Genomic DNA, 57671 nt, shown 5'->3' on the forward strand with positions numbered 1-57671 from the left:
ATGGATTCTTTCAAGGACGTTTTAGAGGCCGCCCAGGCATACTGCAAAACGCAGATGGCCGAGCCGACCTATAATCTCTACATCGACGGACTTGAGCCCATCAGCTTTGAGGACTCGAGCCATATCACCCTGTCGGTGCGCAACGATTTCATCTGCAAGATCGTCACCGACCGCTACCTCGGCCTGCTGAAAGAGGCCTTTAAGACCGTGCTGGGCTTTGACGTGGACATCACGCTGGTGGTGCCCAGCACCCCGCCCCATGAGGTGGTGCTGGCCCAGCAGTACGAGGCAAACCCCGCCTCGCCCCAGGGCAATTACGAGTTCACCTTCGAGAACTTCATCAAGGGTCCCTCCAACCAGTTTGCGTTTGCTGCGGCGCAGGCGGTTGCGGCCAACCCCTCCGGAGCCTATAACCCACTGTTCATCTACGGCGGCTCCGGTCTGGGCAAGACCCATCTGCTCACGGCCATCCAGACCGAGATCAAGCGCACCCACCCCGATTTCGTTATCATGTACGTTACCTGCGAGCAGTTCACCAACGAGCTGATCGCCGCCATCCGCGCCGGCAGTACCGAGGACTTCCGGATGAAGTACCGCGTGGCCGACCTGCTGCTGGTGGACGATATCCAGTTCATCGCCGGCAAGGAATCCACCCAGGAGGAGTTTTTCCACACCTTCAACTCCCTGCACGATGCCCACAAGCAGATCGTGATCGCCTCTGATCGCCCGGCCAAGGAGATCAAGAGCCTGGAAGAGCGACTGCGCACCCGCTTTGAGTGGGGCCTGACCGCCGATGTCCAGCCGCCTGATTTCGAGACCCGCGTGGCCATCGTCAAGCGCAAGGCCGAGCTGCTCCACCTGGATCTGCCCGAGGATGTGGCGGAATTCATCGCCAACCACCTGAAGAACAACATCCGCCAGCTGGAGGGCGCAGTGAAAAAACTGAACGCCTACTACATGCTGGAGGGCATCCAGCCTGTCATCAGCGTGGCACAGAACGCCATCAAGGACATCCTCAACGAGACCCAGCCCGTGCCCGTGACCATCGAGAAGATCGTGGGCGAGGTCTCCCGCACCTTCAACGTCTCCCCTGCCGACATCCGGGGCACCAAGCGGAACGCAAACGTTGCATCCGCCCGCCGCGTGGCGATCTATATCCTGCGCGAGGTCACCGGCATGAGTATGGAGGAGATCGGCCGGGAGTTCTCGGGCCGTGACCACTCCACCATCGTCTACTCCCTCAAGACCATGGAGCGGGACATGAAGAACGACCAGCACCTGCGTGAAACCGTCAGCGACATCATCAAGAACGTCAAGGCCTGACGGGAAAACAGGGGCAAAAGTCATACTCTCGCAGGGGATAAAACCCCAAATATGGGGAGAAATGCAGGGTAATCCGGGAAAACAGAACAAGATATTGTGTTCAGACGACAAAGTTCTCCACTCTTTCCACCGAGTTTTCAACATTCAACTTCTGTTTTGCACACCCGCCGTGGAAAGAAAAGCAGCTCCAGCCCTTTCCACAAGCCTTTCACACTGCATTCACAATCCGGTGGAAAACCATGGAGCCGCACCATTCCACACATTTTCCGACTTTTCCACATCTTCCCCAGCCCCTACTACGAATACTACAACAAGTTCAATATAGATTTGGAGGGTTTGTCCCTGTTCCATGGGAGAAAGAACCTCAAAACTTGAATCCAAAATAAGGAGAGACGCGCAATTGAACATCATCTGCGATAAGACCCTGCTGAGTGCAGCCATTGACGGCGTTTCCAAAGCTGTTACCCTGCGCTCCACCATCCCGGTACTGGAGGGTATCCAGCTGAAAGCCGAAGGCTTCCAGCTCACCCTGACCGGCTACGACCTGGAAATGGGCATCGTGACCACCATTGATGCCAATGTCAAAGAGCCCGGCGAGGTGGTGCTGAACGCCAAGCTGCTCAGCAGTATGGTCAGCCGGATGCCTTCCGGCCAGATCAACATCCAATCTGCCGAAAACGGAAAAACCACCATCCAGAGCGGTGTGGCACAGTTCGAGATCCAGTCTATGAACCCCACCGATTTCCCCGAGCTGCCCAACACCGGTGCCGAGGAGACCCTGAACATCAAGACCGGTGTGCTCCGTGATATGATCGAGCGCACCCTGTACGCCGTCAGTCAGGATGAAAAAAAACCTGCGCATACCGGTGAATTATTTGAGATCTCGCCGGATAAGCTGACCGTTGTTGCGCTGGACGGCTACCGTCTGGCCATTGTGGAGCGGCCGGTGGAAGCCATAAAGGAGATCCGCATCATCGTGCCCAGCAAGACCATGAACGAGGTCTCCCATCTGCTGGCCAACGACGACGAGGAGACCGTGCACATCTCCGCAAACCGCCGCTATGTGGTGTTCACCACCGCCGGTTACACCATCATGAGCCGCCTGATCGAGGGCGAGTTCCTCAACTACCACAACGTGATCCCCAATGGCAGCCGCACCAGCGTGGTTCTGGACACCAAGGAGTTCATCGAGACCATCGAGCGCGCCTCCCTGATCATTACAGAGCGTTTAAAAAATCCCCTCCGCATCAGTTTTACAGAGGGTAAAGTGGTGGTCCGCTGCCAGACCAATCTGGGCCGCGTGGTGGATGAATTCAACGCGCAGTGCGAGGGCGATGAGGTGGAGATCGGTTTCAACAACCGCTATCTGCTGGATGCCCTGCGCAACGCCCGCACCGAGCAGGTCAAACTGGAGATCAGCGGCCCGCTGAGCCCGGTCAAGGTTCTGCCTACCGAGGGCAGCGACTTTTTGTATCTGGTCCTGCCTGTCCGCTTCAAAAATGATTGAGAGGCATAAAAATGCAAAAAATTCTCATCCATACGGAATTTATCAAGCTGGATGCCCTGCTGAAATATGCGGGCCTGTGTGAGACCGGCGGCGAAGCCAAGGAGCTGGTGCAGGGCGGTGCTGTCAAGGTGAACGGTGAGGTCTGCACCATGCGGGGCAAAAAGTGCCGCGCCGGGGATGTCGTCGAGCTGGACGGCCAGACCGTGGAAGTGGGACAGGGCCAGTAAACCATGCGCCTGCTTTCCTTAGAAGTAACGAATTACCGCAATATCGCATCGGCAAGCCTGACCCCGGGCCGGGAGCTGACCGTGATCTGCGGCAACAACGGCCAGGGCAAGACCAACCTGCTGGAGGCCATCTGGCTGCTGACCGGCGGCAAGAGCTTCCGGGGCGGCAAGGATGCAGAGCTGGTGCGGCGGGGCGAACCCTTTGCCGTGCTGGAAGCCTCCACGCTCCGGGCACAGCAGGAGGAACAGGAGCCTGACGAGCCGAACCGTGTCCGGCTGACGGTGGGCACCCCGGATTCCCAGCGGCCCGGGCGGTACGCCTCGGTGAACGGGGCAGCACCCAGGCGGGCGGCAGGGCTTGCCGGCAGTTTTCCGGCTGTCGTGTTCGACCCCGGCCACCTGAGCCTGGTCAAGGGAGCGCCCGAGGGGCGGCGCAAATTTCTGGATGCCGCCCTCTGCCAGCTCTACCCCGGCTACCTGACCGTGTACCGCCGCTATCTGCGGGCCCTGCAGCAGAAAAACGCGCTGCTGCGCCGCTCCCCTGCCGGGCAGGAACGTCCCTACGCCGAAAAAATGGCCCTGCTCGAGGTGCTGAACACCGAGCTTGCCGCGCAGGGGGAAGCCATCCAGCAGCGGCGGCGGGCCTACCTGGAACGGCTGGCCCCGCTGGCCTGCGCCAATTACGAGGAGCTTTCCCATGGGGCGGAGCGGATGGAGCTGCGGTATGCCGCCCAGTTTGAGCCGGGTGGTCTGGCAGCCCTGCTGAAAGCCCGCCAGAATGAGGAAGTCCGGGCCGGGCAGAGCCTGTGCGGCCCCCACCGGGAAGATCTGGAACTGCTGCTGGACGGCCAGCCCGCCAGAGTGTTTGCCAGCCAGGGGCAGCAGCGCAGTGTGGTGCTCAGCCTGAAAATGGCCGAAGCCGCCGCCGCTGCTACCATCACCGGGGAGCATCCCGTCCTCTTGCTGGACGACGTGCTCAGTGAGCTGGATGATGGCCGCAAGCAGTATCTGCTGACCCGGATGCGGGAAAAGCAGACCTTCGTCACCAGCTGTGACGACACAGCCTTCCTGAAAACGGATGGCGAGGTCTACCGCATGAACGGCGGTGTCCTGAGTAAAATCTGAAATGGAGAAATGTTGCATCGCTGCATTGCATAGAATGCGGGAAATGCGACAGAATATGCAGTCTGCATCTGCGGGAGAATATACGCAATGTATATCCATCTGGGCCGGGACTATGTCCTGAATGACCGTGATATCATCGGCATCTTCAATCTGGAGACCACCACCGTCTCCCCCCGGGGGCGGGAATTTCTCAACTATGCCCAGAAGAATGGGGCCGTGGTCAGCCTTTCGGATGACCTGCCCCAGTGTTATGTTCTGGCCGATGCCCCTGTGGACACCGTTTATCTTTCGGAGCTGTCCAGCGCGGCCATGAAGCGGCGCACCGAAATGTCGTTCTGAAAAAATCAACAACGATCCAATCGATTGAAAAAATATCAAGTAAAGGGAGAAAGGATATGGCAGAGGAAATCATCACCAGCACCAATGTGGAAACCGCGACCGACCATGAGTATAATGCCAGCGAGATCCAGGTCCTGAAGGGTCTGGAGGCCGTGCGCAAGCGTCCCGGCATGTATATCGGCTCCACCGGTGAGCGGGGCCTGCATCATCTGGTCTACGAGATCGTGGACAACGCCATTGATGAAGCGCTGGCAGGCTACTGCAACCACATTGAGGTCAAGATCTTAAAGGATAACATCATTCAGGTCACCGACAACGGCCGCGGCATCCCCGTGGATATCCAGGCCGATACCGGTCTGCCCGCCGTCACCGTCGTCTATACCATCCTGCACGCAGGCGGTAAGTTCGGCGGCGAGAACTCCGGCTACAAGGTGGCCGGTGGTCTGCACGGCGTCGGCGCGTCCGTGGTCAACGCCTGCTCTGAGTGGCTGACGGTCAATGTCCGCCGCGACGGCCATGAATACGAGCAGACCTTCCGCCGCGGCGACCCGGACGGCCCCCTGAAGTGTCTGGGCACGGTGGCCGAGGGGGTCACCGGCACCCGCGTTACCTTCAAGCCCGACCCCGAGATGTTCAAGGACACCACCGTCTATAACTTCGAGACGCTGGAAAAGCGCCTGCGCGAGGAGAGCTTCCTGAATGCCGGTGTCAAGATCACCCTGACCGATGAGCGGGAGCTCTATACCCCCGTTCTGGAGGATGGCCAGGAGGGCGACCCCTGCTACCGTACCGAGGTCATGTGCTATGAGGGCGGCATCAAGAGCTTTGTTACCTATCTGGGCGAAAAGCGCAATCTGGAGGTGCTCCACCCCAATGTCATTTACCTCAAGGGCCAGACCGAGCGGGGCATGGCCGAGATCGCACTGCAGTATAATTCCAGCTATAACGAACTGCTGCTGAGCTTTGCCAACAACGTCAACACCCCGGACGGCGGCACCCATGAAGAGGGCTTCCGCACCAGCCTGACCCGTGTGTTCAACGATTACGGCCGCAGTCACGGCCTGCTGAAGGATAAGGACGAGAACCTTTCCGGCTCCGATGTCCGCGAGGGCCTCATCTGCGTCATCTCCGTCAAGCTGCAGGAGGCAGAGTTCGAGGGCCAGACCAAGGCAAAGCTGGGCAATACCGAGATCCGCACCCTTGTTTCCAACATGGTGTACACCAAGCTGATGGAGTTCTTTGAGGAGAACCCGGGCGTGGCAAAGGCTATTTTTGAAAAGGCCACCCAGGCAGCCCGCGCCCGCGCCGCTGCCAAAAAGGCCCGGGAGCTGGTGCGCCGCAAGAGCGCGCTGGAGACCAGCCGGATGCCCGGCAAGCTGGCCGACTGCCGTGAAAAAGACCCCACCCGCACCGAGATCTTCATCGTCGAGGGTGACTCTGCAGGCGGCTCCGCCAAGATGGGCCGTGACTCCGCCATTCAGGCCATCCTCCCCCTGTGGGGCAAGATGCTGAACGTGGAAAAGGCCCGCGCGGACCGCATCTACGGCAACGATAAGCTGATGCCCGTGGTGCTGGCTCTGGGCTGCGGCATCGGCGAGGAATTCGATATTTCCAAGCTGCGGTATGATAAAGTGTTCATCATGGCCGATGCCGATGTCGATGGTTCTCACATCTGCACCCTGATGCTGACCTTCTTCTTCCGCTATATGCGCCCCCTCATCGAGCAGGGCCATGTCTATGTCGCCCAGCCGCCCCTGTTCAAGGTGCAGAAGGGCAACACCATCAAGTACGCCTACAACGATGCGGAAATGGCCATCCTCTCGCAGGAGATGCCCGGCGCAAAGGTCAACCGCTATAAGGGCCTTGGTGAGATGAACCCCGAACAGCTGTGGGAGACCACCATGAACCCCGATAACCGCGTCATCGTTCAGATCACCATTGAGGATGCCGAAAAGGCCGATGAAGCCTTTACCATCCTGATGGGCGACCAGGTGGAGCCTCGCCGCCGCTTTATCGAGACCAACGCCCAGTACGCGAAGCTGGATGTGTAATTGGAGGAAACAATGGAAGAAGATTATGTGATGATACCGGGCAGCGGTACCAAAAAGATCATCCGCGATGTCAAGAAGGAGATCGAGACCGCGTTCCTGGACTACTCCATGTCAGTCATCGTGTCCCGCGCCCTGCCCGATGTGCGCGACGGCCTGAAGCCTGTCCACCGCCGCATCCTGTACACCATGCATGAGCGCGGCAACGACCCCAGCCATGCATACCGCAAATCCGCCGACACCGTTGGTGCGGTGCTGGGCTCCTACCACCCCCACGGCGACGCATCCGTTTACGATGCCATGGTCCGTCTGGCACAGGATTTCTCCCTGCGCTACCCGCTGGTGGATGGTCAGGGTAACTTTGGTTCTGTGGATGGCGACCCCCCGGCTGCTTACCGTTACACCGAGGCCCGCATGAGCCGCATGGCCGTGGAGATGCTGACCGATATCGACAAGGATACCATTGACTGGGACCCCAACTTTGATGAGACCAAGAAGGAGCCCAGCGTTCTGCCCTGCCGTTTCCCGAACCTGCTGGTCAACGGTAGTCAGGGCATTGCCGTTGGTATGGCCACCAACATCCCGCCCCACAACCTGAGCGAGGTCATTGACGGCTGTGTGGCCTATATCGAGAACCCGGACATCGACCTGCCCGGCCTGATGGAGCACATCAAGGGCCCCGATTTCCCCACCGCCGGCATCATCATGGGCCGCAGCGGCATCCGTGCTGCCTACGCCACCGGCCGCGGCAAGATCACCCTGCGCGGCCGCGCCACCATTGAGGAAAAGAAGAATGGCCGCGCCCAGATCATCGTGACCGAGATCCCCTACATGGTCAACAAGGCACGTCTCATTGAGAACATTGCCGACCTGGTCAAGGAAAAGCGGATCGAGGGCATCAGTGACCTGAACGATGAGACCAACCGCAAGGGAATGCGCATCGTCATTGATGTGCGCAAGGATGCCAACCCCCAGGTCGTCCTGAATCAGCTGTACCAGTACACCCAGCTGCAGGATACCGTGGGTGTCATCATGCTGGCCATCGACCACAAGGTGCCCAAGGTGATGACCCTGAAGCAGATGATCCAGAAGTATGTGGAGTTCCAGGACGAGGTGGTGCGCCGCCGCACCCAGTATGACCTGAAAAAGGCCCGGGAACGCGCCCACATTCTGGAAGGCCTGAAGAAGGCCACCGACATTGTGGATGAGCTGATTGCCACCATCCGTGCCTGCAAGGGCGGCATGAGCGAGGCCAAGGCTGCCATCATGGAGCAGTTCGGCTTTGATGACCCGCAGGCAGATGCCATCGTCAAGCTGCAGCTGGGCCGTCTGGCTGGTCTGGAGATCCTGAAGATCGAGGAAGAACTGGGCTCCCTGAACGCCAAGATCCGGGATTGGGAAGAGATCCTGGCCGATGATGCCCGCGTGCTCGAGATCGTCAAGAGCGAGCTGCTGGAAATGAAGCGCCGCTTCGGCGATGACCGCCGCACCGAGATCGAGACCGTGACCGGCGAGGTGGATATCGAGGATCTGATCGCTGAGGAGCAGTGCGTTTATACCCTGACCGAGGCCGGTTATATCAAGCGCCAGCTTAAGGCCACTTATCAGGCCCAGAAGCGCGGCGGCCGCGGCATCTCCGGCATGACCCGCAAGGAAGAGGATATCGTGCAGGAGATGTTCGTGGGCTCCACCCATGATTATGTCCTGTTCGTTACCGATAAGGGCCGCCTGTTCCGCATCAAGGGCTACACCATCGCCGAGGGCAGCCGCACCAGCAAGGGCACCAACATCGTGAACCTGCTGCAGCTGGCCGAGGGCGAAAAGGTCACCAACATGCTCTGCCAGAGCAAGGATACGGCCAATGAGGGCGGTTTCGTGACCATGGTCACAAAGCAGGGCCTCATCAAGCGCACCCCGCTGGAGCAGTACGCCAACATCCGCAAGAGCGGCCTGATCGGCATTGCCCTGAACGAGGGGGATGCGCTGGCCTGGACAAGACTGACCTCCGGCCACGATATGCTCATCGTTGCCACCCGCAACGGTCAGGCCATCCGCTTCAATGAGGAGGATGCCCGTCCCATGGGCCGCAGCGGCCACGGCGTGCGCGCCATCAAGCTGGCCGAGGGCGACGAGGTCGTGGGTGTCTGCATCTGCCGTGAGAACGCCACCATCCTGACCGTGACTGAGAACGGCAAGGGCCGCCGGTCCGACATCGACACCTACCGCATCACCGCCCGCGGCGGCAAGGGCATCCGCAACTACGATGCCTCCAAGGACAAGGTCGCCGCGGTCAAGATCGTGGACGATGTGGATGACGTGCTGCTGAGCAGCCAGGAGGGCATCATCATCCGCCTGCACGCCAATGAGATCCCGGTGCAGAGCCGTTACGGCTCCGGTGTCCGTGTCATGCGTCTGGGCGAGAATGATAAGGTCATGGTCCTGGCCCGTACCGACCACGACGATGAAGCCCAGACCGAGACGGTAGAGGCTGAGGAGGGCGATGAGCCCACCGCAGAGCAGCTGGCCGCCATGGAAGCTGCCGATGAGGCCTCCGCCTCCGAGGCACCGGCTGAGGATTGAGCCTCTCCTGTCAGATAAAATAAAAGAGTTAGCCTGGACTTCTATCAGAAAATATGATAGACTAACGAAACAATCACAAAATCCCATGGGGGAGTAGCAGGCGCTGTTTGCAGACGGCGCAGCAAGTCAACACAATGACAGCACTGCTGTCTGGCTTGCTTTCATTTGCGAGACTCATGTGTTATGGTGCGGAGTACCACGCCCAACACATGGAGTTCATTTGTAAAAAATGACCCGAGACCGGACGTGCACGCGCGCCGATCTCGGGTTTTGTTTTTGCCGCACCGTAATTTTGGTCAGATTCAGGAGGCATTCAGTTATGGAATGGAGTTTTTTGTTTTTTCTCAACAGTGCACTGTTGGGCGTGGGCCTTGCCATGGACGCGTTTTCGGTTTCGATGGCAAACGGTCTGCATGACCCCGGCATGTCCCGAAAAAGGATGTGCATCATTGCGGGCACCTTTGGCGTGTTTCAGGCCGTGATGCCCATGACAGGCTGGGTCTGCGTCCATACCATCGTGGAGATGTTCTCTTCCTTCGAAACATTCATTCCCTGGATCGCCCTTGCCCTGCTGGGCTATATCGGCGGCAAGATGCTGATCGAGGGCATCCGGGGCGAGGAAACCGAGGAAGCCGCCGCGCTGAGTGCCGGTGCCCTCTTTATGCAGGGCGTGGCCACCAGCATTGATGCCCTCTCGGTCGGCTTTACCATTGCGGAGTATGGCTGGCTGATGGCGCTGACGGCTTCCGGCATCATTGCCGTCGTCACCTTCTTCCTCTGCATGGCGGGCCTGCGCATCGGCAAAGAGTTCGGCACAAAGCTCTCCGGCAAGGCCTCTGTGCTGGGCGGTGTCATCCTCATCGGCATTGGGCTGGAAATTTTCATCTCCGGCGTGTTCTTCTGAAAAAGGGGCAAACAAAACCGGCACAGCGTCAGGCAGGCGCTGTGCCGGTTTTGTTCCCCGTGGAACATTTTTAAGGGTGCATTATTTTTCCGGCTCAAAGTAGTCGGCATATTCCTCGGTGAGCTTAGAGCCCAGCCGCCGGATGCCGCCGTAGAGGTGGCGCTCCACCAGCGGCTCAAAGGCGGCAAGATCACACCGCTCAATGGCGGCAATGATGTTCTGGTGGTCGGCGATCACCTCGTCCAGCCCGCCGCTGGTCATGGTGTCCAGCATCCGGAAGCGGCTGTAATCGGCGTGGGCGTTCTGTAAGGTGCGCCACAGATACATTTTTCCCATGGCGGCAAACCATGTCTCGTGAAGAAGGCGGTCTGCCTCATAGAGCTTGTTGTAGTCGATTTCCTCGGCGCGGGCCAGCGCGGCGTAGGCATCGGCCCGCCGCCGGATGAGCGCCCGCTGTTCCGGCGTGCACTTGGGCGAGAAGTCCCGCAGGACGCGGGCTTCCACGGCGGTACGCTCGTAGATGAGCTCATCCACGATCTCACGGTTCAGCCGGGTCACAGTGGTGACCTTGTAGGGCACAATCTTCACCAGCCCATTCTCCTGCAGCCGCTGCAGCACCACCCGGATCATGGAACGCGGTGCCCCAAAGCGGGCGCAGAGCGGGTTTTCGCTCAATGAACTGCCCGGCCGCAGGGTCAGGTCGATGATCTCCCGCTCCAGTACAGCGTAAATTTCAGCGTCGGTCTTGTATTGCTGTTCCATATCACTCACCTAGTTGAAATGATTATTCCTTTAGCGGGCTCGCCCTCTCAGTCATCGCTACGCGATGCCAGCTCCCCCAAAGTGGGAGCCCTTGGCAGTCCACGCAAACTTCATCTTTTTGCCAAGGCCTCTCCCTTTGGGAGAGGTGTCACCGCAGGTGACGGAGAGGGCGAAGATGCTGACCATGTGCAACAGCCTTATTCCAAAAACTCCTTCCACGGTGCGGCGGCGGGCAGGGGCAGAGAAAAGGCCATGGGTTTGCCGGTATCCGGGTGCACAAAGCGCAGCCCTGCGCTCTGCAGGGCAATGTCCCCTTTGAATCGGCTGCCATATTTGCCGTCTCCGTAAAGCGGGTGCTTCCGGGAGGCAAACTGCACCCGGATCTGATGTGTCCGCCCGGTGTGGAGCGTGATCTCCGCAAGGCTCAGGGAACCGTCCGGTGCCGTCTCCACGATGCGGTATTCCAGCACGGCTTCCCGTACCCCCTTGCGGGGGCGCTTTACCGGAAAGACCCGGCCCTTCCGGCTGTCCTTGAACAGATAGTCCCGCAGGATGCCCTCGGGTGGCAGCGCTTCGTCCGGCCCGCCTGCGATCACGGCCCGGTATGTTTTAAGGAAGCAGGGCTGTGCCGGTGCACCGGGGCCAGCCTCTACTCTGCCGTCCAGAATGGCATAAGCCTGCTGGCTCTCCGTCACCTGTTTTGTCAGAGCCGCTGCGGCTCCGGGTGTTCTGGCATAGACCATCAACCCCGAAACGCCGGTGTCCAGCCGGTGGATGACCCCAACGTATGCATCCGGTCTGCCCCACCGCTGGCGCAGGGCAGCGGGCACGCCCTCCTCGCTGGTCAGCCCGGCGGGCTTGTCCAGCACCACAAGGGCAGTATCTTCGTAGAGAATGTTCACAGCTTGCCCTCGTCCAACAGGGCCTTGAGCTTGAGCACGCCTGCAATGGTCTTGCCGTCTTTGATCTCGCCGCGCATCACCATCTCATAGGCCTGGGCCAGCGGCACCCGGTCAGGGGTCAGGAACTCGTCCGCATCCAGATGCATCCGGGTCTCGTGCAGACCGGTGGCCACCCAGGTGTAGATGATCTCGGTATCATAGCCCACAGTGGGGTAGAACTCGCCCAGGGAGGTGTACTTGTCGGCGGTCAGGCCGCACTCCTCCTCCAGCTCCCGCTTAGCGGCTTCAAAGGGGTCCTCCCCTTTTTCCAGCTTGCCGGCGGGCAGCTCCCACAGCTCCTGCTGCATAGCGTAGCGGAACTGGCGCACCATGCAGATGGTGCCGTCCTCAAAGTAGGGCACGATGCAGGCCCCGCCGTGGTGGTGGACCACCTCGCGGGTGGCGGTCTTTCCATTTTCCAAAAGGGCGGTATCTTTGGTCAGGGTGACCACCCGGCCCTCGAACAGCACCTCACTTGTGAGCGTCTTTTCAAAATGTGCAGCGTCCATCGTATTTGCGTCCTTTCCAGATGATAATGATGCTGGTTCAAGTTTACGGCAACAAAGCGCCGGTTGTCAATTCAAAATTGAGGATAAATTAAGAAAAATACAGCAAAAAAGCCGGATTCTTAATAATCTGTCAGGTTAGATGCAACAAAAAACACAAGCGTAAAAAAGCACCAAAAAATTTCTTGAAATTTTGTTGCGTTTTGCCAGTGGGTTTGCATTTACTTTGAGGGCGGAATTTGCTAATATAATATATGAGCAATAGTGCCTTTTGGGGTTCTCCGGCCCCAGCGGGGCGCGATTGCCCCGCGCAAAAGGTACCAAATTCTGAACAATGGAGGAAGAAAAATGCCTAGAGCAAAGCAAACCATGGATGGCAATACCGCTGCCGCTCATGTAGCATACGCCTACACGGACGTGGCTGCTATCTACCCCATTACCCCGTCTTCTCCGATGGCTGACTCTGTGGACCAGTGGTCCGCAGCTGGTCAGAAGAACATCTTCGGCAACCAGGTCAAGGTCGTCGAGATGGAGTCTGAGGCCGGCGCTGCCGGCGCTGTGCACGGCTCTCTGGGTGCAGGTGCTGTTACCACCACCTTCACCGCTTCTCAGGGCCTGCTGCTGATGATCCCCAACATGTACAAGATCGCTGCTGAGCAGCTGCCCTGCGTGTTCGATGTTTCTGCACGTACCGTTGCTACCCAGTCCCTGAACATCTTCGGTGATCACAGCGACGTTATGGCATGCCGCCAGACCGGCTTCGCAATGCTGGTCGAGAGCAGCGTGCAGGAAGTTATGGATCTGTCCCCTGTTGCCCATCTGGCAGCAATCGAGGGCAAGGTTCCCTTCCTGAACTTCTTCGATGGCTTCCGTACTTCTCACGAGTACCAGAAGATCGAGAAGTGGGACTACGCTGATCTGAAGGAAATGTGCAACATGAAGGCTGTTGAGGAGTTCCGTGCCAAGGCTCTGAACCCCGAGCACCCCAAGATGCGCGGTTCCCACGAGAACGGCGACGTGTTCTTCCAGCACCGTGAGGCCTGCAACTCCGTTTACGATGCACTGCCCGCAGTGGTCGAGAAGTACATGGCCAAGATCAACGAGAAGCTGGGCACCAACTACGATCTGTTCAACTACTACGGCGCACCCGATGCTGACCGTGTTATGATCGCTATGGGCTCTGTCTGCGACGTTGCTGACGAAGTCGTCGACTACCTGAACGCCAAGGGCGAGAAGGTCGGTATCGTCAAGGTCCGCCTGTACCGTCCCTGGGTGTCCTCCGCTCTGCTGAAGGTCCTGCCCAAGACTGCCAAGAAGGTTGCAGTTCTGGATCGTACCAAGGAGCCCGGCTCCCTGGGCGAGCCCCTGTACCTGGATGTTGCTGCTACCCTGCGTGAGGCCGGCATGAACGATGTCGTCCTGACCGGCGGCCGTTACGGCCTGGGCAGCAAGGACACTCCCCCGTCCTCCATCTTCGCTCTGTTCAAGGAGCTGGAGAAGGATCAGCCCAAGGAGCGCTTCACCCTGGGCATCACCGATGATGTCACCGGTCTGTCCCTGCCCGAGGTCAAGCCCGCTCCCATCACCGCAGCTGCTGGCACCAAGGAGTGCAAGTTCTGGGGTCTGGGCGGCGACGGTACTGTCGGCGCAAACAAGAACTCCGTCAAGATCATCGGCGACCACACTGATAAGTATGTTCAGGCATACTTCCAGTATGACTCCAAGAAGACCGGCGGCGTGACCATCAGCCACCTGCGTTTCGGCGACAAGCCCATCCGCAGCCCCTACTACATCAACCAGGCTGACTTTGTGGCCTGCCACAACCCCGCTTACATCCACATGGGCATGAAGATGGTCCAGGATGTCAAGCCCGGCGGCGTGTTCATGATCAACTGCCAGTGGACCGATGAGGAGCTGGGCCAGCACCTGAACGCTGAGGCCAAGAAGTACATTGCTGACAACAACATTCAGCTGTACACCATCAACGCCATCGATAAGGCTATCGAGATCGGTATGGGCAAGCGCACCAATACCATCCTGCAGTCCGCTTTCTTCAAGCTGGCTGACGTTATGCCCATCGAGGACGCTGTCAACTTCATGAAGCAGGCAGCTCAGAAGAGCTACGGCAAGAAGGGCCAGGACGTTGTTGAGATGAACTGGAAGGCCATCGATGCTGGTGTTGACGCGATCCACAAGGTCGACGTTCCCGCTTCCTGGTCCAACCCCGAGGCTGATCCCGCTCCCAAGGCTCTCACCGGCCGTCCGGAGCTGGTCAAGCAGATCCGTGATGTCATGGAGCCCATCGCTCGTATGGACGGCGACAGCCTGCCCGTTTCCGCTTTCGTTGCAAATGCAAACGGCGAGTGGGAGCAGGGCGCATCCGCATACGAGAAGCGCGGCACCGCTGTGAACGTTCCCGAGTGGGATGCTTCCAAGTGCGTCGGCTGCAACCAGTGTGCATTCGTCTGCTCTCATGCTACCATCCGTCCCTTCCAGCTGACCGCTGACGAGCTGGCAGCTGCTCCTGCTCAGACCAAGAGCCGCGACAACCGCCCCGCAAACGAGTACAAGTTTGTGATGGCTGTTTCTCCTCTGGACTGCATGGGCTGCGGCGAGTGCGTCACCGTCTGCCCCACCAAGGCAATTGCTATGGTTCCTCAGGAGAGCCAGGCCGATCAGCAGGCAGTCTTCGACTACTGCGTGGCCAACATCTCCAAGAAGCCCAGCAAGTTTGCTGATGACACCGTCATTGGTTCTCAGTTCAACCAGCCCCTGCTGGAGTTCTCTGGCTCCTGCGCAGGCTGTGCCGAGACCTCTTACGCTCGCCTGATCACTCAGCTGTTCGGCGAGAAGATGTACATCTCCAACGCTACCGGCTGCTCCTCTATCTGGGGTGGTACCGCTTCCATCTCTCCGTACACCGTCAACAAGGACAGCGGCCATGGTCCTGCATGGTGCAACTCCCTGTTCGAGGATAACGCTGAGCATGGTCTGGGCCTGTACCTCGGCCAGAAGACCGTTCGTGAGAACCTGATCAAGCGCATTGCTGAGGTTGCTGGTTCTGACAAGGCTTCCGCTGAGCTGAAGGCTGCCTTCGACAAGTTCATGGAGACCAAGAACAACACCAAGGCAAACGACGAACCCGCCAAGGCTCTGATCGCTGAGCTGGAGAAGGCTGCTGCCGCTGGCTGCACCGAGTCCGCTGAGATCCTGAAGAGCAAGGAGTTCATCGCCAAGAAGTCCGTCTGGATCTTCGGTGGTGACGGCTGGGCATACGACATCGGCTTCGGCGGCCTGGATCACGTCCTGGCTTCCGGCGAGGATGTCAACGTCATGGTCTTCGATACTGAGATGTACTCCAACACCGGTGGACAGGCATCCAAGGCTTCCAACATTGGTGAGGTCTGCCAGTTCGCTGCTGCTGGTAAGGAGATCAGCAAGAAGAGCCTGTCCGAGATCGCAATGACCTACGGTTACATCTATGTTGCTCAGATCGCTCTGGGCGCTAACATGAACCAGGCTGTCAAGGCAATCGCTGAGGCTGAGGCTTATCCCGGCCCCTCTCTGATCATCGGCTACGCTCCCTGCGAGCTGCACGGTGTGAAGGGCGGCATGACCAACTGCCAGAACGAGATGAAGAAGGCAGTTGAGGCTGGTTACTGGAACCTGTTCACCTTCAACCCCGCCAACAAGGCTCAGGGCAAGAACCCCTTCACCCTGACCTCCAAGGCTGTGGATGCCGAGAAGTATCAGGCACTGCTGGCAAACGAGACCCGTTACAGCCGCCTGACCCGTGCATTCCCCGAGCGTGCAAAGGCTCTGTTCGCACGCAACGAGCAGGTTGCAAACGATCGTTACGAGCACCTGACCCGTCTGGTCGAGCTGTACAAGTAATCCTGTTTTCTGAACAATGGCTGGCAATGGCCGCAGCGGCACCCTAGTCCGCAAGACGGCTGCTCCGCACTGGCGATTACTGCGCAACGCAGCAGTGCGAAACTGCGGCCCCGCCGCCCTGAGCAGAGCATGATGAACGTGCAAACGAGCATTTGTGCAAACTTCTGATTTCATTCCCTCGCCCGCCGCGGCCCGCGAACCGCGCTGGGCAGGGTGTTTGAAATACCAAAGCGCCCGCGAGGGTCCTTGAAAGCACACCCCGCGTGTGTCAGGAGCATAAGGTCTGGCAACAGATACCTTGTTCCGCCTGCTGCATAAGACCTGCCCTGCAGGGATCTTGCCGCAGTCAAAAACGAATCCGTTTTTAGCGCCCCGCTCACTTTACAGTGAACGGGGCGTATTTTTGTGTAAGGAAACAGAAACCGCTGTACGGAATGTTCCATACAGCGGTTCTCTCATCCATATACTATTTTGCGGGAGCAGGAATGAATTCAATTTTGACCTGCATTCCCATACCGGCGGCAAGGCGCTGCAGCGTCCGCAGAGAAGGATTTGCGTTGCCGTTTTCCAGTTTGCTGATGTCTGCCTGAGCAATGCCGGTACGCTCCGAGAGCTCCTTCTGGGTCAGGCCGCTTACCTTCCGGGCATCGATCATTGCCTGTACCAGCGAAAGCTCTGGCTGAAGTGCCTCCCACTCCGCTTTGAATTCAGGGTCTTCCAGTTGTTTGTTGAGAAAATTCCGAAAATCACTCACGATATCTTCTCCTTTCGTTCAAGATAGTCTGCACGATATTTTTTGGCCAGGGCAATTTCCTCTGGTGGCGTTTTTTGCGTTTTCTTGATAAAGCCGTTGGTCAGAACAATGCGCTTTCCAATGTAAAAGAAATACAGAACACGTGTGATATTGCTGCTCTGCTTAGCACGGATCTCAAAAATCCCGTCCCCAATAAACTTGGAGTAGGGCTCTCGCAGCTGTGGTCCGTTGGCTTCCAGCAGTGCGACAGCACCCAATACCTTTGCACGCATTTTGGTGTCAAGGGATTCCAGAAAATCATCTACCGGACAGTCGCCATTCTCCTTATGATAGAAGTCTACATCGTAACATTCCAAGCGGCAGCCCTCCTCTATGGGATATATCCTATTTCTATAATATATGATATATCCCATTTTGTCAAGGGTGCGATAAAAATATCTTCTCGCTATTTTACAATTTCTTCATAGGATTTTCATGCAAACCCGTGCTTTTGGTGCTATACTACTGACATAAGGAACCGGGGCCGCAACCGATTCCTTGTACATGATTCCTCCTCACACCAAGGCAATATCCAAACAGAAAGCCCCTTTCAGTGGTCCGCAAGCACTGGAAGGGGCTTTCTGCGTGTTTTGGTGGAAATTCCCGCCTGATTCGGTGCATTTAGGGTTGACCGGCCTTTTGGCCGGCGCTATAATAAAAAGTGGAAAAGATCCTTAGGAGGTGAACGCAGGACAATGGACCCGGATCATAGTCGAAGATGCGGTTTTGGTGCGATAGGACGGGACATGGAGCAGGCTGCGTTCGCCTTTTTTGCCCGGTAAGAGGTGCTGTTCGGGCACTTCTCAGCGGGGAGAAAGGGCGCGGCTTTGTGCGCGTGGAAGCCTTGGCAAGGGGTGGATGCGGGCCGTTGGCGGCGCTTTTTGTTTTGCCCTGTACCAACCGCCGGAATACGGTAGGAGGTACGCAAAATGGAAATGGAAGAAAAGAAAAACGAACTGACCGAGGCCGCCCTGCCTGTGCAGGAGCTGCCCGCTGATATCCCGGACGAGGTGCGCCAGAAGCTGGTCAGAGATCTGAACGAGGAAGCTACAGAGGACCTGAAGCAGGACATCCGGGAGGCCGAGAAAGAGGAAGCCCGGGACGAGGAGGTCAAGGCTGACCCCGAGATGCTGACCAAGAGCCGCCTGCTCAAGATGCTGGTAAAAAAGCAGTACGTCAAGCTGCGCGAGGTCACCGAGGAGGAGCAGCCCGCCGACCTGGCAGAGCTGCTGGAGGAGCTGGACGAGAACAACCGTCTGGTGGTGTTCCGCCTGCTGAAAAAGGAAGTGGCCACTGAGGCCTTCGCCTATATGTCCGATGAAGCCCGGGATGACCTGGTCAACGCCTTCTCCGACGTGGAGCTGGTCAGCGCCATTGAGGAGATGAGCCTGGACGATGCTGCCGACCTGCTGGAGGATATGCCCGCAGGCGTGGTCAAGCGGGTGCTGGAGAAATCCTCCAAGCAGACCCGCGAGAGCCTGAACAAGCTGCTGAATTACCCCGAGAGCTCAGCCGGCAGCTTGATGACCCCTGAATATGTCCGGCTGAAAAAAGAGATGAATGTCCGGCAGGCGCTGGATGCCATCCGGCGGCAGGGCGAGAACGCCGAGACCGTCTATATCAACTATGTTGTGGAGCGCAACCGCCTGAAGGGTGTTGTTTCTGCCCGTGACCTGCTGCTGGCAGACCCCGATACCCCGCTGGTCGATATCATGGACGACAACGTGGTCACCGTGAAGGTCACGGATGACCAGGAGTTTGTGGCCCGTGAGATGCAGCGCTACGACTTTACCGCAATGCCCGTTGTGGACAACGAGGGTATGTTTGTGGGCATTATCACCATTGACGATGCAATCGATGTTCTGACCGATGAGAGCACCGAGGATATGCAGAAGATGGCCGCCATTCTGCCTGCAGATGAGGCCACGACTTATTTTGGCACCAGTGTCTGGACCCACGCCAAGCAGCGCATCCCCTGGCTGCTGATCCTGATGCTGTCGGCCACCTTTACCGGCATGGTCACCACCCATTACGAGGAAGCCTTTGTGAGCCTGCCCCTGCTGGTCTCCTTTATGCCCATGCTGATGGATACCGCCGGCAACTGCGGCAACCAGATCAGCACCCTGATGGTGCGCGGTCTGGCGCTGGGCGAGGTGGAACCCTCTGATTTCCTCAAGGTGCTGGCCAAGGAGCTCCGTGTTTCCGCGATCGTGGGTGCGGTGCTGGGCGTGGTGAACGGTCTGCGCATCTACTTGATGTACACCTTCATCTTTGCCGGTCAGTATGACAATGTGATGGGCTACGCCATCGTCGTCAGCGTGTCGCTGTTCTTAAGCGTTATCCTGGCAAAGCTGGTGGGCGGTATGCTGCCCCTTGCCGCCAAGAAGCTGGGTGCGGACCCGGCCATCATGGCGACCCCCTTCATCACCACCATTGTGGATGCCTGCAGCTTGATCCTGTACTTCCAGATCGCGCAGGTCGTGTTCCGGAATATGATGTAACGTTTGATTTTATAGGAGCAGCCCTCTCAGTCAAAGCCTGACGGCTTTGCCTGAGAGGGCTGTTTCTTTTTGTTGAAAACTCAAGTTTTCCCGCTGTTTTCCACAGGTCGATTTTTGTAGAAAATGGGTGTGGAAAACTACCGTCTCCTTCATTCCAACGGGGAGAAATTCAAGGAGCGGATTTTCTGCCTGCTGTAAAAAGTAAATTTTCGGGTTTGACTTTCTTTCAGAAAAAAGGTGCAAAGGCCCATAATTCCCCTGATTTTCGCAAAGATTCGCGCGATACAATACACCATGTATAAACCACCTCACAGGAAAATGTGGAAAACTCAGTGGAAAAAGTGGAAAACATCGTGGGAAAACTGGTGCTTTTTTCACAATTCCGGTGGAAAACCCGGTGGAAAGAGTGGATAAGTCCATCTGAACGCACCAAAAATGGATACAACCTGCTGTTTTAGCACTCGGATGAACAGACAGCCAGATCCCTTTGTTCACACCCTTCGCCTTGAATGGCCCTGCCAATCATGGTACAATGAAAAAAGAGAGCGTTCCCGGCCAATGGGGCGCAAATTTTACGAATAACGGAGGCTTCTGCCTATGAACTGGATCACCAAGCTGGAACGGAAATACGGCCGGTTCTGCATTCCCAACCTCATCAACATCCTCATCGGCGGCCAGATCCTGGTCTACGCCATTGAACTGTTCGTCAACCAGTATATTTCCTTTTATCTCTCCCTGAGCCGCAGTGCCCTGTTCGCCGGGCAGATCTGGCGGCTGTTCACCTTTGTGCTGGTGCCTTTTTCAGGCGGCGGGCCGCTCAGCGTGGTGCTGGGCATCTATTTTACCTGGTTCGTCGGCAGTGCGCTGGAACGGGAGTGGGGCGATTTCCGCTTCAACCTTTATGTCCTGCTGGGGATGGCAGGCGCGTGGCTGGCCTGCCTGCTGACAGGCTCTGCCGATACCTACTGTCTGTCCCTCTCCCTCCTGCTGGCCTTTGCCATGCTTTACCCGGAGCTGCAGGTGCTGCTCTTCTTCGTCATCCCCCTCAAGGTGAAATATTTCGGCATCTTTGCCGCCGCCCTGTGGGTGTTCAGCTTCCTGAGCATGGGGATGCTGGGCAAGCTGAACTATCTGCTCTGTATGCTGGGCTTCCTTCTGTTCTTCGGGCCGCAGGCCTGGCATAACATCCGCGCCTGGGTGCGCCGGGAGCAGTGGAAGAGGAAAAATCGGAGATGATGATTGATCGTCTGGAAGGCAATTCGGAATTAAAGACCAGCGTCCGGCTGATGCTGGGGGGGCACCGCATGACTCACAGTGTTCTGCTGGTGGGCGAAGAGGGGCTGGGAACCGGGTTTGCGGCCCGCTGCGTGGCGGCGGATTACCTTTACCCCAACGGCGGCGCGCCCGCCGAAGCCCTGCTTCGGGGCGAGTGCTGCCGTGCCGTGGCAAAGGCCGGTAAGCGCGACAGCGGCCAGATCGAGACAGGCATCGTCCGGGAAGCCATCTCCGTGACCGGTATGGGCAGCGGCGGGCGGTATCTGGTCGGTCAGGTCACGGCCATGCGCAGCGAGATCTTCAACACCAGCCTTTCGGCAGAGGGGCGCGCAGTGCTGCTCTACCATGTGGAGCGGATGAACGAGGAATCGGCCAACGCCCTGCTGAAGGTTATGGAGGAGCCGCCCGAGGGTGTGCTTTTCCTGCTGACGGCGGATTCGCTGGCGGGCGTTCTGCCCACCATCCGGAGCCGCTGCATCAGCTTTGCGGTGGCTCCGGTCTCCCCCGCCGATTGCGCCCGCTACTGCACCGCACAGGGGGTGGACAGCAAGGATGCCGCCCTGTACAGTGAGCTGTTCGATGGCCACATCGGCACAGTGCTGGATGCGGCCCGGGATGAGGCCCGCCGGGCGCAGGTGGACAAGGCGCTTGCCCTTGCCAAAGCAGCGGCCGCGCAGGACAGCTATGCCGCCGCTGTTCTGCTGGCGTCCTACGAAAAGGATAAGGTGGGGGCTGCCGCTCTGCTGGCTGATTTCCGGGCCGTAGCGGCCGCAGGGCTGCGCGGCAGCCCCCGTGCCCCGGTGCAGGGCGATGCCGCCCGCAAGGCCCTTGCAGCCGCCGATGCGGCGATCCAGCGGCTGGGCGCACAGGTGAACCCCAAGATCACCTTGAGTGTGCTGGCTGCAAGATTCCGGGGGCTGTAACCTCTCAGGCGCTTCGCGCCAGCTCCCCTAATAGGGAAGCCAGGTTTACGCTGCTGCTGGCTTGCCTCTCCTATTAGGAGAGGTGGCATTGCGGAGCAATGACGGAGAGGTTTAGCTGGGTTTTGCCCAAAACAAAAAGCTCCCCCTTTCGGGGGAACTTTGTTGGAAAGAGTCTTATTGGATTCAGCGTCTCCGTGCTTTTCTGCGCCGGCCCAGATTCAGTGAGCCGCCCCCGGCAACAAGGGTGAAGAAGCTGAGAACAGCCAGAAGAACGATGAGGGCCGCCATCAGGAGAAGCGTGGACTGAAGGTCGGTGCGAAAGTCGGAGACATATTCCTGATGGGTCACAAGGTCTACCGTGCCCACCTCATAGCCGTCCAGATAAACGGTGGCTGTGCCAAGGACAGCTCCGTCCTTGACGGTGGCGGAGATGTTCTCCTGAAGGTCGTAGGTGAAGGTTACCTTGTCGTCCGCATGGCCGTAGCCGCTGACCGGCGCGGCAGCGTAAAGCTCCACTTCCTCATAAGAGCGGCACTTCTTCAGGGGGGCGGTGGTCAGCGGGGTCTCGGTGTCCACCAGCTCCCGGTCAGAAAAGCTTGCAAAGGCCCAGTCCAGGATCTCGGAGGCCTCCCTGTAAATGTTGTCGAGGTCGGAGCCAAGCACCACCAGCCCGTAGGTATGGCCGTCCTTCTGGGCAAAGGTCACATAGCACCGGCCCGCCAGGGTGGTAAAACCGGTCTTCATGCCCCGGATGTAATCCCGGTAGTAGGGGTACTCCGGGTTGAGCATCAGGTTGGTGGAGGTGATGGTGCGCTCGTTCTGGTGCAGATTGGTGGCAGGCAGGGTATAACTCAGGGTGTTTGCCACCTGCATATAGGTCTCGTTCTCGGCGCAGGCCTTGGCAATCAGGGCCAGATCGTGAGCCGAAGAGACGTTGCCGTAATCATACAGGCCGTGCACGCAGGTAAAACTGGTGCTGGTGCAGCCCAGCTCTTTGGCACGCTGGTTCATCCGGGCCACAAAGGCGGTCAGGTCGCCGTCCGAAACATCACTGGCGATCACGCTGGCCGCATCGTTGGCGCTGGCCACCAACAGGCCGTACAGCAGGTCGATGCGGCGCACCGTTTCACCGATGCGCAGGTTGATGGTGCTGCCGTTGGCGTTCTGGATGTCCTTGAACTCCTGGGTCAGGCTGGCGGGGATGGTGATCTCCGCGTTCATGTCCTTACCGCTTTCCAGAAACAGCAGGGCTGTCATCATCTTGGTCAGGCTGGCAATGTAGCGCTGCTGGTCCGCGTTCTGTTCCAGAATGGGCTTGTCGATGTCCGCGTTGAACAGATAGACCGACTCGCCCTCGTTCACGGTCTGGATGGGCATTTCGTATGCGGCCAGACCGGGCAGGACAAGGGTCAGGGCCAGCGCTGCCGTCAGCAGCAGGGCCGCCGCCCGGCGGAAGAGAGTAGAGTTCTGCATAAGCGTATCCTCCAACGGAAGCTCCCGGCTTCCCTGAATCAAAAACTAAAACACTATATAAAAGAATACCATAAATGACGGAAAAGAGAAAGGTGGTTTTTCACAATGTTGTTGCCTTTTGGTGGAAAAGTCCCCCGGGACGAGGGGGCGGTGTTCGTGGCACCCAACGCTACGGTGCTGGGTGATGTGGTGCTGGGGCCGGGATCCTCGGTCTGGTATGGTGCGGTTCTGCGCGGTGACGACGGTACCCTGACCCTGGGCGAGAACACCAATGTGCAGGATAATGCGGTGCTCCACTGTGACCCGGGCGGGGCGGTCACGCTGGGCAAAAACGTGACCGTGGGCCACTGTGCCCTTGTCCACGGGTGCACCGTGGGAGACGGTTCCCTGATCGGGATGCACGCTACCCTGCTCAACCACTGTGTTGTGGGCAAAAACTGCATCATCGGGGCCGGTGCGCTGGTGCCGGAAGGCAAGATCATCCCGGACGATTCCCTTGTGGTGGGGGTTCCGGGGAAGATCATCAAGCAGGTCAGCCCCGAACAGGCAGCTGCCAACCTTGCCAATGCCGCCCACTATGTAGGGGAGGGCCGCCGTCACGCCGCAGCCCTGCGGAAAGAGGAAAAAGGTGAAAACGAGTGAGCGAAATAATTTCGTGCGAAGCTTAACAGAATTTTCACAAGATTTCACAAGAAAGTAATGACTTTTGCGCCGAAATCGGGTATACTATGAGCACAAGGGAGCGGGGCCGCAACCGTCTCCCTTGCACATGATTCCTCCTCACACCAAAGCAATACCCCAAAACAAGAGTCCCCTCCGGTGTACCGCAAGCGCCGGAGGGGACTTTTGTTTGTCTGAAACAGCGCCCCCGGCGGAGCGATCCTCTGCCGGGGGCGCTGTGTGATATCAAGTTTCAGAGGGAACCGTAGATGCCGCGCACGGAGACCTCGCCGGTGAACACATGCTCCTCGCCGCTGTCGGTGCGGACAACAAGACGGCCCTCCTCGTCTACATCCACGGCCTCGCCTGCTCCCTGCCCGCCGTCCGGCAGGTCAAAGGTCACCCGCCGTCCGATGTTGACACAGGCGGCCTTGTACTCCTCCCGGAAAGGTGCAAAGCCATCCCGCGCAAAGGTGTACAGGGGCCGATCAAAGCCGAAATCCGTCAGGGCCTCGGCCAGCCAGCCGGGATCCTGCTCCAGATCGATCGCGGCACCCTGCAGGGCCAGCGAGGTGCCATGGGGCAGGTCGGCAGCATCAAAATAACTCTGCGGCTGGGCCAGGTTGATGCCAATGCCGCACAGGATGCCCCGGCCCTGCTGCTGGTAGCCGTAGCAGACGCTTTCGCACAGGATGCCCACGATCTTTTTGCCGTTCAGCAGCAGGTCGTTGGGCCACTTGATCTGGCAGTCCACGCCGTAGCGCAGGGCCAGCTGTCTGCGCACGGCAAGGCTGGCCAGCAGGGGCAGGGTGGCGGGCTGCGCCAGCGGCTCCCGGATGGCGACTGTGTAGTACAGCGCCTTGCCCTCGGCGTTGACCCAGGTGCGGCCCAGGCGGCCCCGCCCGGCGGTCTGGTTGGTGGTATATACCGCGCCCACAGGGCCGAACTCTTCAAAATGCTCTTTCATATACGCGTTGGTGCTGCCGCATTCGGGCAGATAACGCACCTCATTGATGCTCATTGCTGCGGTACCTCTTTGTGTGCAAAGCTGGTGATCTTGCCCTTGTCCAACAGCATCACGCCGTAGGTGTTGGGGCCGGTGTAGCAGCGGCCGCAGGAACCCGGGTTGAACAGGAACACGCCGTTTTTCTGGAGGGCGATGGGTTTGTGGGTGTGGCCGAACAATGCCACCTCAGCGCCGCGGGCGGCGGCGGCATCCGCCAGCGTGTCCAGATCGTATTTTACACCGTACATGTGACCATGAGTATAGAAAACAACCACCTGATCGAAGGCGGCCAGCCCGTCCAGCGGCTCCAACGCGCCAAAATCGCAGTTGCCGGCCACGGCGTAGACCTTCATTTTGGGGTGCAGGGTCAGCGCCTCTTCCAGATCGCGCAGGCCATCTCCCAAAAAGACAACGGCATTTGCATCGCTTTCTGCGTGCAGGATGCGCTCCACTGCACTGGCGCTGTTGTGGCTGTCGCTCAGGATCAAAAGTTTCGTCACGGGACTACGTCCTCCTTATTTATACATATTAAACCTCTCAGTCGCCTTCGGCGACAGGTACGGGTTGCGGCTCCCAGCATTCATTTCGTGTTGTAAACAACACTTATGTCTTGCTGGCCGCGGCCCCAACAGCAACGCCCTTTATCCGCCACTGGCGGCGGTTGTTGCTGTTGCTCCTGGTAGGGGAGCCAAGCTTACGTTCTTGTCTCTCCTGTCAGGAGAGGGGGCAATGCGAAGCATGGACAGAGAGGTCAATCTGCCTGCAAAGCAAGCAGCTGCTTGTACACTTCACTCTTGGAATACGGCGTGCCCTGCGCGGCGGCCTTGGCGGCGGCAGAGGCTGCATAGCCGTTCCGGGTCAGTTCCAGCGCCCGCTGGGCGGCCTGCTCCAATGTCAGTTCTTCTTCGGCTTCGGCGGCGGGCGCACCGGCCATCACAAGAACATACTCGCCGCGGGGGTCATTCTCGGCATAATGGGTCTGGGCCTCGCCCAGCGTCGTTTTCCAGATTTCCTCGTGGAGCTTGGTCAGCTCCCGGCAGAGGGTGATGCTCCGCTCAGGGCCGAAGGCGGCGGTCAGGTCGTCCAGCGTGGTGCGCAGTTTGTGGGGCGCTTCGTAGAAGATGACCGTCCGCTTTTCCCCCTGCAGCTCGGCCAGCCGCTCCCGCTTCTGCTTTTTGTTCACAGGCAGAAAACCCTCGAACACCCAGCGGGAGGTGTCCTGACCGGAGACGGCCAGCGCCGTCACACAGGCGGAGGCTGCCGGAACAGGCACCACCTTGATGCCCCGGGCCAGCGCGTCCCGCACGATCACCTCGCCCGGGTCCGACACACAGGGCATACCGGCATCGCTGCACAGGGCGCAGTTCTCGCCTTCCTCAATGCGGCGCAGGATCCCCTCGCCCTTCTGCAGGGCGTGCTCGTAGTAGCTCACCATCGGCTTTTTCAGCCCCAGAAAGTTGAGCAGCTTCATGGTCACGCGGGTATCCTCCGCGGCAATAAAATCTGCCGCGCCAAAGGTGGCTGCCACACGGGGCGGCATGTCATCCAGGTTGCCGATGGGTGTGGCAACGATATAAAGAGTACCTGCCATAGTATCCTCCCATTTGATTTGTACAAAACCTCTCCGTCATCCCTACGGGATGCCACCTCTCCTACTAGGAGCCGCAACCCGTACTTGGCGCGCAGCGTTTGAGAGGTTCAGCGTCCATACAGTGCCGCGCCTGCCGAGATGAGCACATCCGGCTCGACCCGCAGCCCTGTTTTTCGGTTCTTCTGTGCTTCCACCAGAAACAGCCAGGGGGCGGCATCCGGCCGGTTCTTCACAAAGGCCAGCCGCTTGGGCTCCAGCCGGTTGGCCCGCAGGACCGCCAGCACCTCGGCCAGCCGCTCAGGCCGGTGGCAGAGCGAGAGCCGCCCGCCATCCTTCAGCAGCCGGAACGCGCATTTGCAGACATCGTCCAGCGTGCAGTCCGTCTCGTGGCGGGCAGTGGCCCGGGCCCTGTCGGCGGCCTGTTCCCCTGCTGTGAAATAGGGCGGGTTGCAGGCGCACAGGTCGTAGCTGCCCGCGCCTTCCCGGAAGGAGCGCAGGTCGGCGCAGACGGGCGTGACGTGCTCAATGCCCTGTTCGGCGCAGGCGGCGGCCAGCAGCGCGCTGGCTTCGGGCTGCAGCTCCAGCCCCAGGCAGGGGCCGCGGTGGCCACGGTCGTGCCATTCCAGGCTTACGATGCCGCAGCCGGAGCACAGGTCGGCGGCGCGCCAGGCCCGCTTTGGCTCCGAAAACCGGGCCAGCAGCAGCGCGTCTGAGCCAAAGCGGTGCACGGCTGAACAATAGACTCTTGTTCTATTATACAAAATCTCGGTGGAATGTTCCATATACAGCACCTAAAATCCACTGCCAAAATATCGGGCGGAAAAATCGGGGAAAATTGTGCATGAAAGAAAAGCAGCAGACCCGCTTTTGACAGGTCTGCTGCTTTTGATGCGTTTTTTCAGTGTTCGCCGTGAAATTATTCAGCAGCGATAGCACCGGTGGGGCAAGCACCCTCGCAAGCGCCGCAATCGATGCAAGCGTCTGCATTCACAACTGCAACACCATTCTCAATGGTGACAGCACCAACGGGGCAAGCGCCCTCGCAAGCGCCGCAGCCAACACATGCGTCAGAAACCTTGTGTGCCATAATAAAACTCTCCTTTTATCACCCGTGCACTAGCTTTAAGAAGAAGTCTGCCCTCGCACGGTGCCAGCAGGCTTCCCCGGAATTCATCCTTGTCTGCATTCTAACAAAGTGGAAAAGAAAAGGCAAGACTAACCGTGTGCCATAAAAGCCCAAAGTTTTATTTTTGTGGGGTTGCACAAAAGCAAGGCCTAACTTTGCGGGAAAATTAAGAGAGTTTTTTGGCGAAAATCACGAAGAAAGGTTAGTTTTATGATACTAACCACAGTGATATCCCACTATTTTTCTGGGAATTATTTCTCTTTTTTGGGGCATTTGCCGCAGCCCACATTGCCCTTTTCATCGGCGGCTGCCACCACCGGGGCGGGGTTGCGCACACCGGAATAATCGTCGTCCGGGTCGGGGCGGCGGGGTGCCCGTTTGCCGCCGCTGATATACTCACACACGCCCACCTTATAGTAGCGCGGGGTCAGGGCTTCGGTGCCGCAGCGCACCCGCAGGTAGCCGGAGATGGGGTTCACCTCCAGCACGGTGCCCAGACCATCCGGGGTGCGCACGGTGCTGCCCACCATGGGCATGATGCTGTTCAGGTATTCGTAGGCGTTTTCCTCGTAGGAAAGGCAGCACATCAACCGGCCGCAGGCACCACTGATCTTGGTGGGATTCAGGGAAAGGCCCTGCTCCTTGGCCATCTTGATGGAAACGGGCTGGAAATCCTTGAGGAAGCGGCTGCAGCAGAAAGGCTGGCCGCAGATGCCCAGACCGCCGATCATCTTGCTCTCGTCGCGCACGCCGATCTGGCGCAGCTCGATGCGGGTGTGGAAGATGCCGGCCAGATCCTTGACCAGTTCGCGGAAGTCCACCCGGCCGTCGGCGGTGAAGTAGAACATGATCTTGGAGCGGTCAAGGGTGTACTCGGCCTCCACCAGCTTCATTTCCAGGCCGTGGCGGGCAATGCACTCCTGGCAGGTGTGGTAGGCGCGCTTCTCATCCTCGCGGTTCTGGCGCATCCGCCGCACATCCACGCTGTCGGCCATCCGGGTGATGGGCTTGAGCGCCTTGGAAACGGCGCTGTCGGCGATCTCCTTCACGCCCTGCACCACCTCGCCGCACTCAATGCCGCGGGCGGTCTCCACGATCACGTATTCGCCGGCTTTGATGTCGGCCCCGGCAGGGTCGAAATAATAGCTTTTGCCGTTTTCCTTGAAACGGACAGAGATGACTTTTTTCATACTGTTCCTCACAGGGGAAACTCCCCTATCTTGTAAAAAGGCCTGCAGAAGGGCCTATAGATCCATTCTGAAGATTATTATAGCATAAACGTTGAAAATTGAACAGCCCTCTCAGGCTCACTTCGTTCGCCAGCCCAGGTTGTGGCTCCCAGCAGCTGCTTCGTGCAATTGCACTCGCACCTTGCTGGCCACTGCCCCAACAACTCCTCCCTCAATCCGCCACTGGCGGCGGTCGTCGTCGTTGCCCCCAAAGGGGGAGCCGATAAAAAAATTTCATCCTCTGCAACATTCCGCCCCGCTCATTCGTATCCCACTTGAACTCCGTCTGAAATTTGATCTCAAAAACGTCAAAAAACTGAGGTATCATCCGGATTTCACAAAAGATTTTCAAGATTTGCTAAAGAATCTCCGGGCAAGCCTTGCAAGCCCCGGAACCGGGTGTATAATAGGGGTATCGACTTTGAGCCGCTCTGAGAAAAAGAGCAGCCGCGCAATGCGTGGGAAAACACAGAAACGGTAGGAAGAAATGGAAAAATTCAGCGTCAAAAAACCGTTCACCGTTCTGGTTGCAGTCATCATGGTCATTATGCTGGGCCTTGTGTCCGTGCAGAACATGCAGACCAATCTGCTGCCAAACGTGAACACACCGTACCTGATGGTGGTCACGGTCTATCCCGGTGCCAGCCCGGAGCGTGTGGAGAACGAGGTCTCCGACGTGATGGAGAGTGCGCTGGGCACCATCTCGGGCGTGAAAAACGTCACCGCCACCTCGGCAGAAAACTACAGTCTGCTGCTGATGGAGTTTGAGGACGATACGGACATGAACAGTGCCGTGGTCAAGGTGTCCAACAAGGTGGATCAGACCACCTCCAGCCTGCCAAGCACCTGTATGACCCCCTCCATCATTGAATATACCCTGAACATGAACGCCTTTATGACCGTGGCCGTCAGCCGCGAGGGCAGCGATTCCTATGAGCTGGCCGATTTCGTCAACGACACCATGGTCCCCTATATTGAGCGTCAGGGCGGCGTTTCCAATATTTCCGCCAATGGCCTGGTCACCCGGATGGTGCAGGTGCAGCTTGACCAGGAAAAGATCGATGCCATCAACGAAAAGCTGCTGGAAGTCATTGACGTGCAGCTGGCCGATGCAAAGGCCCAGCTGGACAGTGCCGAAGCCCAGATCGAGGCGGGCAGAAAGCAGTACGAGACCCAGCTGGCCAATTACGACAAGCTGGTCAGCGATACCATCAACAGCCAGTATTCCGGCGAACTGCAGGATTCCTTCATGCTGGTCAAGAAGCAGGCACAGGCCCTTCTGGAGAGCGTCAACCAGCTCATTGCCGTGGTCAACGAGCCGGAGATCCAGCAGGCCCTGATCGATGTGCGGGACGGCCTGCAGCGGGTCGTGGACAAGTTCAATGAGACCGGAATGCAGGATATCGATTCTCTGATCGAGATCGTGGCGGAGCTGCGCGATATCACCGATAAGCTGACCACCGCTTTGCAGGATCTGCAGCAGCGCCTGAACGCGCAGGGCGACACCGCCGGCACAACGGCCGGGGAGCTGGTCGATGATCTGCAGGTGCAGCAGAGCCTGAGCAACATTTATAACACGCTGGAGAGCACCATCAAGGCCATGGACGACGTGCCCGGCCTGATGGATCAGTTCACCCAGATCGTGGGCAGCTATTCCCAGCAGCAGCTGCAGGCCTATATCAAGTTCACCGAGGCCCGCGAGATGCTGAATGATTACGAGAAGCAGCTGGCCGATGCCAAGCAGCAGTATGAGGATGCCAAGCAGATGGCCATGGAGAACTCCGACGTGGCCAAGATGCTGGATATTGACACGCTGGCACAGCTGATCTATGCCCAGAACTTCTCCATGCCCGCCGGTTATGTCAAGGATTCCAGCAACAAGTCCTGGCTGCTGAAGGTCGGCGAGGAGTACGACAGCATCGAGGATATCTCCGGTGCCCTGCTGCTCCATGTGGATGGCTTTGGCGATGTCCGCCTGTCTGACGTGGCCGATGTGCAGATCATTGACAACGCGGAGGACAGCTTTACCCGCCTGAACGGCGAGCGCTCTGTGGTGCTGAAGATCTTCAAGAGCAATTCTTCCAGCGCCGGTGAAGTTTCCGGCAACTGCAAGGCTGCCTTCAAAGAGCTGGAACAGAAATACGATGGCCTGCATGTGGTCGTGCTGTCCAACCAGGGCAACTACATCAGCATCATCGTCGGCAGCATCCTGAGCAGTATGCTCATCGGTGCGGCCCTTGCCATCATCGTGCTGGCCATCTTCCTCAAGGATATCAAGCCCACGCTGGTGGTCGGCATCAGTATCCCGCTGTCGGTGCTGTTTGCCGTGGTGCTCATGTACTTCACCGGTCTGGATATGAATATTATGACGCTGGCGGGCCTGTCCCTCGGCATTGGTATGCTGGTGGATAACTCCATCGTCGTCATCGAGAACATCTACCGTCTGCGCAGCCGCGGCGTGCCCGCTGCCCGCGCGGCGGTCCAGGGCACCAAGCAGGTGGGCATGGCCATCATGGCTTCCACCCTCACCTCTGTCTGCGTGTTCCTGCCCGTCATCTTCACATCGGGTGTCATCAAGAGCCTGCTGCAGCCCATGTCCATGTGCATCGGCTACTGTCTGGCTGCTTCCCTCATCGTGGCCCTGACGGTTGCCCCGGCGGCTTCCTCTACCCTGCTGAAAAACTCCAAGCCCAAAGAGCTCAAGTGGTTCGATAAGGTGCAGGAAAAGTACGTCAAGAGCCTGGAATGGTGCTTCCAGCACCGCTGGGCACCGTTGGGCGCGGCAGTGGTGCTGCTGGTGTTCTGCGGCTGGCGTGTGATGTCCATGGGCGTTGAGATGCTGCCCACCATCACCAGCAACGAGGCCATCGTCACCCTCTCCACCGAGAAGGATCTGACCAAGGAAGAATCCTATGCTGTGGCCGAGAATGTCATTGATGCCCTGCTGGCTGTGGACAACGTGGAAGAGGTGGGCGTTACCACCGACAGCCGCGTGGCCGGAATGGATGTCGGCCAGCTGGGTCTGCCCCAGACCATCACCGACCTGCTGAAAGCCGCCAACAGCTACGGCACCTACCAGATCAACGTGATGCTGGACAAGAGCCTCTCCTCCCGGCAGATCGAACAGGCCCGTGAGGCGCTGGAGGAAGCTGTGAACGGCGTGGAGAACTGCACCGCTACCGTTGAGATCAGCGGAATGCAGGAGCTGACCAGCCAGCTGGATATGGGCCTGACCGTCCAGATCTCCGGCAACGACATTGATACCATGACTGCCCTCTCCGAGAAGGTGGTGGATATGGTCAACGAGATGGACGGCTTTACCAATGCCACCAACGGTCTGGGTAGCGGCGATGCCACCATCAACCTGCAGATCGACCGGGATAAGGTCCGTTCCTACGGTCTGACCGTGGCGCAGGTCTACCAGCAGATCGCCGCCAAGCTGACCACCACCACCACGGCCCAGACCCCCGTTGCCATCGATGGCTCCACCATGAATGTCCAGATCAGCAACAATCTGGACCCCATGACCAAGGAAAACATGATGGATATGACCTTTACGACCTCCGTTATGGCCGCCGACGGCACCACCGAGACCGGCACCTGCACGCTGGGCGATATGGCCACCTGGGTCACCGGCTCCACCCCGGACTCCATCACCAGCAAGAACCAGACCCGCTATATCAGCGTGACGGCGGACGCGGTGGAGGGCACCAATACCACCACCGAGACCCGCGCGCTGGAAAAGAAGCTGAACGAGTTTGCCGCATCCGATGAAATGCCCGAGGGCTGCAGCTTCTATATGGGCGGCGGCTCTGAGATCAACGGCATGGTGGTGGATCAGATGGGCCAGTGGATGTTCCTGGCTCTGCCCTTCGTCTACCTTGTTATGGTGGCCCAGTTCCAGAGCCTGCTCTCCCCCTTCATTGTTCTGTTCACCATTCCGCTGGCCTTTACCGGCGGCCTGCTGGGTCTGCTGCTCACCGGCCAGCAGCTGACTATGATCTCCCTGATGGGCTTCATCGTCCTGATGGGCACGGTCGTCAACAACGGCATCGTGTTCGTGGATTACGCCAACCAGCTGCGCATCGGCGGCATGGAGCGCCGCGCGGCCCTGATCGCCACCGGCAAAACACGAATGCGCCCCATCCTGATGACCACCCTGACCACCGTTCTGGCCATGCTCCAGCTGGTGTTCAGCGGCGATATGGCCAGCCAGCTGATGAGCGGCATGGCCATCGTCATCATCTTCGGCCTGACCTACGCCACCCTGATGACCCTGTACGTTGTGCCCCTGATGTATGACATCCTCTTCAAGAAGCCGCCGCTGAACGTGGATATCGGCGATGAGAACCTTGACGACATCCCCGATGATGCCGCCGAGTATATCGCCCAGAACACCGCTCAGCCGGAGTAAGAAAACTTCCCCAAAGCACCCTTCACAGCTATGTGAGGGGTGCTTTTTTGATACTTGCAGTATAGATAAAATGATGATAAAATATAAACGTAGAAAAGTACTCTTTTTCTGAAACGAAAGGATGGCGGAAATGCGGTTCGTACAGTTGGATGAGAAGAATGAAGAACGCATGAATGCTATCCGTAAATTCACCCTGATGGATGACACCTTTATGACACAGGTGTTTTCAGGAGATAAAGAGAGCACACAGGAGCTGCTTCGCATCATCCTGAAACGAAAGGACCTGACCGTCGCAAGGTCTGCAACACAGCTTACGATCGGCAATCTGTTTGGCCGTTCTGTACGGCTGGACATTTATGCAACGGATGATGCAGGCAAGCAGTATGATATCGAAGTACAGCAGGAAGATAAGGGAGCCGCTCCGGAACGGGCGCGGCTGAACAGTGCGATGTTTGATTCCCGCCTGACGACTTCTGGTGAAAAATATTCTGACCTGCCTGAGACATATATCATATTTATTACGGCAAATGATGTTTTGGGAGATGGTCTGCCAGTTTACAATATTGAACGGACGATTCAGGAAACCGGGAAGCTGTTCCACGACCGTGCACATATCGTATATGTGAACGGCGCATATCGGGGAACGGATGAGGTCGGTGCGCTGATGCAGGATTTCCGCTGTGATGACTATCGGGATATCCGGAACCCCAAAATAAGGGCAAGAGTAAAATACTTTAAAGAAGAAACGGAAGGAGTGGCAGCTATGTGCAAGACAATGCAGGTGATCGTTGATCGGGAACGAGAAGATGCCGAGGTGGCAAAGGGAAAGCGCATTGCGCTCAATCTCTGGAAGAACGGAGAGCATGATCTGGATAAGATCGCCCAGACCACCGAACTTTCGTTAGAACAGGTGCGGGAGGCAATTACCGAACCGTGTTCTGCATAAGAAAACTTCCCCAAAGCACCCTTCACAGCCATGTGAGGGGTGCTTTTTGTCAATCTGCTAAAAAATTTGCCGCAGCTTTGGCACAGTCTCCAAAAATTGGGGAATTCAATAAAAAATATTGACAGGGGGGGGGGGGGGTAGATGTAAAATGAGGTCACACTACGGAAGGTGTAGGGGTATGCTTTCTGTGTGGTAAAATATCATTTTACATTGGAGGTTCTACAAATGAAAATGCTCAAGAAAATGGCCGCTCTTCTGCTGGCCGGCGTTATGGCAATGGCACTGCTCACCGCTTGCGGCGAGGACAGCGCACCTTCTTACCGTCTGCAGAAGATCGTGGAAGCAAATCAGAAGTCCGGTAAAGTCTACGCAGATATGACGTTGGTGGATAAGGAATCTTCTGCGAACTACGTGTATGCCATTAACGGCCAGAATATGTACGCAAAGATTCAGTTTACCGCAAATAACTCGATGGAAGTTGTCGTTAAGGATGGCAAGGGTTATTATAAGAATCAAGCTGGCCAGTGGGTTGAGTCTCCTAGCATGGGCGAATCTCTGAAGCAGGGTTCTACTGCTATTACTCCTGTTGCAGGTAACATTGTGGTTGCACCGGAGTACAAGATTGAGGCTACTGGCGAGACCATGTATGCAGAAACCATTGTATCGAATGGACAGGAAATTGCCTACTGCTTCAATGGCGATAAGCTGGCCTATATTGTCACGACCGTTGAGGGACAGACGATCACGCTGAAGGTCAATAAGTGGGAAAATAGCTATGACCAGGCAATTCAGGATAAGCTTGACCTGAAGGCATAAGTACAAATTCAAAATTCATACAAGCCCCGGAGCGCCTACCCCTGGCCCTCCGGGGCTTTTTTGGGCCTATGGGGCAGAACTTACAAAAAATCTCTCGAAATATTGGATAGATTCCCTTAAAAAATGCCAACACAGAAGGAGAAAATTGTGATATAATCAAAACAATAAAGGATAAAACAGAGAGTGTGCTGTCCCCAAAAAATACAAAAGGAGGCGAGCCCTATGGCACAGTTTCTCTCCAAGCCCTTTGGCATGACCCCAAACGGCGAAAAGATCAATGAATACATCATCTCGAACCCCGGCGGGCTGGCGGTCAGTGTGCTGAACTACGGCTGTATCATCAAGAATATCTGGGTGCCCACCAAGCGCGGGCCGGTGGATGTGGTGCTGGGCCACGACACCTACGCCGATTATGTCAAGGACTTTGAATCGTCCGGCAGTACCTGCTGCGGCGCGTTCGTGGGCCGGTACGCCAACCGCATTGAGAATGCCGTGTTCAATGTGGGCGGCAAGACCTATCAGCTGGAAGCCAACAACGGCAAAAACCACCTGCACGGCACCTTCCCGCGCAAGCTGTATGAGGTAAAGGCCTTTGGCGATACCCTGCTTCTGGAGGCCGAGAGCCCCGATGGAGAGGATGGTTTCCCGGGAAATCTGAAGATCTCGGTGCGGTATATCCTGACCGAGGACAACGCCCTGCGGATGGACTACCGTGTCTCCTCTGATGCCGACACCATCATCAACCTGACCAACCACACCTACTTCAATCTGGATGGCGGCGGCGATGTGCTGGGCCAGAAGCTGCGCATCTATGCGTCCCGCTATCTGGAGGGCAACAACGAGACCTGCCCCACCGGCAATATCCTGCCCGTGGCGGGCACGCCGATGGATTTCCGGGCGGGCAAGCCCATTGGCCGGGACATCGACACCGGCTTTTCCCAGACCACCATGGTGGGCGGCGGCTATGACCACTGCTTTGTCATCGACAGGGGCCGCGGTGCCAGCCAGAGCCTGTGCGCCTGGGCTTCCAGCGATAAGACCGGCATCAGCATGAAGGTCTATACCACCCAGCCCGGCGTGCAGCTCTACACCGGCAATTTCCTGCAGGACTGCCCTGCCCCCGGCAAGGGCGGCGTGCCGATGCAGAAATACGGAGGCTTTGCGCTGGAGACCCAGCACTTCCCCTGCAGCCCCTCCCACCCGGAGTTCCCCTCCACCGCCCTGCGGGCCGGGAAAGTGTTCCGTGCCAACACCACCCTGCGGTTCTTCACCGGCAAACAGTGCGGGAAACTGTAAAATGCAGCCCTCTCATTCAAAGCCTGACAGCTTTGCCCGGGAGGGCCTTTTTCTCTGATTTGCACAAAGCGTTCCATCACTCCATGTGCAAAACACAAAAAACGCTTGTAAATCAATGCGCGGAAAAATAAATGGAAACAAAAATCCATCCTTATAAAATTCCCGTTACTTGATTCTGCGGCCAAAACGTTGTATCCTTGTGGCAGAAGGCGGGCCTGCCCCGCGCAAGCAACTTTGGTGACGAGAAGAGAGGTACTTTTATGGCAATTTTGGTTTCCGGCGGTGCCGGTTATATCGGCAGCCACACCTGTATCGAACTGCTGAACGCTGGCTTTGACATCGTGGTGGCAGATAACTATTACAACGCTTCCCCCGTGGTGCTGGATCGGGTCAAGCAGATCACCGGCAAGGACTTCCGGTTCTATCAGGCCGATATGACAAAGCACGAGGACGTGGAGAAGATCTTCACCGAGTGCCCTGATATCGATGCTGTCATCCAGTTTGCCGCCTATAAGGCTGTGGGCGAGAGTGTTTCCAAGCCCATCGAGTACTACTATAACAACCTCAACTGCACCCTGGTCATTCTGGACGTGATGCGCCGCCACAACTGCCGCAACTTCGTGTTCAGCTCCTCCGCCACCGTCTACGGTGACCCCGCCAGCGTGCCCATCACCGAGAATTTCCCCGTGGGTGCCACCACCAACCCCTACGGCACCACCAAGGCCTTTACCGAGCGCATCCTGACCGATGTCTGCAAGGCTGACCCCACTCTGAATGTGGCCCTGCTCCGTTACTTCAACCCCATCGGTGCCCACAAGTCCGGCCTGATCGGCGAGGACCCCAACGGCATCCCCAACAACCTGATGCCCTACATCGCCAAGGTGGCCGTGGGCAAGCTGGAAAAGGTGCACGTCTTTGGCAACGACTACCCCACCCCCGACGGCACCGGCGTGCGCGATTACATCCATGTGGTTGACCTGGCCCGGGGCCATGTCTGCGCCATCAAGAAGCTGCAGACCAACTGCGGCCTGTTCATCTGCAATCTGGGCACCGGCCACGGCTACAGCGTGCTGGATGTCATCCATGCCTTTGAGAAGGCCTGCGGCAAGCAGATCCCCTATGTGATCGATCCCCGCCGCCCCGGCGATATCGCCGAGTGCTATGCCGACCCCACCAAGGCCAAGAATGAGCTGGGCTGGGTGGCTGAGTACGGCATCGAGGAGATGTGTGCCGACAGCTGGAACTGGCAGAAGAACAACCCCGACGGCTACCACACCGTGAAGTAAACAGAACTGTTCTCAAAACGCACCTTTGAACGTGAAAATTCAGGGGTGCGTTTTCTTTTGCCCGGAAATCTGCCGGAACAGGAGAAAGATTTCTACAAAAAACAGCGGGGACAGGCGAGAATTTTTGCCGCTTCCTGCCTTGACAATGCCTTTGAGTTAGCTTATATTAAGACTGTTCACATACACTAACATTTTGTCGAAGGAAAGGCATCTGCCATGACATTAAAGGAACTGAAGATCGGCGAAAGTGCCGTGATCGATACAGTGGGCGGAACGGGAGAACTCCGCCAGCATTTTCTGGATATGGGGCTGATTCCCGGCGAGAAGGTCACGCTGGTGAAATTTGCCCCCATGGGAGACCCCATGGAGCTGCAGATCCACGGCTATGAGCTGACCCTGCGGCTGGACGATGCGGCACGGATCGAGATCACCCCGGCGGAAGCACCCGCAGCAGCTCCGGCACGGAAGGCTGGCCGGATGGTGGAGCACCCGGGCCTGGGCGAGGGCGGCCGCTACCACACCAAAAAGGGCGAACACCCGCTGCCGGAGGGAACGGTGCTGACGTTTGCGCTGGCCGGAAATCAAAACTGCGGCAAAACGACCCTGTTCAACCAGCTCACCGGCTCCAACCAGCATGTGGGCAACTTTCCGGGCGTGACAGTGGACCGCAAGAGCGGTGCCATCCGGGAATATCCCGATACCGAAGTCACCGACCTGCCCGGTATCTACTCCATGTCGCCCTATTCCAGCGAGGAGATCGTGACCCGCCAGTTCATCATTGGCGAAAAGCCCACGGGCATCATCAACATCGTGGATGCCACCAACATCGAGCGCAACCTGTACTTAACGATGCAGCTGATGGAGCTGGACACCCCCATGGTGCTGGCACTGAATATGATGGATGAGGTGCGCGGCAACGGCGGCACCATCAACATCAACGAGATGGAAGCGATGCTGGGCATCCCGGTGGTCCCCATTTCCGCCGCCAAGAACGAGGGCGTGGATGAGCTGGTGGATCACGCCATCCATGTGGCAAAGTATCAGGAGCGTCCGGGCCGGATGGACTTCTGCGGCGAGGATGACCACGGCGGTGCGGTTCACCGCTGCATCCACGGCATCATCCACCTCATCGAGGACCACGCCCGGGCGGCGGGGATCCCGGTGCGCTTTGCCGCCACAAAGCTGGTGGAAGGCGACCCCCGCATTGAGGAGGCCCTGAAGCTGGATCAGAACGAAAAAGAGATGATCGAGCATATCATCCTGCAGATGGAGCAGGAGCGCGGTCTGGACCGCGCCGCTGCCATTGCAGACATGCGGTTCCACTTTATCCATCAGCTGGTGAATCAGACCGTGGTAAAGCCCCACCAGAGCAAGGAGCAACTGCGCAGCGCAAGGATCGACCGCTTCCTCACCGGAAAGTACACGGCGATCCCGGCGTTCGTGGGCATCATGGCGCTGGTGTTCTATCTGACCTTCGGCGTGATCGGCGCGGGGCTGCAAGGCCTGCTGGAACTGGGCATTGAGAACCTGACGATCCTTGTGGACAATGCCCTGACGGCGTGGAACGTCAACGAAGCAGTGCATTCGCTGGTGATCGACGGCATCTTTACCGGTGTGGGCAGTGTGCTGAGCTTCCTGCCCATCATCGTGACCCTGTTCTTCTTCCTTTCCCTGCTGGAGGATACCGGCTATATGGCCCGTGTGGCCTTTGTGATGGACAAGCTGCTGCGGCGCATCGGTCTTTCGGGCCGCAGCATCGTGCCCATGCTCATCGGCTTTGGCTGCACGGTCCCCGGCGTGATGGCAAGCCGCACGCTGCCCTCGGAGCGGGACCGGAAAATGACCATCCTGCTCACGCCCTTTATGAGCTGCTCGGCCAAGCTCCCAATCTACAGCCTGTTTGCGGTGACCTTCTTCCCGGAGTACGCCGCACTGGTCGTGGTGGGCCTGTATTTCCTGGGCATCCTTGTGGGCATTGGTATGGCCTTTCTGCTCAAGGGGACGCTGTTCAAGGGCGAGGCCGTGCCCTTTGTCATGGAGCTGCCCAACTACCGCCTGCCCGGCCTGAAAAATGTGGCCCAGCTGCTCTGGGAAAAGGCCCGGGATTTCCTCGAGCGTGCCTTTACGGTCATCTTCCTGGCAACCATCATCATCTGGTTCCTGCAGAACTTTGACTTCCAGCTCAGCCTGACCGCAGACCCGCAGGAGAGCATCCTGGCCTGGATCGCCAGCGGCATCGCGCCGTTGTTCGCGCCGCTGGGCTTTGGCGACTGGCGGGTGTCCACGGCGCTGATCACCGGCTTTATGGCAAAGGAGAGCGTCGTCTCCACCCTTACCATCCTGTATGGCTCCTCTGCCGCACTGGGCGCGGCGCTCAGCCCGGCGGCAGCGGCTCCCCTGCTGGTGTTCTGCCTGCTCTACACCCCCTGCATCGCCGCTGTGGCATCGGTCAAGCGGGAGATGGGCGGCCGCTGGGCCACCGTTATGGTCGTGAACCAGTGCGTTGTGGCATGGCTTGCCGCGCTCATTGTGCGGTTCCTCGCCGTGGCGGTGCTGTGACCCTGTCCTGAAGCATATCAAAAGCCCGTACCGTGAAAATCTTCATGGTGCGGGCTTTTTGCGTTGGACAAAATATATGGATCAGTTGATTTCACGCCGCCTGCCCTTGACAACAGAGATTTCCTGTGCTAAAATACTTCAAAAATGAACAATTCAAAAAGAGAGAAAGAAGGGTGCGCAATGCGTGAGCTGAACCCCAGTGTGGAATTTGCCAACAAGACGGGCCTTGCGTACAGCACCGTCTGCAAGCCGCTGTGCCAGAAGCTGCACCTGCCGCAGACAGCGTTTGATATCCTGATGTTCCTTGCCAACAACCCCAGCTACACGACCGCCCGCGATATCGTGGAAGTGCGCCACATCAAGGCGAACCTTGTCTCGGTGAATGTGGACAAGCTGGTGCAGGAGGGCTTTCTGGAGCGCCGTCCGGTGCTGGGCGACCGCCGCAAAACGGAGCTTGCCTGCACCGAAAAGGCGCAGTCCATCATCGAACAGGGCCGCAGGATGCAGGATGATTTCATCCGCCGCCTGATGGCAGGGCTGGAGGAAGAAAAACTCGAGATATTTTTTGAAGTCATCGATACGATGAGCGAAAATCTGGATGCGATCCTAGAAGGAGAAAAATAAGATGAATCTGCTGTTTACCATCATTGTTACCTTTTTTGCCGGGATGGGCGCGGGCCTGGGCACCGGCTTTGCGGGCATGAGCGCCGCCGCGGTCATCAGCCCGATGCTCATCACCTTCCTGGGGATGGACCCCTACATGGCGGTCGGTATTGCCCTTTCCTCGGATGTGCTGGCCAGTGCGGTGTCTGCCTACACCTACCACAAAAACAAGAACCTGGATATCAAGAACGGCCTGATCATGATGGCCAGTGTGCTGCTGTTCACCGTGGTGGGCAGTTGGGTGGCAAGCCTGGTGCCTTCCACCACCATGGGCAGCTTCTCGGTGTTTATGACGTTCCTGCTGGGCATTAAATTCATCGTCAAGCCCGTTATGACCACCAAAGAAGCCATGCAGGGGGTCTCTGCTGAGAAGCGTGCCCTCCAGTCCATCGTCTGCGGCGTGGTCATCGGGATGATCTGCGGCTTTATCGGTGCCGGCGGCGGCATGATGATGCTGCTCATCCTGACCAGCGTGCTGGGTTACGAGCTCAAAACTGCCGTGGGCACCAGCGTGTTTATTATGACTTTCACCGCCCTGACCGGTGCGGTCTCCCACTTTGCCATCGGCGGCGCACCGGACTGGACCGTGTTCATCCTCTGCGTCCTGTTCACCCTGCTGTGGGCCCGCATCGCCGCTGTCTTTGCCAATAAGGCCGATGCCAAGACCCTGAACCGTGCAACCGGCATCGTTCTGGTCGTGCTGGGCATCGTGGTCATGGGCTTCAATCTTTTGACAAAATAAACTGCAAAAGAAAAGGGCCTGTCTCCCGAAATTCCTTGGAGACAGGCTCTTTTTGTTGTACTTTGGGAAATTACTTTTCTTCGATGGTGGAGTGCTCGATCACCCAGTCGGCGGCGCGGCGGATGGCCTCGCTGCGCTGCATGGCGGGGATGTTGGCGTTGGCCTTGACCTCTTCCAGCGTTTTCTTGGTGCGGTCGGCGCGCTCCTGCAGGTTCTTGGTGATCTCCTCATCGGTGGGCACCAGACCCTCGTTCTGGGCGACCTGCAGCAGAGCCATCCGGGCGCGGGTGTTCTTCTCGGCGGCGGCGTGAACGTTGGCCGTGAAGTTCTCGCGGGTCTGGTGGATCTGGCTCAGGTAGCGGTCCAGGCTCATGCGCTGCATCTGGAGCTGCTGCTGGATGTTCTGCATCTCCTGCTGGTAGGTGCTCTCCACCAGAACGCTGGGGAGCTCGCCCTCAGCGGCAGAGGCCAGCTGGGTCAGCACCTGATCCTTGGCGCGGTTCAGGGCGCTGGCGTGCTTGCCGTCGTGCAGCTGCTTGCGCACCTGCTCCCGGAACGCTTCCATGGTGTCCACCTTGCCCACCTTCTTGGCAAAATCGCTGTTCAGGGCGGGCAGCTGGCGGACGCAGACATCAATCAGCTTGATCTTAAAGACAACGGGCTTTCCGGCCAGGTCCTTGACGTGATAGCGTACCGGGAAGGTGACGTTGATCTCGAATTCCTCGCCGCCCTTGTGGCCCAGAATGCCGTCCTCAAAGCCGGGGATCATCCGGCCGCTGCCCAGCTGCAGGGTCTGGTTCTGTGCGGAACCGCCCTGGAAGGGCTTGCCGTCCAGCAGGCCCTCGTAATCGATGTGAACGATGTTGCCCTTGACAGCCGGGCCCTTGTGGGGCACCAGCTCGGCGGCAGCATTGCGGCGGCGCTCCAGCACGGCATCGATCTCTTTGTCGGTGACGGCGGGGGTCACGCACTCCACATGGAAGCCGGTGGTCTGGGTCAGGTTCAGCTCCGGCTGCAGCGGGGTGGTGGCGGTTGCCACAAAGCCCTCGTCCTTTTTAACGCTGACCAGGTCATAGCTGGGATCATCCACCGCCTTGAAGCCGTGCTCGGCCATGGCGGCCTCGTACAGGGCAGGAACATCGCGATCCATCAGGTCGTTGATGGCATCATACCAGAATGTGTGCTCGCCGCGGTCGGCCTCGATCTGAGCACGGTCGGCCTCGCCCTTGGCAAAGCCCTTGATGGTGTAGCTGGCGCGGGTGCGCTCATACACCGCATTGGATGCGGTCTCCAGCTCCTCAGCCGTTGCGCTGAAGGTCATCTTGCAGACACTCTTTTCGGGAGTTTCCACGCTTACCAGTTTCATAGGAATCCAACCTCCGTGTTGCCCCAAAAGGAGCGATTTCAAACATTAATAAAGTTATTATAGCACAAGTGGGGCAAAAGCGGTATAATAAAAGAGAGAAAAAAGTGCGAAGCGGGCGAATTTTGCCCGGCGGAGCACGAAAGGATGTGCATCGGATGCGCTTGTTTGACGTTCTCGGGCCGGTTATGATCGGCCCCTCTTCCAGCCATACAGCGGGTGCCGCCCGGATCGGCTACACGGCCCAGAAGCTTCTGGGCGAGATCCCGGCGCAGGCGGATATCGGCCTGTACGGCAGTTTTGCCACCACCGGAAAGGGACATGGCACGGATAAAGCCCTGGTCGCCGGCCTGCTTGGCCTGCGGCCCGATGACCCCCGCCTGCCCGACAGCTTTGCCCTGGCCGCAGAGCAGGGCATGGCATTCCGGATCCATCCTGTGGAATTGCGCTCTGCGCACCCCAATACCGCTGTTCTCACCCTGACAGGTCGGGAGGGCCGGGTGCTTTCCATGAAAGCCGCTTCGGTGGGCGGCGGGCGCATCCGTGTGACCGAGATCGACGGCGTGCCCGCCGATTTCGGCGGCGACAGCAACACCCTGATCATTCACAATGAGGACACCCCCGGCTGCATCGCCGAGGTGACCACCTGCCTTGCCGTGCGCAGGATCAACGTTGCATCGATGCAGGTGTTCCGCGCAGGAACCGGCGGCTATGCCGTTATGGTACTGGAGTGCGATTCCCACATCCCCCACCCGCTGGAACGGAAGCTGGCGACCCTGCCCGGCATCCTGAAGGTGACCTGCCTGAACATCGACGAGCCCGAAGAAGACGCGGAGGAATGACCATGTCCTTTTTATCCTGTGAAGAAATGTTGGCCGCTGCCCGCAGCCAGAACCTCTCCCTTGCCGAGGCCATCCTGCGCAGTGATCTGGCCGAGAGTCGTCTGACCGAAGAGGCCAGCCGCCATGCCATGCATCACCTGTGGCATGTGATGGAGGCCACCAGCCGGGAGTATGACCCTGCCCAGCGCAGCCGCAGCGGCCTGTCCGGCGGCGATGCCGCCAAGGTGGAACAGGCCCATCAGGCGGGCAGAAGCTATGGCGGGGATTACCTTGCTGAGGTGACCGCCGAAGCCCTCAAGACCGCCGAGTGCAACGCCTGTATGAAACGGATCGTTGCTGCCCCCACGGCGGGCAGCTGCGGTGTGCTCCCGGCGGTGCTGCTTCCCCTTGCCCGTGCAGGCGAGGCCGATGAAGAAGCCATCTGTGATGCCCTCTATGTGGCCGCAGGCTTCGGGCAGGTCATCGCCGCCCGGGCCACTCTGGCCGGTGCCGAGGGAGGCTGTCAGGCTGAGGTGGGAGCCGCCAGCGCCATGGCCGCCGCCGCCCTCTGCCACCTGAAGGGCGGCACGCCGGAGCAGTGCGCCGCCGCTGCCGCTATGGCACTGGGCAACCTGCTGGGCCTGGTCTGCGACCCTGTGGCCGGTCTGGTGGAGGTGCCCTGCATCAAGCGCAATGTTGTTGGTGCCGTGAACGCCGTTTCCTGCGCCAATATGGCGCTTGCGGGGGTGGATTACGCCATCCCCTGCGATGAAGTCATCGATGCCATGGGCCGCGTGGGCAGTCTGCTCTCCCCTGATCTGCGGGAGACCGGTCAGGGCGGCCTTGCCGCAACGCCGACCGGTGTCCGCATCGCCGAGCGTCTGGCAGAGGAAGCCTGAGGTTTGCGCGAAGAATTACGAAGAATACTGAAAAAACGAAAAGACGTACTTTTCTGTACGAAAAAATAAAAAACGAAAATAAAATCAAAAAATCTGCAAAAAACTGTTGACAAACCCCGCCCTGCGTGATAAAATACATCTTGTTCCGACCGGAACGTATGCGTTGGTAGCTCAGCTGGATAGAGTGACTGACTACGAATCAGTAGGCCGGGGGTTCGAGTCCCTTCCATCGCACCAGAAAATGCCGTGAAATCGAAAGATTTCATGGCTTTTTTGTTTTTCTGGCAGAGTCTGCACACTTTTGCACATCTCCTGCACACTTTACAAAAAAGCCATGAACTCTTTGCATCGCTTGCACAGCGTGTATTTCGCTGCACAAAAATTAAGCTTGTCGGGGCGAGGCCCCTCCATCTTGCTTACGCAAGACCGCTTTGTTGCTTAAAAGCCCCACTGGGGCTTTCATTGCTTCGCAAACGCAAATTTTTACGCGAAGAGCACCCGCGTCAGCTCGCGGCGCTCCTCTGCGTCCATCTGCCGGATGGCTTCAAGGATCATTTTACCCGTGATTTTTGTTGCCACCGGCGTTTTGTTTTCCGGGGGTTCCTGCGGCTTTGCACCTGCCACATCCTGCGTGTAGAAGTCGGCTTCGATCTTCTCGGTTAACTCCAACCGGGGTTTGTCCTGCGTGTGGGCGTAGGTGTCCATTAGGACGGTGGCGGTTGCATGGCCGGTGTTGCCCTGCACCGATTTGAAGTCACCGCCAGATTGCAGCAGCTGGTAGGTGGCACTGGAGTGGCGCAGACCGTGGAACACGATCTTCTCAAACTCCGGGTGCTCTGCCCGCCACATACGATACCACTTGGTCAGAACGTCCGGGGCAATGGGTAAGCCGTCTGGTAAGCGGAACAGCTGACCGCAGTTGCTGTACTTTTCCGGGGCGCTCTGCTCGTCCTGCTTCATCTTTTCCAGCCATGCCAGAAGCTCCTCTTTCAAGGGCTTGGTCATGTACAGGATGCGGTTGGACTTTTTGGTCTTAGTCCGCTTGAGGATCAGCGAGGACTTGCTCCCCTCCCGTCTGTCCGGGAAGGTGTGGTAGATCTGGGTAGGATCAATCTTGGACAAGGCGACCTTGTCGGCACGCTGCAGGGCTTTGTTCACTGAGATGGTTCCCCGTCCGTCTGCTGCATCAAAGTCGAGGTCTCCCGGCTGCAAGCCGAGGATCTCACCCTCTCGCAAGGAGAGGATCATGCTCATGTGCACCGCCAGATGCAGGGCGGGGTTTTCGATGGTCTGCAGCGCCGCCAACATGGTGCGCTCATCCCAGATGGTGCGTTCTTCGGTGTTGATCTTGGGGGCTTCACGGGGAGTAGGTGACTTGTGGATCAGATCCCAGTCAACGGCATACGAAAAGGCGGTCTTCAGGAGCGTGTGGACTTCGTGAATGGACGTGCTGGATAACAGCCGTTTCTTCTGATTTTCTGTCAGCTCCTGCTTTTCGCCGTGAACGTACTGGCCGCAAGGGGTCTGGCTCAGGGTGGCGTAGAACTGCTCAATGTCGTAGGTGCGGAGGTCTTGCACCTTCCGCTTTCCGATATACGGCACGATGAGGTTCTGCACCATCGCCACAGATTGGGTGTAGGTCTTGGGAGACCACTTGTGTTTGCTGGACTGAATGGGGATCCACTTGTACAGCATCTCCTCGACCGTCATGGTGTCGGGCACGAGGAAGGTGCCATCCAGCAGTTCCTTCTCCACCGTGATCTTGCGCTCCTGCGCTTCGGCCTTGGTCTTGAAGGTTTCCCAGCCCTTGCAGGGCTTGCCAGCATGATCTTTGTAGTTGTATCGGACGGAATACGTGTTGCCACGTTTCATAATAGATGCCATAGATGTTCCCTCCCTCAGACCGCTGCAAACCAATCATCGAAGCTCTGCTTGCTTACCCGGATGCTGGTACCAAGGCGGATCACCTTGAAATCTTTCGTGGTGTTGCACAGATTGTACGCAGCACGGTTGGAGATCGCCAACAGTTGGGCAATCTCTTCCACCCGGTAAACGAGCGGGGCGTGTCGGACGGTTTTTCTGGTCTGATCAGAAGGTTCTACGGCAGGGTTTTCGGACAATTTCATTGTAGGGGATTCGGGCGCGATTTTCAAGTCCTCACGGGTCAGTTTGGCGGAATTTTTGCGGACATTCGTCATAGGCATGTCTCCTTTGCACTTCTCCAGACCCGGTGCAGCTCCGGTTGAGCTGCACCCTTGTGGGCCGGTAAATATGTAAGGGCCTGCCGCTCCTGACCCGAAGCAGCAGCCCAAAAAAGTGCGAGAACTTGAATTTACGCGCCCCACGCGCCCCAAACCACACAAAAGTACCTTCCTGTGCTGATTTTACAGGGCGCATGGCTGAATTGTATGCGCCCTTTTGGGGCGCATCTTGCCTTCTCTCCCGCCCCGAAGGGCGTGTTGCCGCCCCGCATCCGCCCGAAAGGGCGATACGCGCCCTAAGAAAACAGCGATAACAAGTCGAAACCACTGATTTAGGGCGCGTGGGGCGGGAGAATTTCACTTTTCGTGTGTTTTATGCCGCAGCAAAGGCGGGGTGGACGCATACGCCCCGGAAGCCGCGGTACTTTCCCTCGATGTGCTTGGAAAAGGTCAGGCCATACTTCCCTGCATTTTTCAGCAGGAACTGGCTGAACTTCTTTTGCGGAACAGGCGATTCCAGATTATCCTCGCACCACTTGGTGTAGGCGCGGTAGAGATAGGTGGAGCGTTCCTCGGTGTCGGGCTTGAAGCGGACATACGCACTGGCCTGCATGAACTGGGTCAGGTTATCGCTGTCCGCCATGGCTGCTTCGAGGTTCTGGATGGAACGCTCGCTGATGGTGAACTGATAGCGGTTTGCCAGCAGACGGTGTAACCCCTCCAGCATCCACAGCAGGATGCCGGGACGCTCCTCGGATAACTCTTCGATGAGGAAGGGATTATCCACTCGGGCAGGGTCACGGTCTTTCACCGTGATGAGGATCTGTCTGCGCCAGAAGCCGTCGCTGTCATCGTGAGCGGCCACAAGGTTGCCATTGCCGAAGCAGATGAAACGAACGTACAGCAGACCTTGGACAGCCTGCTTGTTCTTCCGCTCGATGCACAAACGATCCTCGGCGGTGACGATGGACTTGATGTTCCGGGTTTCGGGCAAAGCCACCATGTTCAGGTCGTCATCGACCATGACCAGCTTGTACTCCAGATTTGCACTGGCAAAGCGGTTCGTTTCGATGCGGAGGATGGATTCGGAGTGAGAGGCTTCCCCGAACAGCTTCTTCAGCAGCAAGCCGATGCGGGATTTTCCCTCGCCGCCCTTGCCGGTCATGACCAGCATCTTCTGCGCCTTGGTAGACGGGATCAGAAGATAGCCGAGGTATTCCTGCAAGGTCAGAATGTCCTCCGGGATGAGCAGACCGTCCAGAAATTCCAGCCACTTGGTCGGTGCGGGGGCATCGGGCTGGTATTCCACGGGGAGCCGGTTCAGGCAGAGTTCCTTTTCCGGCACAAATCCCCGCTCGTCCAGAAAGTAGGTTCCGTTCTGGAGATGGATGCGGTCAAGCTGGGGTTTCCATTCAGGGGTATAGGTTTCGATACGGAGTGCGTCCAGAACCTGCTTCTCCTTCTTGGCAAGGTTGTCGAGCACAAAGTCACGGAGGTCGCTGTGGACTTCGTAGAGCAGTGCGTCCTCGTCTACCTCGCCGTTCTGGTCGAACAGCTTCTGTTTCAGGCACATCATGGGGTGTTTCTCTAAAAGGTACTGGCAGTAAGCGGTTTCACGCACTTTGCCCTTACTGTCTACCCAAGGGCATTCACATTCTTCCTCTTCTTCCAGTTCGTCCTCATCACGCCAATCTTCGTTCCTCTTTTTCCAGTCGCTCATGCAATCCCTCCCAATACTTCCGTAGCTCGTTTTCGGTCTGCGGGTCCGGGAGCACCGAACAGTCCAGATAATATTCAACGATGTCAAGGTTCTTTATCGCTTCAAGAAAGCAGGGGTGAAGTTCTTCTGTGGGTGACTGCGGTGCATATCGGACCCGCCAACGCTGCAGACAGCGGTAATAGTCCAGCAGCTGCTGCCGAACGGTGGGCGGTCTGCGGGGAGCAAGCCGCACCTTGCCGTCGGCAAGTGCCATGCCAAAGTCCTCCTTCAACTTTTCCACAGCCTTGTAGGGAGAAAGTTGAAAAAGTCTGCCGACAAAATCGATCACATCGCCATCTACCTGACAGGCGAAACAGTGGAAACGGCTGTCCACCTTCATGCTGGGGTGTTTATCCCCGTGGAAGGGGCAGCACATCATACCGTTCCGGTTTACGGCGAAGCCGTACAGCTCCGCTGCCTGCCGGGTCGAGATGGCGTTCTTTACGTCCGAAAAGACAGAGGTGCTACCCTCCGTCCCAATGGGCGGGGTACAGGCGAAAGGACGAAGCCCGGTGAGGGGCGTGGGTGAGGTTGGGTTTATTCACACATCGATCCGTCAGAGTGTTGTTCATTTGACCTCCTGCTGCGGTACGGCGTGGTTGCGCTCTTCCTTGCGGAAGAAGGCTTCCACGTTCTGTTGTGCGGTGCGGAGTTCACGCAGTTCGATCTGCGCTTTCTTGTAGCGGGTGTAGAACCCGTTTTTCTCCGAGGAAAGGGTCTGATATTCGGCATCCAGCTTTTTGAGGTCCGGCAGTGTCCTGAGCCCGTTGGCCTTGAAATAGGCGCAAGCGGCCTCGTACACGGCAAGCTCTGCACGGTGCTGCTCCTTGAACTTGGCGGAGTTCCGCACAGTCTGGAGCTTCTGTGCAAGAGGCTTGTACTGCCGATAGACCACAAGATGCCCGCGCAGCTCCTTGAGGGAGACCATGCGGGCATCCAAGTCTTTGACCACCGCCAGTGCATCGTCGTGCTGGGTTTGCAGTTCGGCAATGCGCTGGTGCAGGGCATCTTCGCTGAGTAGCTTTTTCTCCTGCAAGAGACACAGGGTCTGCGACCAGCGTTTGAGGTTGAACTTTTTCGCCCAACGCTCATAGCCGATGCCCTTGCCCGCAGCAATGTTCGCCTGAATGTCAACCAGTTTCCTGATCTTATCCGGCTTCTTCTCGCTGCTGGGCTGGATGATGGCGGCAAGCTGGATGTTCTGGGAGAGGGCGGTCAGCACCTGTTCCTTTTCCAGCTTCTTGCTCAGTTTCTTGGCGGTGATGAACTTTGTCCGACCGGGCGGGCAGTAGCTCAACCGCCCTCGGCTCTCTTTCACGGCGATGCCGTGTTCCTGCATGAGCAATGCAGAAAATTCCTCGAAGGTGGTGGTCTTGTTCAGCACAGCGTAGATCTGCTTTCGCAGCTTGTCCAGCTCGGTCTGGTAGACGGTCTGGGTGGGCTGCTGCCCTTCGGCGGCAAGTTTGGCGTTGGCATGGTCGAGGCGGCGTTGTCCGCGCCGCTGCGCCCAATACTCGCGCTCCGAAACATGGTCGCCTTGGGCTTCCAGCAAATTGATCTGGTTCAGATCGGCTTGCTTGCACATCTCCATGACAGCGACACGGAGGTGCCGGAGCATGGCAGAGGTGCAGCGGTGCTTCTTGCCCGCTTCCCAGTCGCACGGCTTGTCCATGAAGGGTTGCCGTTCCACGGTGCGGACGCGCAAGCTGCCGATGACGATGTGGACGTGGATATTCCCGGCACTGTTGTGACCGTCCGGGTGGGTGCAGACGATGGCGGGATGACCGGGGAAGTTGTCCTTGCAGAACTGCAAGCCAAGGGCTTGTGCCTTCTCCATGGTCAGGCCGTTCTCTACTGCGTCCTTCGGGTCGAAGCTCACAATGTAGTGATGGGTCTTCACGTCCTCCCGCCCGCCGTTCTTGCCGTACTTGCGGTTGGCAATCAGGCAGGCCATAGCAAACGAGGATTCGCCGCACTCAAGGGTGTCGAGCAGGTACGAATCCCGCAGCTTGGGTCTGCCCTTCTCGTCCAGAATGGGCAGACCGGTGTACTCGTTGTGCTGAAAGGTGAGATAACTTTCGGCGGCGGCATAGTTAGAGTTCTTCGAGCTTAAATGCTTGATGGTTGCCATACAGTTCACCAACCGTTTCTTCGGCTTTCAGCCGAAAGTTCGTGAGTGCGGACAGTTCCTCCAGAATTTGCGCCCGGAGCTGCTCGGTGTCTTTGCCGCCGGAGTTGAAGTGCCGTGCAAGCTGGTTGAGGTTGCTTCCCACCTTGCTGCACTGAGCAGACAAGGCGGCAAGCGCCGCCAGTGCATCCTCGCCGCCCTGCGCCACCACAACGGTGTGCTTGACGTTTACGCCGTACAGGACACGGCGGACGAGTTCGGACTGGGTGAGGTGGAGTTCTTTGCAGGCGTATGCGATCCGCAGTTTTTCTTCTGCGGTCACTCGGACTTTGATGATGTGTGTCTTTCGTTTTCGCGGCGTGTCATTGCGGTTCTTCTTTGCGTGTACGTTCGGACTTTTCATTTCAGTCATATTCGACCTCCTGTGAAAATGATAAATGCCCACTCCGGGATGGAGAGGGCTATGTAATGCGACACGCCGCTTTCGCACCAACGGTGCGAAGCTAGAGCAGGGTTTGGGGAAGGCACTCCCCAACAAGGATGACTGAGTGGACAGCAATTTTTCAAGCATTGAAAATTTGTGGCCACAGGTCGATACTTGCTTTCGCCCTTTCCGTGCAACACTGAAAATTTCAGAAGTCGAACCGCAATGCACGTTGAAAATTTTGCAGAGCAAAACGTGTGAAAAGGCAAAGCCCCTGCTCATGGTCACCGTTCACACCGAACGCAGTTCCTACCCCTGTTTTGCAGCGGCGTTGTCCGGCTCGCCCACAGAAAGCGTGAGGTCATGGCGCAGTATCTCGTTCAGACGGCTTATGTAGGATTCAAGGTACAGTATGAAGAAAGCCGGACGCAGTGCGGACACTACAACCTGCTTCTTTCAAGCACAAGAATAACACTTTACGGTTGTACAGTCAACAACCAAAAACAAATTTTGGAAGATTGAACAACTACATAAGATTTTATTTGTGAAAAAGAAAAATACCGCCCACGCAGCGCAGCGATGATTTTGTCGGGTGAAACGGCGGCAAAATAGATCGGGTGTGTTGCGGGGCGGTAAAAATCTTCATGGGGAATAAATCCTCGCCGCTCTGTACTTTTCTACAAAATTGGTGGGATTTGCGATAAAGAGTATCATGGATTGCGGAGCGCGTCAAGATGGTTTTGCAAGTTTTATTGCAGTAAAGCGGTGATAGTAGGACTTATATTTAACACACGGCAAGAAACAATTTCCGTTTCGCACATTGTAATGTTCGCAGAAAAAACTTATAATGCTTTTGAACCTGTAGGACACACAAAACGCAGAAAAGAGAGGGAATCATGAGAAAACTGTTCCTTTTGGAAGATGATCTGAGCCTGATCAGTGGGCTGACCTTTGCATTTAAGAAACAGGGCTTTGCACTGGATACAGCCCGGACGCTGGCAGAAGCCGAGGCGCTGTGGTCAGACAGAAAATATGACCTGCTGGTGCTGGATGTTTCCCTGCCGGATGGCTCTGGCTTCGATTTCTGCCAGAAGGTGCGGCGCACATCCAACGTGCCGATTCTGTTCCTGACTGCTTCGGATGAGGAAATGAATATCATCATGGGACTGGAACTGGGCGGGGATGATTACCTGACCAAGCCGTTCAAGCTGGGTGTCCTGTTGTCGCGGGTCAATGCACTGCTTCGCCGTGCAAATGCGTCCAGCGCAGGAGAACCCGTACTGGAATCGGGCAGCATCACCGTCCGGCTGTTGCAGGGGCAGGCATACAAAAACGGAATCTTGCTGGAACTGACCGGCGCAGAGTACAAGCTGCTCTGCTTCTTTATGCAGCATCCGAATGCTGTGCTATCCAAGGAACAAATTCTGGATGCACTGTGGGACTGCGATGGGGATTACATTGACAGCAGTGCCTTAACAGTGTATATCCGGCGGCTGCGGATGAAGATCGAGGACGACCCCGGCAAACCGCAGATGCTGCTGACTGTCCGCGGCATGGGCTATAAATGGAATGGGTAAAGGTGCCGTATGAAAGTATTCGCAAACCGGGAGATCCGAAATTTGTTCCAAGCCGTGCTGGCGGTCTGGGCGGTGGCATTGGCTCTCACGCAGGGCATCGTATGGCATACGACGCATGTATTTTCTTTCGCGTTACTGTTGGTTTTTCTTCTGTTGGGCGGCTGTCTCTGGGGCGTGCTTTTTCGCTATTTCCAAAGGCAGAGCGCGCTTCTGGAACAGGCAGTTCAGCAAATCCAAAGCTGTCTGGATGGCAACCCGGATGCACGACTGGACTGCGACCGGGAGGGAGAATTTTACCGTCTGTTTCACTCCGTTAATGCATTGGCGGCAGTTCTGAGCGCACACGCAGACAACGAGCAACGGGAGAAGCGTTTTTTGAAAAATACCATTGCAGATATTTCGCACCAGCTCAAAACACCGCTGGCGGCGTTGAATATCTACAACGGTCTGCTTCAGGACGAAGCTGTTTCGCCGTCGGAGGTCAAAGAGTTTGCAGACCTGTCCGAACAGGAGTTGGACCGCATCGAAACGCTGGTGCAGAATCTGCTCAAAATCACCCGGCTGGATGCCGGTTCGGTCGTCTTGGAGAAGAAAAACGAAAATGTTGCTGAAATGGTGCAGGATATCGCGCGGCAGTATCACTATCGTGCCAAGCAGGAACAGAAAAAGCTTATTCTGTCCGGCTCAGAGGCGGTTACACTTTGGTGCGACCGTGACTGGATGCAGGAAGCTGTGGACAATCTTGTAAAGAATGCCCTTGACCACACAAAGAGCGGAGATACGATTCAGGTAGAGTGGAATGCACTGCCGTCCATGGTTCAGATCAAAGTGCGCGACAACGGCAGTGGCATCCACCCGGAAGATTTGTACCATATCTTCAAACGGTTTTATCGCAGCCGCTTTTCACAGGATACACAGGGCATCGGGCTGGGTCTGCCGCTGGCAAAAGCCGTTGTGGAAGCCCATCACGGCACCATTGAAGTAGACAGCGAGCTGGGAAAGGGCACGACCTTTACTCTGAATTTTCCGATTCCTACAAAATTGTAGGCTGCGTGTAGGCTTGCAGTAAGGTTGACGTGCTATCCTTTTCTGCACAGACAGAGATCATCCGTCTGAATCGAAGGAACCTGCAAAGTGAGGGATACACTATGGAACTATTAGAAGTCAACCATCTCTGCAAGACCTACGGCAGCGGAGAAACCGCTGTCCATGCGCTGAAAGATGTTCGCTTTTCAGTGCCGAAAGGCGAATATGTGGCGGTCGTTGGCGAATCCGGCTCCGGCAAAAGCACCCTGCTCAACCTGATTGGTGGACTGGATACGCCGACTTCCGGCAAGGTGCTGATTGATGGCAAGGATGTTTTTGCCATGAAAGACCGGGAGCTGACGATCTTCCGCCGCCGCAATATCGGTTTTATCTTTCAGGCATTCAACCTCATCCCGGAACTGACCGTAGAACAGAACATCCTGTTCCCGGTGCTGCTGGACTACCAAAAGCCGGACAGGGCATATCTGGAAGAACTGCTGACCGTGCTGAATCTGAAAGACCGTCGGAAGCATCTGCCAAGTCAGCTTTCCGGTGGGCAGCAGCAACGGGTAGCCATTGGCCGCGCCCTGATGACCCGCCCTTCCCTGATTTTGGCGGATGAGCCGACCGGCAATCTGGACACCCAGAACACCAGCGAGGTCATTGCCCTGCTAAAAGAAACATCCCGGAAATACGAGCAGACCATCCTGATGATCACCCACAACCGCAGCATTGCGCAGACGGCAGACCGGGTGTTGCAGGTATCGGACGGCTGCCTGACCGATTTTGGGAGGTGCCGGGAATGAGCAGCACAGAAATGAAAAGCTATCTGAGCCTGATCCCGATTTCTGCCAAGGTACGCAGACGGCAGAACCGCATGACGATTTTGTGCATCGTCCTTGCGGTGTTTCTGGTCACGGCGGTGTTCAGTATGGCAGATATGGCGATTCGGATGGAAACCTCAAACCAGCTGAACAAAAACGGAAACTGGCATATCATGGTAAAGGATATCTCCCCTGAAACAGCCGCAGAGCTTGCCGCACAGGAGGATGTTGCTGCATTTTCGGCGTATAGCGACATCAACGCTTCCCTTACGGAAAACTACTTTGCCGGAGATAAACGTGCCGCACTGGTAGGAGCAGATGATGCAATCCTTCAAATCTTTCCGGGAATGCAGTGCAGCATTGCCCCGGCGGATGGCGAAGTGCTCGTGACAGCAAACATCCGGGATTGGCTGGATGTTACGGTCGGTACAGCGATTCCGCTGACGCTCCCGGATGGACAGACCATTTCGCTTACTGTCGCAGGTTTCAATGAGGATACCTCCGATGCGAACCAGTATGATGCTGTTGTGCTGGTGATGAACCGCAGTACATTTTCTCAGATTGCCGCACAGGTAGAAGAATCCTTTGAAACACAGTATTTCATCCAGTTCAAGCCACGTACCAATTTGCGGCAGTCCATTGTGAACATCGAAAACAAGTACGGAATTTCAGAAGAAAAAATCTCCGAAAATACTTACCTGATGGCGTTGAACGCAAGCAGCAACAACGATTATATTGTAGGCTTATATGCGGTAGCGGCTGTGTTGGCTGGCATGGTCGTCCTTGCCGGAATTTTTATGATCACAGGCAGCATCAACAGCAATGTAGCGCAGCGTACCAGCTATTATGGAATGCTGCGTTGTCTTGGGGCAGGAAAAAATCAGGTTCGGATGCTTGTCCGGCTGGAAGCTCTTTTCTGGTGTAAAACTGCTGTTCCAGCAGGATGTGTGCTGGGAATCGTTTCCACATGGGGATTGTGTTCCTTTCTGCGTAGATTTATCGGCGAGGAGTTCAGCTCTTTACCAGTGCTTGGCATCAGCCCGGTCGGTATTATCTGTGGTTCCGCGCTGGGACTTATCACGGTTTGGTTCGCGGCATCTTCTCCGGCACGGCGGGCGGCAAAAGCTTCTCCGATCACAGCAGCAACTGGGAATGCGGTGGAAAATGCAGCGGCTTCTCCGTGTCATGCTCGGTTGTTTGGAAGTCGTGCAGAGCTTTCTTTGGGCGTGAGCCATGCAATCTCATCCAAAAAGAACTTGCTTCTGATGACAGGTTCCTTTGCGTTAAGCATTCTCCTGTTTTTGAGCTTTTCGGTTTTGCTTCGATGGGTTGGATTTGCGCTGAATCCGTTGCAGTCCTACGCACCGGACTTATCGGTGGCTGAAACATCCGGGCAAAATGTCCTTGACCCGGTGCTGGTGGAGCAGCTGGAAGCTCTGCCGGAAGTCAAACACGCATTCGGGCGGATGTATTGCCCGCTCCCGGCGGAATATCAGGGAAAACAGGGGTCCATCGACCTGATTTCATACGATACGATACAGTTTGGCTGGGCGAAAAAAGACCTGATTGGCGGAACCCTTCCGCAGGAGCCGGAGGATGGCACATACCCTGTGCTGACGGTATTCGACAAAAGCAACTCCCTGACCGTGGGTGATACCATTCAGCTGGAGGATGCAAAGCTCACAGTTGTGGGTGTATTGAACGACAGCCCGTTCAGTAGTACCGATTCCCCGATTGTTATCTGCACCGAAGAAACCTTCCATCAGCTGACCGGGCAAAACCGCTATGCGGTGATCGATATTCAACTAAAAGATACCACAGCAGACGCAGCCATTGCACAAATACACACCCTGCTGAGCGACACGTTAAACAAGCAGGTTGTTTTTTCCAACCGAATCGAAGGAAATCGGATGATACAAAGCACCTACTGGGCGTTCCATCTGGTGGTCTATGCGTTTCTCATCGTGATTGCAGGAATCACCATTCTGAACATCATCAACAGCATTTCCATGAGCGTGTCGGCACGAATGAAGCAGTATGGCATCCTGCGTGCCATCGGGATGGATGATGCACAGCTGAAACGCATGATCTCTGCCGAAGCTGGCACCTATGCGGTGTCCGGTCTTGTGGTGGGCATTGCGCTGGGTCTTGTGCTGAATCGGAAGCTGTATATCCTGCTCATCACCCATTATTTCGGTGCAGCGTGGCAGATGCCGTGGGGCTGTCTTGCCGTGATTGTCGCAGTCGTGCTGGCGGCTGTGGTGCTGGCAGTATATAACCCGGTCAGGCGAATCCTCATGCAGCCCATTACTGCAACCATCAGTGAATTATAAGCCAGAACAACAGATGCCCACCAGCTTATGGCGAAAACCATAGGTCGGTGGGCATCGTGTTCTTTATAAGGGCTTAATCTTCCGGTCTGCCGTGGTCGCAGCCAAGCGACAGATAACGCTCCATCTCCCCTCTCAGCACCATCTGTGCATACTCCAAGGGCTTGTTGTAGAGCAGCCAGTCCAGCTCTGCCCGCTGTGCCGGGGTGTTGCCGTACTCATCCTCGACGGCGATGCAGTCGATGGCAAGAGTGGTGCCATCTGCGAACCGGGCTTCCACCCGGTTGGTGTCCATATTGTAGCGGCAGGAAAGCAGTTTATTCATGGTGAACCTCATTTCTATATCAAATGGTGTCTGTTCGGATGTCCTAAACCCTGCCATAGAACCGATGTGTTATGTGAGATTGTTGTCGGGACAAAACTGGAAGATTATGCGTGATAAATACCGTTGAAATCCAGCTTTTGGGGCTGTGCGAAACAGCCTGTTTTGCCGGGCTGATTTTGGCTCTGCACACTTTTGCACATTTTCTGCACATCGCAAGGATGGATAACAGGTGCAAAGACGTGCAAGCAATGCAAAGAATGCAATAGAATAACAACAGCAAAATAACGGTGATTCGATTAAAATAACGTTTTAACGTCAAATGATGAAATGGACAAAATGTGCCATTCGGTTCCTACGAATCAGTAGGCCGGGGGTTCGAGTCCCTTCCATCGCACCAGAAAATGCCGTGAAATCGAAAGATTTCATGGCTTTTTTGTTTTGTAAGCCACGGCTGCACGGTTTCTGCACGGTTTTTGCACGGTCGGTGTTATCCATGTCCGATTATGTAGGGCGCTGTATTGCATTGCAATCAGTGCCCT

The 57671-nt window shown here is 57.2% G+C and carries 48 protein-coding genes and 1 tRNA gene; 28 read left to right on the top strand and 21 right to left on the bottom strand.

Annotation, left to right across the window (positions count from 1 at the left end):
- The 8 genes from dnaA (at position 1) to MTP40_RS00040 (ending at position 10053) form a co-directional block, all read left to right on the top strand.
- Complete coding sequence (gene dnaA, locus MTP40_RS00005) at positions 1-1323, top strand: chromosomal replication initiator protein DnaA (RefSeq protein ID WP_005929139.1); 1323 nt, start codon at positions 1-3, stop codon at positions 1321-1323.
- Positions 1324-1723: 400 nt separating this feature from the next.
- The gene (gene dnaN / locus MTP40_RS00010) at positions 1724-2830 is read left to right on the top strand and encodes a DNA polymerase III subunit beta (RefSeq protein WP_249259607.1); all 1107 of its coding nucleotides are present in this window, start codon (positions 1724-1726) and stop codon (positions 2828-2830) included.
- Between the two features lie 11 nt (positions 2831-2841).
- A complete protein-coding gene (locus tag MTP40_RS00015; protein ID WP_005929126.1) occupies positions 2842-3057 on the top strand; it encodes an RNA-binding S4 domain-containing protein in 216 nt (71 codons plus the stop codon).
- Between the two features lie 3 nt (positions 3058-3060).
- Positions 3061-4182 (top strand): DNA replication/repair protein RecF, encoded by a 1122-nt coding sequence (gene recF, locus MTP40_RS00020; RefSeq protein WP_154277233.1) that lies wholly within the window; start codon positions 3061-3063, stop codon positions 4180-4182.
- Positions 4183-4269: 87 nt separating this feature from the next.
- The gene (remB, locus tag MTP40_RS00025) at positions 4270-4521 is read left to right on the top strand and encodes an extracellular matrix regulator RemB (protein WP_005929118.1); all 252 of its coding nucleotides are present in this window, start codon (positions 4270-4272) and stop codon (positions 4519-4521) included.
- 56 nt (positions 4522-4577) lie between these two features.
- Positions 4578-6572: a DNA topoisomerase (ATP-hydrolyzing) subunit B gene (gene gyrB / locus MTP40_RS00030; RefSeq protein ID WP_098924008.1), complete on the top strand. Its 1995-nt coding sequence runs from the start codon at positions 4578-4580 to the stop codon at positions 6570-6572.
- Positions 6573-6584: 12 nt separating this feature from the next.
- Complete coding sequence (gyrA, locus tag MTP40_RS00035) at positions 6585-9149, top strand: DNA gyrase subunit A (RefSeq protein WP_249259608.1); 2565 nt, start codon at positions 6585-6587, stop codon at positions 9147-9149.
- Positions 9150-9468: 319 nt separating this feature from the next.
- On the top strand, positions 9469-10053 hold the full coding sequence (locus MTP40_RS00040; RefSeq protein ID WP_249259609.1) for a manganese efflux pump MntP: 585 nt from the start codon (positions 9469-9471) through the stop codon (positions 10051-10053).
- Between the two features lie 81 nt (positions 10054-10134).
- On the opposite strand, the gene MTP40_RS00045 is transcribed toward MTP40_RS00040, so the two are convergent.
- From MTP40_RS00045 to MTP40_RS00055, 3 genes are all read right to left on the bottom strand, one after another.
- On the bottom strand, positions 10135-10815 hold the full coding sequence (locus tag MTP40_RS00045) for a GntR family transcriptional regulator (protein WP_227622724.1): 681 nt from the start codon (positions 10813-10815) through the stop codon (positions 10135-10137).
- Between the two features lie 197 nt (positions 10816-11012).
- The gene (locus MTP40_RS00050) at positions 11013-11717 is read right to left on the bottom strand and encodes an RluA family pseudouridine synthase (RefSeq protein ID WP_249259610.1); all 705 of its coding nucleotides are present in this window, start codon (positions 11715-11717) and stop codon (positions 11013-11015) included.
- A complete protein-coding gene (locus MTP40_RS00055) occupies positions 11714-12265 on the bottom strand; it encodes an NUDIX domain-containing protein (RefSeq protein ID WP_156059237.1) in 552 nt (183 codons plus the stop codon). The genes MTP40_RS00050 and MTP40_RS00055 overlap by 4 nt, the downstream gene beginning before the upstream one ends.
- Positions 12266-12610: 345 nt before the next feature.
- On the opposite strand from MTP40_RS00055, the gene nifJ reads away from it, so the two are divergent.
- The gene (nifJ, locus tag MTP40_RS00060) at positions 12611-16156 is read left to right on the top strand and encodes a pyruvate:ferredoxin (flavodoxin) oxidoreductase (protein WP_117534299.1); all 3546 of its coding nucleotides are present in this window, start codon (positions 12611-12613) and stop codon (positions 16154-16156) included.
- 466 nt (positions 16157-16622) lie between these two features.
- Here nifJ and MTP40_RS00065 read toward each other — a convergent pair whose 3' ends face one another.
- Both MTP40_RS00065 and MTP40_RS00070 read right to left on the bottom strand, forming a co-directional pair.
- Positions 16623-16910: a helix-turn-helix domain-containing protein gene (locus tag MTP40_RS00065; RefSeq protein WP_097769886.1), complete on the bottom strand. Its 288-nt coding sequence runs from the start codon at positions 16908-16910 to the stop codon at positions 16623-16625.
- Complete coding sequence (locus tag MTP40_RS00070) at positions 16907-17266, bottom strand: type II toxin-antitoxin system RelE/ParE family toxin (RefSeq protein ID WP_035393236.1); 360 nt, start codon at positions 17264-17266, stop codon at positions 16907-16909. The genes MTP40_RS00065 and MTP40_RS00070 overlap by 4 nt, the downstream gene beginning before the upstream one ends.
- Before the next feature lie 612 nt (positions 17267-17878).
- Between MTP40_RS00070 and mgtE the strand changes: the two genes are divergently transcribed.
- Positions 17879-19450, top strand: a complete 1572-nt coding sequence (gene mgtE, locus MTP40_RS00075) for a magnesium transporter (RefSeq protein ID WP_249259611.1) — start codon at positions 17879-17881, stop codon at positions 19448-19450.
- A gap of 30 nt (positions 19451-19480) precedes the next feature.
- Here the strand turns inward: mgtE and MTP40_RS00080 are convergent, their stop codons facing one another.
- The gene (locus tag MTP40_RS00080; protein ID WP_249259612.1) at positions 19481-19945 is read right to left on the bottom strand and encodes a hypothetical protein; all 465 of its coding nucleotides are present in this window, start codon (positions 19943-19945) and stop codon (positions 19481-19483) included.
- A 102-nt stretch (positions 19946-20047) separates the two neighbouring features.
- Here MTP40_RS00080 and MTP40_RS00085 point away from each other — a divergent pair, with 102 nt between their 5' ends.
- Together MTP40_RS00085 and MTP40_RS00090 are read left to right on the top strand one after the other, a co-directional pair.
- The gene (locus MTP40_RS00085; RefSeq protein ID WP_097769884.1) at positions 20048-20686 is read left to right on the top strand and encodes a rhomboid family intramembrane serine protease; all 639 of its coding nucleotides are present in this window, start codon (positions 20048-20050) and stop codon (positions 20684-20686) included.
- Positions 20683-21648 (top strand): hypothetical protein, encoded by a 966-nt coding sequence (locus MTP40_RS00090; protein ID WP_249259613.1) that lies wholly within the window; start codon positions 20683-20685, stop codon positions 21646-21648. Before MTP40_RS00085 ends, MTP40_RS00090 begins: the two co-directional genes overlap by 4 nt.
- A 183-nt stretch (positions 21649-21831) precedes the next feature.
- On the opposite strand, the gene MTP40_RS00095 is transcribed toward MTP40_RS00090, so the two are convergent.
- Positions 21832-23121 (bottom strand): D-alanyl-D-alanine carboxypeptidase family protein, encoded by a 1290-nt coding sequence (locus tag MTP40_RS00095; RefSeq protein WP_097769882.1) that lies wholly within the window; start codon positions 23119-23121, stop codon positions 21832-21834.
- 105 nt (positions 23122-23226) lie between these two features.
- Between MTP40_RS00095 and MTP40_RS00100 the strand changes: the two genes are divergently transcribed.
- Positions 23227-23763, top strand: coding sequence for a gamma carbonic anhydrase family protein (locus tag MTP40_RS00100; protein ID WP_207684368.1), 537 nt, complete (start codon positions 23227-23229; stop codon positions 23761-23763).
- Between the two features lie 271 nt (positions 23764-24034).
- On the opposite strand, the gene MTP40_RS00105 is transcribed toward MTP40_RS00100, so the two are convergent.
- The 6 genes from MTP40_RS00105 to MTP40_RS00130 all read right to left on the bottom strand — a co-directional run bounded on the left by MTP40_RS00105 (position 24035) and on the right by MTP40_RS00130 (position 28694).
- The gene (locus MTP40_RS00105; protein ID WP_005929057.1) at positions 24035-24802 is read right to left on the bottom strand and encodes a biotin--[acetyl-CoA-carboxylase] ligase; all 768 of its coding nucleotides are present in this window, start codon (positions 24800-24802) and stop codon (positions 24035-24037) included.
- Positions 24799-25287, bottom strand: coding sequence for a YfcE family phosphodiesterase (locus MTP40_RS00110; protein ID WP_005929053.1), 489 nt, complete (start codon positions 25285-25287; stop codon positions 24799-24801). Before MTP40_RS00110 ends, MTP40_RS00105 begins: the two co-directional genes overlap by 4 nt.
- Before the next feature lie 251 nt (positions 25288-25538).
- Positions 25539-26378: a 16S rRNA (cytidine(1402)-2'-O)-methyltransferase gene (rsmI, locus tag MTP40_RS00115; protein ID WP_156065764.1), complete on the bottom strand. Its 840-nt coding sequence runs from the start codon at positions 26376-26378 to the stop codon at positions 25539-25541.
- 107 nt (positions 26379-26485) lie between these two features.
- Positions 26486-27160, bottom strand: coding sequence for a tRNA1(Val) (adenine(37)-N6)-methyltransferase (locus MTP40_RS00120; RefSeq protein ID WP_227611697.1), 675 nt, complete (start codon positions 27158-27160; stop codon positions 26486-26488).
- 134 nt (positions 27161-27294) lie between these two features.
- Entirely contained in the window at positions 27295-27465 is a 171-nt protein-coding gene (locus MTP40_RS00125) for a DUF362 domain-containing protein (protein WP_005929040.1), read from the bottom strand.
- 290 nt (positions 27466-27755) lie between these two features.
- Positions 27756-28694 carry a PSP1 domain-containing protein gene (locus MTP40_RS00130; RefSeq protein ID WP_249259614.1) on the bottom strand — a complete coding sequence of 313 codons (939 nt, stop codon included), beginning with the start codon at positions 28692-28694 and terminating at the stop codon, positions 27756-27758.
- A gap of 526 nt (positions 28695-29220) precedes the next feature.
- On the opposite strand from MTP40_RS00130, the gene MTP40_RS00135 reads away from it, so the two are divergent.
- The 8 genes from MTP40_RS00135 (at position 29221) to MTP40_RS00170 (ending at position 41455) form a co-directional block, all read left to right on the top strand.
- Positions 29221-33147, top strand: a complete 3927-nt coding sequence (locus tag MTP40_RS00135) for an efflux RND transporter permease subunit (RefSeq protein ID WP_249259615.1) — start codon at positions 29221-29223, stop codon at positions 33145-33147.
- Positions 33148-33292: 145 nt separating this feature from the next.
- Positions 33293-34093 carry a PD-(D/E)XK nuclease family transposase gene (locus MTP40_RS00140; RefSeq protein ID WP_249259616.1) on the top strand — a complete coding sequence of 267 codons (801 nt, stop codon included), beginning with the start codon at positions 33293-33295 and terminating at the stop codon, positions 34091-34093.
- Between the two features lie 225 nt (positions 34094-34318).
- Positions 34319-34909 (top strand): hypothetical protein, encoded by a 591-nt coding sequence (locus tag MTP40_RS00145; RefSeq protein ID WP_097773076.1) that lies wholly within the window; start codon positions 34319-34321, stop codon positions 34907-34909.
- A gap of 222 nt (positions 34910-35131) precedes the next feature.
- Positions 35132-36205: an aldose epimerase family protein gene (locus MTP40_RS00150; RefSeq protein WP_098923978.1), complete on the top strand. Its 1074-nt coding sequence runs from the start codon at positions 35132-35134 to the stop codon at positions 36203-36205.
- 260 nt (positions 36206-36465) lie between these two features.
- Complete coding sequence (gene galE / locus MTP40_RS00155) at positions 36466-37491, top strand: UDP-glucose 4-epimerase GalE (RefSeq protein ID WP_156059215.1); 1026 nt, start codon at positions 36466-36468, stop codon at positions 37489-37491.
- A gap of 216 nt (positions 37492-37707) precedes the next feature.
- Positions 37708-40050 carry a ferrous iron transport protein B gene (gene feoB, locus MTP40_RS00160; RefSeq protein WP_249259617.1) on the top strand — a complete coding sequence of 781 codons (2343 nt, stop codon included), beginning with the start codon at positions 37708-37710 and terminating at the stop codon, positions 40048-40050.
- Positions 40051-40230: 180 nt separating this feature from the next.
- The gene (locus MTP40_RS00165) at positions 40231-40674 is read left to right on the top strand and encodes a MarR family winged helix-turn-helix transcriptional regulator (protein WP_243139821.1); all 444 of its coding nucleotides are present in this window, start codon (positions 40231-40233) and stop codon (positions 40672-40674) included.
- Between the two features lies 1 nt (position 40675).
- Positions 40676-41455 (top strand): sulfite exporter TauE/SafE family protein, encoded by a 780-nt coding sequence (locus tag MTP40_RS00170; protein ID WP_249259618.1) that lies wholly within the window; start codon positions 40676-40678, stop codon positions 41453-41455.
- A 70-nt stretch (positions 41456-41525) separates the two neighbouring features.
- Here the strand turns inward: MTP40_RS00170 and tig are convergent, their stop codons facing one another.
- Positions 41526-42821, bottom strand: coding sequence for a trigger factor (tig, locus tag MTP40_RS00175; RefSeq protein ID WP_156068539.1), 1296 nt, complete (start codon positions 42819-42821; stop codon positions 41526-41528).
- A 155-nt stretch (positions 42822-42976) separates the two neighbouring features.
- On the opposite strand from tig, the gene sdaAB reads away from it, so the two are divergent.
- From sdaAB to MTP40_RS00190, 3 genes are all read left to right on the top strand, one after another.
- Positions 42977-43660 (top strand): L-serine ammonia-lyase, iron-sulfur-dependent subunit beta, encoded by a 684-nt coding sequence (sdaAB, locus tag MTP40_RS00180; protein WP_117476624.1) that lies wholly within the window; start codon positions 42977-42979, stop codon positions 43658-43660.
- 2 nt (positions 43661-43662) lie between these two features.
- Positions 43663-44538: an L-serine ammonia-lyase, iron-sulfur-dependent, subunit alpha gene (sdaAA, locus tag MTP40_RS00185; RefSeq protein WP_117534311.1), complete on the top strand. Its 876-nt coding sequence runs from the start codon at positions 43663-43665 to the stop codon at positions 44536-44538.
- Positions 44539-44698: 160 nt separating this feature from the next.
- Positions 44699-44775 (top strand) — tRNA-Arg (locus tag MTP40_RS00190).
- Positions 44776-45021: 246 nt separating this feature from the next.
- Here MTP40_RS00190 and MTP40_RS00195 read toward each other — a convergent pair.
- The 6 genes from MTP40_RS00195 to MTP40_RS00220 form a co-directional block, all read right to left on the bottom strand.
- Positions 45022-46422: a site-specific integrase gene (locus MTP40_RS00195; protein ID WP_156062345.1), complete on the bottom strand. Its 1401-nt coding sequence runs from the start codon at positions 46420-46422 to the stop codon at positions 45022-45024.
- A gap of 14 nt (positions 46423-46436) precedes the next feature.
- The gene (locus MTP40_RS00200) at positions 46437-46742 is read right to left on the bottom strand and encodes a helix-turn-helix domain-containing protein (RefSeq protein ID WP_154265843.1); all 306 of its coding nucleotides are present in this window, start codon (positions 46740-46742) and stop codon (positions 46437-46439) included.
- Between the two features lie 370 nt (positions 46743-47112).
- Positions 47113-48459 carry a DNA primase family protein gene (locus tag MTP40_RS00205; RefSeq protein ID WP_112092014.1) on the bottom strand — a complete coding sequence of 449 codons (1347 nt, stop codon included), beginning with the start codon at positions 48457-48459 and terminating at the stop codon, positions 47113-47115.
- A complete protein-coding gene (locus MTP40_RS00210; RefSeq protein ID WP_249257687.1) occupies positions 48422-48877 on the bottom strand; it encodes a CHC2 zinc finger domain-containing protein in 456 nt (151 codons plus the stop codon). The genes MTP40_RS00205 and MTP40_RS00210 overlap by 38 nt, the downstream gene beginning before the upstream one ends.
- A gap of 189 nt (positions 48878-49066) precedes the next feature.
- Positions 49067-50629, bottom strand: coding sequence for a relaxase/mobilization nuclease domain-containing protein (locus MTP40_RS00215; protein ID WP_249257688.1), 1563 nt, complete (start codon positions 50627-50629; stop codon positions 49067-49069).
- A complete protein-coding gene (locus tag MTP40_RS00220; protein ID WP_177802469.1) occupies positions 50592-51038 on the bottom strand; it encodes a plasmid mobilization protein in 447 nt (148 codons plus the stop codon). Before MTP40_RS00220 ends, MTP40_RS00215 begins: the two co-directional genes overlap by 38 nt.
- Before the next feature lie 908 nt (positions 51039-51946).
- Here MTP40_RS00220 and MTP40_RS00225 point away from each other — a divergent pair.
- From MTP40_RS00225 to MTP40_RS00240, 4 genes are all read left to right on the top strand, one after another.
- Positions 51947-52627, top strand: coding sequence for a response regulator transcription factor (locus MTP40_RS00225; RefSeq protein WP_249257689.1), 681 nt, complete (start codon positions 51947-51949; stop codon positions 52625-52627).
- Positions 52628-52636: 9 nt separating this feature from the next.
- Positions 52637-53674, top strand: a complete 1038-nt coding sequence (locus tag MTP40_RS00230) for a sensor histidine kinase (RefSeq protein ID WP_249257690.1) — start codon at positions 52637-52639, stop codon at positions 53672-53674.
- A 101-nt stretch (positions 53675-53775) separates the two neighbouring features.
- On the top strand, positions 53776-54459 hold the full coding sequence (locus MTP40_RS00235) for an ABC transporter ATP-binding protein (RefSeq protein WP_112091974.1): 684 nt from the start codon (positions 53776-53778) through the stop codon (positions 54457-54459).
- Positions 54456-56810: an ABC transporter permease gene (locus MTP40_RS00240; RefSeq protein WP_249257691.1), complete on the top strand. Its 2355-nt coding sequence runs from the start codon at positions 54456-54458 to the stop codon at positions 56808-56810. The genes MTP40_RS00235 and MTP40_RS00240 overlap by 4 nt, the downstream gene beginning before the upstream one ends.
- Positions 56811-56883: 73 nt before the next feature.
- On the opposite strand, the gene MTP40_RS00245 is transcribed toward MTP40_RS00240, so the two are convergent.
- Positions 56884-57132, bottom strand: a complete 249-nt coding sequence (locus MTP40_RS00245; protein WP_249257692.1) for a DUF6061 family protein — start codon at positions 57130-57132, stop codon at positions 56884-56886.
- Positions 57133-57671: the final 539 nt, after the last annotated feature.

It is taken from the genome of Faecalibacterium sp. IP-3-29 (genome assembly GCF_023347335.1).
Taxonomy (GTDB): domain Bacteria; phylum Bacillota; class Clostridia; order Oscillospirales; family Ruminococcaceae; genus Faecalibacterium; species Faecalibacterium duncaniae.

Bases quoted from the DNA above. Each gene is read 5' to 3' on its own strand.
- dnaA (WP_005929139.1), top strand. From the start codon at position 1: ATGGATTCTTTCAAGGACGTTTTAGAGGCCGCCCAGGCATACTGCAAA.
- MTP40_RS00015 (WP_005929126.1), top strand. From the start codon at position 2,842: ATGCAAAAAATTCTCATCCATACGGAATTTATCAAGCTGGATGCCCTG.
- recF (WP_154277233.1), top strand. From the start codon at position 3,061: ATGCGCCTGCTTTCCTTAGAAGTAACGAATTACCGCAATATCGCATCG.
- remB (WP_005929118.1), top strand. From the start codon at position 4,270: ATGTATATCCATCTGGGCCGGGACTATGTCCTGAATGACCGTGATATC.
- gyrB (WP_098924008.1), top strand. From the start codon at position 4,578: ATGGCAGAGGAAATCATCACCAGCACCAATGTGGAAACCGCGACCGAC.
- gyrA (WP_249259608.1), top strand. From the start codon at position 6,585: ATGGAAGAAGATTATGTGATGATACCGGGCAGCGGTACCAAAAAGATC.
- MTP40_RS00040 (WP_249259609.1), top strand. From the start codon at position 9,469: ATGGAATGGAGTTTTTTGTTTTTTCTCAACAGTGCACTGTTGGGCGTG.
- MTP40_RS00045 (WP_227622724.1), bottom strand. From the start codon at position 10,815: ATGGAACAGCAATACAAGACCGACGCTGAAATTTACGCTGTACTGGAG.
- MTP40_RS00055 (WP_156059237.1), bottom strand. From the start codon at position 12,265: ATGGACGCTGCACATTTTGAAAAGACGCTCACAAGTGAGGTGCTGTTC.
- nifJ (WP_117534299.1), top strand. From the start codon at position 12,611: ATGCCTAGAGCAAAGCAAACCATGGATGGCAATACCGCTGCCGCTCAT.
- mgtE (WP_249259611.1), top strand. From the start codon at position 17,879: ATGGAAATGGAAGAAAAGAAAAACGAACTGACCGAGGCCGCCCTGCCT.
- MTP40_RS00085 (WP_097769884.1), top strand. From the start codon at position 20,048: ATGAACTGGATCACCAAGCTGGAACGGAAATACGGCCGGTTCTGCATT.
- MTP40_RS00090 (WP_249259613.1), top strand. From the start codon at position 20,683: ATGATGATTGATCGTCTGGAAGGCAATTCGGAATTAAAGACCAGCGTC.
- MTP40_RS00095 (WP_097769882.1), bottom strand. From the start codon at position 23,121: ATGCAGAACTCTACTCTCTTCCGCCGGGCGGCGGCCCTGCTGCTGACG.
- MTP40_RS00100 (WP_207684368.1), top strand. From the start codon at position 23,227: ATGTTGTTGCCTTTTGGTGGAAAAGTCCCCCGGGACGAGGGGGCGGTG.
- MTP40_RS00105 (WP_005929057.1), bottom strand. From the start codon at position 24,802: ATGAGCATCAATGAGGTGCGTTATCTGCCCGAATGCGGCAGCACCAAC.
- rsmI (WP_156065764.1), bottom strand. From the start codon at position 26,378: ATGGCAGGTACTCTTTATATCGTTGCCACACCCATCGGCAACCTGGAT.
- MTP40_RS00120 (WP_227611697.1), bottom strand. From the start codon at position 27,160: ATGGAACATTCCACCGAGATTTTGTATAATAGAACAAGAGTCTATTGT.
- MTP40_RS00125 (WP_005929040.1), bottom strand. From the start codon at position 27,465: ATGGCACACAAGGTTTCTGACGCATGTGTTGGCTGCGGCGCTTGCGAG.
- MTP40_RS00130 (WP_249259614.1), bottom strand. From the start codon at position 28,694: ATGAAAAAAGTCATCTCTGTCCGTTTCAAGGAAAACGGCAAAAGCTAT.
- MTP40_RS00135 (WP_249259615.1), top strand. From the start codon at position 29,221: ATGGAAAAATTCAGCGTCAAAAAACCGTTCACCGTTCTGGTTGCAGTC.
- MTP40_RS00145 (WP_097773076.1), top strand. From the start codon at position 34,319: ATGAAAATGCTCAAGAAAATGGCCGCTCTTCTGCTGGCCGGCGTTATG.
- MTP40_RS00150 (WP_098923978.1), top strand. From the start codon at position 35,132: ATGGCACAGTTTCTCTCCAAGCCCTTTGGCATGACCCCAAACGGCGAA.
- galE (WP_156059215.1), top strand. From the start codon at position 36,466: ATGGCAATTTTGGTTTCCGGCGGTGCCGGTTATATCGGCAGCCACACC.
- feoB (WP_249259617.1), top strand. From the start codon at position 37,708: ATGACATTAAAGGAACTGAAGATCGGCGAAAGTGCCGTGATCGATACA.
- MTP40_RS00165 (WP_243139821.1), top strand. From the start codon at position 40,231: ATGCGTGAGCTGAACCCCAGTGTGGAATTTGCCAACAAGACGGGCCTT.
- MTP40_RS00170 (WP_249259618.1), top strand. From the start codon at position 40,676: ATGAATCTGCTGTTTACCATCATTGTTACCTTTTTTGCCGGGATGGGC.
- tig (WP_156068539.1), bottom strand. From the start codon at position 42,821: ATGAAACTGGTAAGCGTGGAAACTCCCGAAAAGAGTGTCTGCAAGATG.
- sdaAB (WP_117476624.1), top strand. From the start codon at position 42,977: ATGCGCTTGTTTGACGTTCTCGGGCCGGTTATGATCGGCCCCTCTTCC.
- sdaAA (WP_117534311.1), top strand. From the start codon at position 43,663: ATGTCCTTTTTATCCTGTGAAGAAATGTTGGCCGCTGCCCGCAGCCAG.
- MTP40_RS00195 (WP_156062345.1), bottom strand. From the start codon at position 46,422: ATGGCATCTATTATGAAACGTGGCAACACGTATTCCGTCCGATACAAC.
- MTP40_RS00200 (WP_154265843.1), bottom strand. From the start codon at position 46,742: ATGCCTATGACGAATGTCCGCAAAAATTCCGCCAAACTGACCCGTGAG.
- MTP40_RS00205 (WP_112092014.1), bottom strand. From the start codon at position 48,459: ATGAGCGACTGGAAAAAGAGGAACGAAGATTGGCGTGATGAGGACGAA.
- MTP40_RS00210 (WP_249257687.1), bottom strand. From the start codon at position 48,877: ATGATGTGCTGCCCCTTCCACGGGGATAAACACCCCAGCATGAAGGTG.
- MTP40_RS00215 (WP_249257688.1), bottom strand. From the start codon at position 50,629: ATGGCAACCATCAAGCATTTAAGCTCGAAGAACTCTAACTATGCCGCC.
- MTP40_RS00220 (WP_177802469.1), bottom strand. From the start codon at position 51,038: ATGACTGAAATGAAAAGTCCGAACGTACACGCAAAGAAGAACCGCAAT.
- MTP40_RS00225 (WP_249257689.1), top strand. From the start codon at position 51,947: ATGAGAAAACTGTTCCTTTTGGAAGATGATCTGAGCCTGATCAGTGGG.
- MTP40_RS00230 (WP_249257690.1), top strand. From the start codon at position 52,637: ATGAAAGTATTCGCAAACCGGGAGATCCGAAATTTGTTCCAAGCCGTG.
- MTP40_RS00235 (WP_112091974.1), top strand. From the start codon at position 53,776: ATGGAACTATTAGAAGTCAACCATCTCTGCAAGACCTACGGCAGCGGA.
- MTP40_RS00240 (WP_249257691.1), top strand. From the start codon at position 54,456: ATGAGCAGCACAGAAATGAAAAGCTATCTGAGCCTGATCCCGATTTCT.
- MTP40_RS00245 (WP_249257692.1), bottom strand. From the start codon at position 57,132: ATGAATAAACTGCTTTCCTGCCGCTACAATATGGACACCAACCGGGTG.